Source organism: Amycolatopsis sp. 3B14 (assembly GCF_050958625.1).
GTDB classification, from domain to species: Bacteria; Actinomycetota; Actinomycetes; order Mycobacteriales; family Pseudonocardiaceae; genus Amycolatopsis_E; species Amycolatopsis_E thermoflava.
On the sequence record NZ_JBHZEN010000068.1, the window covers coordinates 53,806 to 108,833 of the forward strand.

Below are 55,028 nucleotides of genomic sequence, written 5' to 3' on the forward strand. Positions count from 1 at the left end.
GAGTGCAGAACAGGCGGCCAGGAGCGTCGGACTCGCGCCATGAGCGGTGGGACTCGCGCGCCGGAGCATAGAACTCGCGCGCCAGAGCGTGGGACTCGCGGCGGTGAGCGTGGGACTCGCGGCGGCGAGTGCAGAACTGCGACCAGCGGCGCGGGCTCGCGGGCCAGGGACGCATGGCTCGAGACCGCGAGCGCCGCGCTCGCGACCGCCAGCGCGGCACGGCCGGCAGCGCGGGGCTCGCGGTCAGGACAGCGGCGCCGCGGTCAGGAGCAGGTGGCGGCGCCGCGAGGGCCGCGTGCGGCCCAGCGGCGAAACGACCGGCGAACCGTCAGGCGGGGTCGCCGAAGTTGTCCTCCACCAGGTCCTGCACCACGCGCAGCGCCTCGGCCGCCTGGGGGCCGCCCGCACACACCTCGATCCGGTCGCCCTTCCGTGCGCCGAGCGCCATCAGCGCCAGCACGCTGTGCGCGTCGGCCTCCTGGTCGCCCAGCCGCACGCTCACCTCGGCCTCCAGCGCGGCCAGGCTGCGCGCCAGCACCGCTGCGGGGCGGGCGTGCAGGCCCACCTCGTTGGTCAGCGTCAGCTCCACGCAGTCCGTGGCCTGCTCCGCCGGCGTGCCCAGCTCCGGGGGCGCGGCGGCCGCCGCGGCGGCGTCCAGCACCCCGGCCCGGTCGGCTCCGTTCTGGGCCGCCACCGCCGCCGCGACCGTGCCCTCCACCAGCGGCGCGTCCGCCACCACGACGGCGGTCGGGTCGGCCAGCGATTCGACCGCGAGCTCCGCGGTCATCTGCGCGCTGCCCAGGTCGTACAGCAGCACGACCCCGGACCCGGAATCGGCGCGCTGCACCGCCGCCACCACCGAGTCGTAGTCCGTGCCGATCCCGCCGCCGGGCAGCCCGCCCGCGGGCACGATCGTCACGTCGGGCGCCATCTGCGCGGCGACCTCGGCGACCCCTTCGGCGAGTTTCGCGCTGTGCGACACCAGCACCAGGCCGACGCTCATCGGGCCGCCTCGGCGAACGCGGCGAGCAGCAGCGCCGTCGAGCGCGCACCCGGGTCGAGGTGTCCAGCGCTGCGCTCGCCGAGGTAGGACGCCCTGCCCTTCCGCGCGACGAGGTCCACAGTGGACTCGGCGCCGGTGGCCGCGCCCTCGGCGGCCGCCGACAGGACCGCCGCGACGTCCCCGCCGCCCGCCTTCTCCGCCGCCGCGACCGCGGGCAGCAGCGCGTCGACCATCGTCTTGTCGCCCTCGACCGCCTTGCCGCGCGCCTGCACGCCTTCCAGTCCCGCCCGCAACGCGGCCACGACCTCCGCCGCGCCCAGCTCCGGCTGGTTCGACACCACCGTCGACGCCCGCAGGAAAGCCGTGCCGTACAACGGCCCCGCCGCGCCGCCGACCTTCGAGATCAGCGTCGTCGCCGCGAGCTTGAGCACCCCGCCCGGCGTCTCCGGCAGGGCGTTGTCCAGCGCGGCCACCACGGCCTGGAACCCGCGGTTCATGTTCTCGCCGTGGTCACCGTCCCCGATCGCCCGGTCGAGTTCGATCAGCTCGGCGCGGTGCTCGGCGATCACGGCCGCGGCGCCGCGCAACGCGTTCGCGACGCCCTCCGGCGTGCATCCCATGTCCTCAGGCCTTCCAGCGCAGTGCGGCGGTGTTCACCGGCGCGTCCCACAGTTCGGTCAGCTCGTCGTCGAGCTTCAGCAGGGTCAGGCTGATGCCCTGCATCTCCAGGCTGGTGATGTAGGGGCCCACCAGCCGGCGTTCGACCATGATGCCGCGATCGGCCAGCAGCCGCTCGGCGATGCCGTGCGCGAGGTACAGCTCGACCAGCGGGGTGGCGCCCATCGAGTTGGTGAACAGCAGCACCCGGTCGCCCTCGGTGAACGGCAGGTCCTCGACGAGCGCCCCGACCATGCGCGCCACCAGCTCGTCGGCGGGCTCGGCCTTGATCCGCTCGCGGCCCGGCTCGCCGTGGATGCCGATGCCGAACTCGATCTCGTCGGCGCCGAGGTCGAAACTGGGCTCGCCGACGTGCGGCACGGTCGGCGCGGTGAGCGCGACCCCGATCGACCGGACCTGGCCGATGACCTTGCGCGCCAGCGCTTCCACTGCGTCCAGCGAGTCGCCCCGCTCGGCCGCGGCGCCGGCGATCTTCTCCAGCAGCACCGTGCCGCCGACGCCCCGGCGTCCCGCGGTGTAGGTCGAATCGGCGACCGCGACGTCGTCGTCGATCACCACGCTGCGCACGTCCAGGTCCTCCGCCGCGGCCAGCTCGCCCGCGGTCTCGAAGTTCAGCACGTCACCGGTGTAGTTCTTGACGATCAGCAGGGCGCCTGCCGCGCCGGTGGTCGCGCTGATGGCGGCCTGCACCGCGTCCGGCGTCGGCGAGGTGAACACCGCGCCGGGCACCGCCGCGTCGAGCATGCCGAGGCCGACGAACCCGCCGTGCAGCGGCTCGTGCCCGGACCCGCCGCCGGAAATCACCGCGACCTTGCCGTCCACCGGCGCGTCGGCACGCACGACCACGTTCGGGTCCTCCTGAACACGCAGGATGTCCGCGTGCGCGGCGGCCAGCCCGCGCAGCGACTCGGTGACCACGTCGGCCGGATCGTTGATGATCTTCTTCATGCCCGCCTCCTGACTCCGTCGTCGCCCCTTTCCTATCAGGACTTGGGCAGCTTGGGCAGGATCGTGTCGACGATGCGCCGTGCTTTCCCGCACGAGTCGTCCCCGGCGGCGTCGTCGTGGAAGTTGTCGTACTCGAACTTCACGACCTCGCCCTCGCCGTCGCCGGTCCGCAAGTGGGTCCACGCGATGGTGCAGCTGTTGCCCGCCGTGGTCCGTTTCTCCTGGTAGCCGGTGATCCCGCCGCCCAGGTCGACCCGCGTGCCGTCGTCGCCGTCGGATGGCTCGACGGCCTCGGAGATCCGCAGGTAGCCGGTGGCGTTGCCGCCCGACCAGTGGCACTCGTGTAGGCCGCCGGGCCGCTTCTCGGTGCTGCGGCCGAGGACCTCGGTGGCGACGGTGTCGTCCACCAGCGCGCACGGGTCGAGCGGCACGGCCGAGTTCGCCGCGCGGGTCATCCGGGGCGGCGAGCCGTGCATCTCGGCGACGACCTCGCGGATGACGGTCAGCCCGGTGCCGCAGGCGTCCCCGCCCTGGTAGGTGACCTGGACGGAGATGCCGATGGCCGGCGTCTCGGAGGTGACCGCGGTGACCACGCAGCCTTCGTTCTCGGCGGTGTCCGGGTCGTCCAGGTCGCTCTCGACGATCGGCAGGCCTTCGACGGTGCCGACCGGGGTCGTGGAGGACAGCAGGAGCGTCTCCCCCATCGTGAGGCTCAGCCGGGCCTCCTTGCCTCCCGCGTCGGTGACCTCGACGGCGCAGCCGTCCAGCCCGGTCGAGTGGAGGCTGTCCTCGACCGGCGTGCCGACGCCGGTGACGGTGTCGCCCTGCAGCACCCCGCACGGGTCGACGGTGCGCAGCGCGTCCATGCTGACCGCGGCGTCGTCGACCGGACCGGTGGCGGCGCTGGTCTGCGTGACGGTCGTGCGCGGGAAGTTCTGCTTGCCGAGGTCCGGTCCGGCGCACGCGGAAACGGTCAGTGCGAGCAGGACCACGGGGACGAAACGGCGAGGCCGGGCGACATGGTGCACGCGGTGCACCGTAGCCGCCCGGCCTCGCCGGGATGTTCCGAACCTGCCTATTCGGCCGGGGTCTCGTCGCTTTCCGACACCGGGACGCGGATCGGCCGCAGCACGGCCCACAGCACGAACAGGGCGGTGAAGATCAGCATGCCGATGCCGGACCACAGGTTGATGTTCACGCCCGCCGCCTTCTGCAGCTCGGCGTCGTCGGTGAACGCGATGCCCATGATCGTCAGGACCGCGCCGTAGACACCGGTCAGCAGCGCGATGATCAGCCGGATGTCGAACGCGCCTGCCCGGCGCGTCCGCACGGGGGTTTCGCTAGCCATGTCTGCCAACCTCCTAGAAGGCGATGTTCAGCGCGATCGTGAGGACCAGGACAATGCCCGCGAGCAGGCCCGGGTTGCGGTACCAGCCCGCGTCCTCGCCGGTGGTGGAGCGCTTGAGCGACTCCCGCGGGGTCAGCGAGTAGACCAGGCCGGTCAGCTCGGAGGCCTCGCGCGGCTTGGTCACCATGGTGACCGCCACGCTGACCGCGATGTCGACCACGAACGCCGCCCCGGCGCCGATGAAGCTGGCGCCCTGGCCGGGCAGGTCCCACACGCCGGTCTCGGCGAGCAGGAACACCACGATGGCCGACGCGGTGCCGGACAGCAGACCGATCCAGGCCGCGGCCGGGGTCATGCGCTTCCAGAACATGCCGAGGATGAACGTGGCGAACAGCGGCGCGTTGAAGAACGAGAACAGCTGCTGCAGGTAGTCCATCAGGTTCGAGTACTGCGACGCGATGGCCGCCGTGCCGATGGCCAGGATCGTCGCGCCCGCGGTGACCCAGCGGCCCATGTTCAGGTAGTACGAGTCCGGCTTGTCCTTCTTGATGTAGGCCTGCCAGATGTCGTACGTGAACACCGTGTTGAACGAGCTCAGGTTCGCCGCCATCCCGGCCATGAAGGAGGCCAGCAGACCGGCGATGGCGACCCCGAGGACACCGTTGGGCAGCAGGTCGCGCATCAGCAGCAACAGCGCGTCGTTGAAGGTCGCGCCGCTGGGCGCGGAGCCGCCGTCGATCAGGGCCTGCTTGTTCTCGCCCTGCAGCTCGGTCACGGTGACCGCGGCGATCATGCCCGGGATGATCACGATGAACGGGATCAGCATCTTCGGGAACGCGCCGATGATCGGGGTGCGCTGCGCCGCCGACATGCTCTTCGACGCCATCGCGCGCTGGACCTCGACGAAGTTCGTCGTCCAGTAACCGAAGGACAGCACGAACCCGAGACCGAACACCAGGCCGAGCACGGACAGGAAGTTGCTGCCGAAGCCGGTGAGCTGGTTGCCCGGCCAGGATTCCAGCTGGGCCGCGCCGCCGGGGCCGCCGGTGACCTTGTCGACCAGGCCGTCCCAGCCGCCGACCTTGTAGAGGCCGACGATCGTCAGCGGCACCAGCGCGGCGACGATGACGAAGAACTGCAGCACCTCGTTGTAGATCGCGGCGGACAGGCCGCCGAGCGCGGTGTAGGCGAGCACGATGACGGCGGCGACGACGATCGACACCCAGATCGGCCAGCCCAGCAGCAGGTTCACCACGCTGGCCAGCAGGTACAGGTTCGCGCCCGCGATGAGGATCTGGGCCAGCGCGAAGCTGATGCCGTTCGTCAGGTGGGCGCCGGTGCCGAAGCGACGCCGCATGAACTCCGGCACGCTGCGGACCTTCGACCCGTAGTAGAACGGCATCATCACGATGCCCAGGAACAGCATCGCCGGGATCGCGCCGATCCAGAAGTAGTGGGCCGTCGGCAGGCCGTACTGCGCGCCGTTGGCCGACATCCCCATCACTTCGATGGCGCCGAGGTTGGCGGAGATGAAGGCGAGCCCGGTGACCCAGGCGGGCAGGGAACGGCCGGACAGGAAGAAGTCGATGCTGCTCGACACCTGTTTCCGGGCCAGGTAGCCGATGCCGAGCACCAGCACGAAGTAGAACGCGAGCAACACGTAGTCGATCGCGTGCGCATCAAGTCGCAGGTTCGCTGCGGCTAGGACGGGCACCGATGCCACCTCCGGGAGTCCAACATCTCCGAACAAAAATCACCACGATCGAGTGACGAGCGCACATTACTACGCGGTATCCCAGCCGTGCACGCCAGCGGGCGCGCCTTGACCGTGTCGAGATCAAACCGGTGACAACCCAACAGCGCGGCGTCACCCGGCGCAACTCGGCGCCCGATCGTGATCGTGATCCACGTCATGGGAGGTGCGAAACGCCGCGGAAAGCGCCCGTTACCCGGCGGCAATGCGCCTTCGATTGCATTCAGCGGTCGCCGGGTACGGCGGCGTACCACCGTTGACAATTTTCGAGGGAGGACCCCGGTGAGCCTGAACGACCTGGTCTACGGCCTGATCAACCTGGTCAGCGCGATCGTCAACAGCCTTTGATGTGAACGGGGATTCGCCGCACCACGTCCGGCGTGGTGCGGCGGATCCGCGTGTTCAGAACAGGCGGAGATCGTCGGATTCGGTGCCGCGGAGGGCGTCGTAGTCCAGGGTCAGGCAGCGGATGCCGCGGTCCTCGGCCAGGGTGCGCGCCTGCGGCTTGATCAGCTGCGCGGCGAACACGCCCTGCACCGGCGCCAGCAGCGGGTCGCGGTTGAGCAACTCCAGGTAGCGGGTCAGCTGCTCGACGCCGTCGATCTCCCCGCGGCGCTTGATCTCCACCGCCACCGAGCCGCCGTCGGCGTCGCGGGCCAGGATGTCGACCGGCCCGATCGCCGTCGGGTACTCGCGGCGGACCAGCGTGTACCCCTCGCCGAGCGTGGTGATGTGCTCGGCCAGCAGCTCCTGCAGGTGCGCCTCGACGCCGTCCTTCTGCAGGCCCGGCTCGGCGCCCAGGTCGTGGCTGATCTCGTCGATCCGCTCTTCGATGGTGATGACGAGCTTTTCGCCCGCCTTGTTCTGCACCGTCCAGACGTCGCCGTCCTCGATGAGCCAGCACGGCGGGCTCATCCAGTTCAGCGGCTTGTAGGCGCGGTCGTCGGAGTGCACCGACACCGAGCCGTCCGCCTTGATGAGCAGCAGCCGGGTGGCCATCGGGAGGTGGGCCGTCAGACGGCCGGCGTAGTCCACTTGGCAACGAGCGATCACGAGACGCACCCGGCGAGGGTAGAAGATGCTTCGGCAGACTGGTCGCGTGGATCCCATCGAACGGCTCGGCTCCCGCGAGGTGTACCGGAACAACTGGATGACGGTGCGCGAGGACGACATCCGCCGCCCGGACGGCTCGACCGGCATCTACGGCGTCGTCGACAAGCCGGACTACGCGCTGGTCGTCCCGCTGGACGGCGACCGGCTGCACCTGGTCGAGCAGTACCGGTACCCGCTCGGCCTGCGGCGCTGGGAGTTCCCGCAGGGCACCGCGCCCGGGCTGGCCGAGCTGGACCCGCTGGAGCTGGCGGCGCGGGAGCTGCGGGAGGAGACCGGGCTGGTGGCCGGTTCGCTGACCGACCTCGGGCTGCTGGACGTCGCGCCGGGCATGTCGAGCCAGCGCGGCCGGGTCTACCTGGCGACGGAGCTGGTCGAGGGCCCGCACGAGCGCGAGCACGAGGAACAGGACATGCGCACGGCGTGGTTCAGCCGGGACGAGTTCGAGAAGATGATCGCACGCGGGGAGATCACGGACGCCCAGTCGATCGCGGCGTACGGGCTCCTGCTGCTGCACGAACGCTGACCATCGCGACGGCGCCGAGGAGCGGGCCGGCCGACAGCAGCGTGACCGCGTCGCGCCAGCCGGTGAGGTCGGCGAGCAGCGGGAGCAGCTGGATGGTGATCGCGCTGACGACGAACCCGGCGGCGGTCATCGCGGTGAGCGCGGTGCCGGCGTAACGCGGGTCGGCGACCTCGGACAGGGCCGCGGAGAACTGCGCGGAGTCGGCGATCACGGCGGCGCCCCACACGAGCAGCAGCGGCGCGAGCAGGGGCGTCCCCCAGGCCGCGACGGAGAGCAGACCGCAGGCGGCGCTGGTGAGCATGGCGCCGGTGGTGACTGCTGCGCGGCCGAATCGGTCGGCGAGGACGCCGCCGAGCAGCGCCCCGGCGACGCCCGCGACGCCGATGGTGGCGAAGGTGTCGCCGTCGCCCGCGGCCGCGACGTAACTGGGCAGCCAGGCCCACAGCGCGTACAGCTCCCACATGTGGCCGAAGTAGCCGAGGCAGACCAGGCGTTGCGCCCGGTCGCCTGCCATGCGGAGCAGGTAGCGGGGTTCCCATGGCGGCGACGGGCGCCAGTCCGGCCCTGGCCGGACCAGGGTGAGGGCGATCGGGGCGGCGAGGAGGGCCAGTGTCGCGGCGATGAGCAGGGCGGTCCGCCAGTGGCCGGTGCCGCCGAGAAGGCTGGGCAGCGCGGAGCCGAGGGTCAGCGCGCCGACGAGCACACCGAGCGCGGTCCCGCGCTGACGCGGAAACCAGGAGACGACGATCTTCATGCCGACCGGGTAGACGGCCGCGAGGGCGAACCCGGTGACGAACCGGAGCGGGGCGGCCGCCGCGGCCCCGGCCGACGGGAACGCGAACGTGGCGGCCGCGCCAAGCGCACTGCCCGCGGCGACGAGGACCTGCGGCCGCGTGCGATCGGCGAGGTTGACCGCGGCGGAGACGACGGCGCCGGTGGCGAACCCGAGCTGCACGGTGATGGTCAGGAGGATCCCCGCCTGCCGCGAGAGGCCCCACTCCGCGCGGAGCGCCGGGACCACGGTGGACGCGGAGAACCAGAGGCTCATGGCGAGCACCTGCACGAGGGCGACGAGGGCCAACTGCGGTCCGCGCCGCCGGAGGATCACGTCGTCGTGCTTATTGGCGGTGGGTCGGCGCGGTCAATCGCGGGGCGCGGTGCTTCATCCGATCGCGTGGAACCGGTCCCAGGCCGTGGAACGCGGGGTCCCGTCTCGGCGACCCCGCGCCCGGCCGGCTGGGTCAGCCGGCTTGCGCGGTCAGCAGCACCACCAACGCGACGTAGAGGGCGGCGGACACCACAGGAATGATCACCAGTACCCACATGAGGATGCGGCGAATCGAGTGCAGCACCGAGAGCTGCTCCAGCGCGATTTGCCGCGCCGCCTCCTCAGGGCTGTCGGCCTCGATGATGTTCCGGTGACTGCCCTGGATGGGAGCGGTGTGGATCCAGTTCCAGGGCCGCATCAGCCCGAGTCCGGTCAGGTCTCTGGGCGCGGTCTCGGTCACGTCAGTGGCCCGTGTAAGAGCAGATCGCGGCCACGAGGTTCGAGTTCTCGGCGACCGGCTTGCCGTCCACGGTGATCTTGCAGCTGTTCGGCTGGGCGTTGATGTCGGTCGTCACCGGCGTGACCGTGACCGAGGTGAATCCGAGTTCCTCGACGCCGAGGGTTTTGGACCAGGTCTGCCCGGCCTCGACGATCTCCTGGTTGTTCACGCTGAGCCCGCTGGTCCAGTTGAGGTTGCTCCGCTGCCCGGTGGTCACCTCGAGCAGGATCTGGTGCGCCGCCGCAGCCGGGTCGCCACTGGTCGGGGTCGAGTCGTTGACCTTGTCGACCGCGGCGCCGAACACGGCGGTCCACAGGATGCAGATGACCAGGCCGACCGCCGAGCACACGACGCCCGCGATGGCGAGCCCCTTGTTCGTCGCGGCGCCCTTGGTGGCGCGGGAAACGCCGACGATCGACAGGATCAGGCCGATGATGACCAGCGGCCACGCCACAACGCCGACGAGCGGGATGAAGGCGAACACGAGGCCGACGAGTCCGAGGACGAAACCCGCGGTGCCGAGGCCGTTCTTCGGCTGCACGGGCGTGGGCTGGGCATAGGGCGGATGAGTCACGAGCGTTCCTTGAGTGCGTGCGCAGCGGGCCGTCCCGCTTGCGTCGCACCCTGAATCGCCGCGTGCCCCGGGTTGTAACAGCGTTCAGGTGGACCAACCGGCAGAAGTGGATCTTGACCGGGAGCGTCTCCCGCAGCGCTGAAGTGCGGGAACGAGCGCCGTTCCGGACGTGACGGAACGTGGTGGTTGAATTTTCAGTTCACCCGAACAGCGCAGTCCGAGCATCCCTCACTCGGGCCACTCCGGCTTCCGCTTCTCCAGGAAGGAAGCCATCCCCTCCCGCGCCGCCGGCGTTTGGGACGCTGCCGCCATCACCTCGACCGCGATGGCGTACGCGTCGGCCTCCGGGCGGTCCAGCTGGGCGTACAGGGTCTGCTTCCCGAGCGCCTTGCTGGCCCGGCTGCCACGCGTCGCCCTAGCCAGCAGGTCGGCCACCGCCGCGTCCAGGTCCTCGTCCGGCACCACGCGGTTCACCAGGCCCCACTCCAGGGCCGTCGCCGCGTCGATGACGTCCCCGGTCAGCGCCAGCTCCATCAGCCGCTTGCGCCCGATCGCCCGCGCGACCGGCACCGCCGGCGTATGGCAGAACCAGCCGCCCTTGCCGCCGGGCAGCGCGAAGCCCGCGGAGGCCGCCGCGACCGCCAGGTCGCACGACGCGACCAGCTGGCACCCCGCCGCGGTCGCCAGTCCGTGCACCCGCGCGATCACCACCTGCGGCACCGACTCCATCGTCCGCATCAGCCGGGTGCACAGGGTCAACAGGCGCCGCACACCCGCCAGGTCCCGCGACGCCACGTCACCGAAGTCGTGCCCCGCCGAGAACACCGGGCCCGCGCCGGCCAGCACGACGCCCGTCGCGTCGGTCGTGGCCGTCTCCTCGAACGCCGCCAGCAGCTCGGCGAGGTGGGCTTCGGACAGGGAGTTGCGGCGGGCGGCCCGGTTCATCGTGATCGTCACCGTCGCGTCGTCGCGCTTGACCAGGATGTGCTCGTACTCGGCCATGGCCCGACGCTACCTCGCGGCGGCCGTGTTGTGGTACCCGAAGACGCGCCGCTCCCGCGCGGTCACCGTCGCCATCACCCGGTCCCGCCAGGGCGTGCTGGTCGCGTGCCGGTAGGCAGGCGACTCGAACAGCGACACGTCCGCGATCTCGTGGAAGGCCAGCAGATCCGGCCCGGCCCCCTCGACCCGCCGGTACCGCCGGATCCGGTGCCAGCCGGGCAGCTCCAGCAACAGCGGCACGTGCTCCTCGCGGTACCAGCGCGCCAGTTCGTCGGCGTCCCCGGACAACGCCACCGACACCACCACCGGCGCGGGGGCGACGCACGAACCCCACGACCCGGTCAGCTCGTACACCCGCCGGTCGAGCGTCGCCAGCCGCGAGACCACCGACTGCTCCCGCGGGCTCCGCCGCCGCACCACCTCGTACTCCGGGCTCGCCAGCGCCGCCAGGTCCAGCTCGTACCAGGCCAGCCATGACGGCCGCGCCCCGTCCAGCTCGCGGTACCGGTACCCGCTGCGGATCCCCGGCACGCCGACGCGCGCGGGCGCGTGCTCGTTGTCGTACCAGTCGTGGAACTCCGCCTCGGCGACCTCGCCCGGCTCGGACAGCACGTACAGCAGTCCCTCCGTCATCCGCCACTCCTCCCCCGCGCTCGGGTACCGTTTCGGGCAGGCGACCACGGCGAGGAGCGGCAGTGTCGAGAGAGGACCCCGACGTCATCGACTCGGTGGAGAAGGCCTTCCGGCTGCTGCAGGCCTTTTCCGCGGAACGGCCGGCGATGACGGTGAGCGAGGCGGCCGCGGCCACCGGGTTCACCCGCGCCACCGCGCGCCGCATCCTGCTGACGCTGGAACGCCTCGGGTTCGCCGAGGTCGACGACCGCCGCTTCCGCCTCACCGCGGGCGTCCTGCGGCTCGGCTACGGCTACCTGGCCGCGCTGCCGTTCTGGGAGCACGCCCAGCCCCACATGCGCGCGCTGGCCGACGAGCTGCGGGAATCCTGCTCGATGGCCACTTTGGACGGATCCGAGATCGTCTACGTGGCCCGGGTTCCGGCGTCGCGCTCGATGTCCATCACGCTCAACGTCGGCTCGCGCCTGCCCGCCTACCCCACGTCGATGGGCCGCGTGCTGCTCGCCGCACTGCCGCCCGCCGAGCTGGAGTCCTATCTGGACACTGTCGAACTGCGGAAGCTCACGCCCAACACCATCACGGACCCCGCCCAGCTGCGTGCGGAACTGGCCCGGGTCGCCGAGCGCGGTTACGCGGTGGTGGACGGCGAACGCGAGGAGGGCGTCCGCTCGGCCGCCGCGCCCGTGCGTGGCGCGGGCGGGCGGGCGCTGGCCGCGCTGAACGTGTCGGTCAACGCGGCCCGCGTCTCGCTGGACGAACTCACCGACCGGTTCGTGCCGCGCCTGCTGGACACCGCCGCGGCCATCACCCGCGACATCGAGGGTCTGCACTAGTCCTCCGCGAAGAAGCAACGCGTCGGGTTCGTGACGAGCAGCGCCTCCGGGTCCGGCGTGATCTCCGCGATCAGGTCGGCCAGGTCGCCGTCGTTGGGCACGAAACCGTGCGTGTTCGGGTGCGGGAAGTCGGTGCCCCACACGACCCGCTCCGGCGCCTCGGCGGCCAGCAACCGCGCCAGTTCCACGGAATCGGCCATGTCCGGCGGCGCGGTCGCGATCCGGTCGGCGCCGCTCAGCTTCACCCACACCGAACCGGTCTCCAGCAACCGCAACAGCGACCGCACGGCGGCGCTGTCCAGCCCCTGGCGCAGGTCGACGCGGGCCATGTGGTCGATCACCACCTGCACGCCGAGGGACCGCACCAGGTCCGCATGCTCGGCGATCCCGTCGCCCGCGACGTGCAGGGCGATGTGCCAGCCGTACGGCCGGATCAGGGCGACGATCGCGTCGATCTCCTCCTGCGACGGCGCAGGCCCGAGGTGCGGCGTGAAGTGCAGCCGGGCGCCGCGCACGCCGGCCCGGTGCAGGCGCTCCACCTCGGCCTTCGGCGTGGTCGGCCGGATCAACGCGACCCCGCGGTACCGGCCGCCGCCGGTTTCCAGCGCGTCGAGCAGCGCCGAGTGGTCGGTGCCGTGGCAGGCGGACTGCACGATGATTGCGCGCTCGAAGCCGAGCAGCCGGTGCAGCGCCTGCAGGTCCTCCTTCGGCGCCTCCGGCGGGGTGAACGTGCGGTCCGGCGCGTACGGGAACTTCGCGGTGGGCCCGAAGATGTGGCAGTGCGCGTCGCAAGCGTTTGCGGGCAACGGGATCGCGGGCGCGTGCGGGTTCGGGTCCGGGCCGGGGTTGCGGGGATCGGTCATCAGTCACACCTCGCGGTCATGCCGCCGTCGACGACGATTTCGGTACCGGTGACGAACCGGGCCTCGTCGGAGGCCAGGTACAACGCGGCGTACGCGGTGTCGCGGCCGTCGCCGGCGAAGCCGAGCGGGATGCGCGCCTGCCGCTGGGCGAGCAGCGCGTCCACGTCCCCGCCCGCCCGCTGCCCGGCCAGGCGCGCCTCGACCATCGGCGTGTGCAGCTGACCCGGCACCACGGTGTTGACGCGGATGCCGTCCGGCGCGTGCTGCACCGCGATCACCTTGGACAGCTGGATCACGCCCGCCTTCGCCGACGCGTAACCGGCCTGAGCCGAGCCGGTCCAGCGGGTGCCGGACGTGGACGCGGTGTTGACGATCGCGCCGCCGCCCTGGGCCTTCATCACCGGGATGACGTGCTTGCAGGTCAGGAACACGCTGGTCAGGTTGTAGTCCAGCTGGGCGGTCCAGTCCTGTTCGGACAGTTCGACCGGTCCGCCCTTGCGCGAGCCGCCGACGTTGTTGACCAGGACGTCGACGCGGTCGAACTCCGCACGGCACGCCTCGACCATCGCCGCCACGGCCGCGCCGTCGGTCACGTCGCACAGGTGCGTGCGGATCGTGCCGCCCTCGGATTCGACCGTGGCGACGGTCTCCGCCAGCGCCTCGGCCTTGAGGTCCACGGCGAACACCTTCGCGCCTTCCCTGGCGAAGAGCACGGCGGCGGCCCGGCCGTTGCCCCAGCCGGGGCCGACGCTGCCCGCGCCGGTGACGATCGCGACCTTGCCGGCCAACCGCCCCGTCATGACCCGACCTCCAGCGCCACCAGGAACCGGGACACCAGGTTGTAGGCGCCGATCGTCACAGTCAGCTCGACGATCTCGCGGGCGTCGAAATGCTCGCGCAGGGTCGCGAACAGCTCGTCCGGCACCCGGATCCGCCTGGTCATCGCGTCGGTGTAGGCGAGCACGGCGCGCTGCCGTCCGTCCAGGACGCTCCGGTCGCCACCTTCGCGCAGGGCGGCGATCTGCTCGACCGTCATGCCCTCCTCCTTGGCGACCGGTTCGTGGGCCGCCCATTCGTACTCGGCGCCGTTCAGCTCGGCGACGCGCAGCACCGCGAGCTCCCGCAGGTCCCCGGGCAGGGTGCCCTGCCCGCGGATGGCGCCCAGCAGGCTGTTCCAGCCGTCGGCGAACGGCGGGCTGTGCAGCAGCATGCCGTCCAGCGGGGTCAGGCGCCCCCCTCGGCGCGCGCGGATCCGGTCGGCGACCTCGCTGCCCGTCTCCACGTAGTCCAGCCTGGCCATGTGTTTCCCTTCTAGTTCACTGCGACGGTCGCGGGGACGGGCTCGTGCCCGTCGAGGACGCGGCGCGCCCGGTCGCGGTCGAAGACGCCCTCCCAACGGCTGACGACGATGCTGCCGAGCATCTGGCCGCACAGGCTGACGAGACCGCGCATGGTGGAGAGGAACCGGTCGATGCCGAGGACCAGCATGATCCCGGCGACCGGGACGACGCCCGTCGTGGACAGGGTCGCGGCGAGGATGACGAACCCGGCGCCTGCCACGCCCGCGCTGCCCTTCGAGGTGATCATGAAGACGGCGAGCAGGCCGACCTGCTGCCAGATGGTCAGGTTCACGTCGAAGGCCTGTGCGATGTAGAGCGAGGCGAAGCCCAGGTACAGGCACACGCCGTCGCCGTTGAAGGCGTACCCGGAGGGCACCACGAGGCCGACGATCCGCTTCGGGCAGCCCAGGTGCTCCAGCTTGCGCATCAGCTGCGGCATCACGACCTCGTAGTTCGCGGTCCCGAGCGTGATGAGCAGCTCGTCCTTGAAGTACCGGTACAGCTTGAGGATCCGGATGCCGCACAGCCGCGCGACGGCCCCGAACACGACGAGGCAGAACACGATCCCGGTGCCCCAGAAGAGGAGGACGACGCCACCGAGGCTGGCCAGGGTGGCGGCCCCGAACTTGCCCGTCGTGTAGGCCATCGCGGCGAACGCGCCGACCGGCGCGAGGTACATGACGAGCTTGACGATCCCGAACACCACTTCGCCGATCCGCTCGATGCCGCGGATCACCGGCGCCCCGCGTTCGCCCAGCGCCTTGACCGCGATGGCGAACAGGATCGAGACCAGCAACACCTGCAGGACGTTGCCGCCGGTGAAGGCGCTGACGACGGTGTCCGGGATGATGTTGACCAAGAAGTCGTACCAGTGCTGGGATTCGCCGGTCTGCGCGTACTGCTGCGCGGTGCCCGACAGGTGCAGCGCCGCCGGGTCGGCGTGGATGCCGCTGCCCGGGTCGAACAGGTCCATCACGACGAGACCCACGATGAGCGCGATCGTGGTCAGGACCTCGAAGTAGACCAGTGCCTTGACCCCGATGCGGCCGACGCTGGTCAGCTCGCCCGCCGAGGCGATCCCGGTGACGATCGTGCAGAACACCACCGGGGCGATGAGCATCTGGATCAGCTCGATGAACCCGGTGCCCACGGGTTGCAGCGCGGCGCCCACACCCGGCGCGACGAAGCCGAGGGCCGCGCCGAGGACGATCGCCACCAGGACGGTGACGTAGAGCTTGGTGGTGAAGGCGGTGCGCAAGAACGATCCGGCGGACATCTTCGTCTCCCTTGTGTTCGCCTGACGTACAGTTGCACGTCTGACGAACACGAGTATGCGAGATGACACCCGGACGGGTCAACCCATGACGAAAGTCGGATCCCTTCCCTGCCGTCAGTGTCCTGTGCGGACACCCGCCCGGTTCCTACCTTGACTTCCGTGAAACGCGTGTGCGCGGCGGTGGCCGCGATCGTCGCCCTGATCCCCGGTACGGCGACAGCAGATCAACTACCGGACCCGTCCTCGATCGACTCCTACGTCGCCGACTTCGCCGAGACGGCCGGGTATCCCGGGGTCGCGGTGGCGATCACCAAGGACACCGGCGTCGTGCACCTGCACGGCTACGGCACCGCGACGGCGACGACCCCGATGCCGATCGCGTCGGTGTCGAAGGCCTTCACCGCGCTGGCCGTGGTGCAGCTGGCCGAGAGCGGCAGGCTCGGCCTGGACGTCCCGGTCACCACCTACCTGCCGGAGTTCCGCCTCGCCGACCCGCGCGGCGGCGCGATCACCGTGCGGCACCTGCTCAACCAGACCTCCGGGATCACCGACGGGACCCTGCCGGAGAAGAGCCTCCCGCAGCCGGACGACCTGGCCGGCGCCGTGCAGCGCGCCCGCCAGGCGACGCTGGCGAGCGATCCCGGCGCCGAGTACCACTACACCAACACCAACTTCCACCTCGCGGCGCGACTCGTCGAGGTCGTCAGCGGCCAGGCCTTCGGCGACTACCTGCGGCAGCACGTCTTCGAACCGGCGGGGATGCGCTCGACGACCGCCATCACGCGGACGCCCCGCGACCTGCCCGCCACCGTCCACCGCGGACACGTCTACGCCTACGGGCTCACCCCCGCGGCGTCCGAACCGGACCGCTTCGTCGCAGGCTCGGACGGGGTGATCACCACCGCCGAGGACATGGCCCGCTGGCTCGCCGTCCAGCGCACCGGGGGCGGCCTCGTCTCCGCGGCAGGCCTCGCGCTCATGCACACCGCCGCGCGCGAGAACTACGCCATGGGCTGGCAGACCGACGACCAGGGCCGGGTGAGCCACACCGGGATCTGGTTCACCTACACCGCGGGCGCGCTGATGCTGCCCGACGGATACGGCATCGCGGTCATGGTGGACAGCGGCGTCTCGCTCGGCAACGAGGGGACCACCCAGCTCACCGAGGGCATCGCCGCGATCCTGCACGGTCAGCAGCCGCCGGCCCCGTCCTCGGCGCGGCTGCTGGTCGACCTCGTCCTGGCCGCGCTGACTCTGCTCACCGTCGGCATCGGGTTTCGCACCGCGCTCCGCGCCCGCCGATGGGCGGCACGCGCCACCCGGTGGCGGGTCGTCCGCGGACTGGTGCCCCGGCTGATCCCGGTCGTCGCGCTGGTGGCGCTGGCCGACCTGGCAGGCGGGCTGTTCGGCGGCCGCGACGCCACCTGGCTGCAGACGGCGTACTTCTCCCCCGCGCTGGCGATCTGGCTCGCGCTGTGGAGCGCGACGGAACTCGCCGTGATCGCCGCCAGGGCCGCCGCGCTGGTCCGGCTCACCCGCGGTCGAGCACCGCTTGCAGGAACTCCCGTGTCCGTTGGTGGTCCGGGTCGGTGAACAGCTTCTCCGGCGGCGCGTCCTCGACGATCTGCCCGTGGTCGAACATCAGCACGCGGTCCGACACGTCCCGCGCGAACTGCATTTCGTGCGTCACGCAGAGGAACGTGATGTCCGTGGTCGACGCGATCTCCTTCAGCACCTTCAGCACGCCGGCCACCAGCTCGGGGTCGAGCGCCGAGGTCACCTCGTCCAGCAGCAGCACCTCGGGACGCATCGCCAGCGCGCGGGCGATCGCGACCCGCTGCTGCTGCCCGCCGGACAGCTGAGAGGGGTGGGCGTCGGCCTTCTCGCTCAGCCCGACCATCTCCAGCAGCTCCCGTCCGCGCTGCTCGGCCTCCTCGCGGGACAGGCCGAGCGCGCGGATCGGGGCCTCGGTGACGTTCTGCAGCACCTTCATGTTCGGGAACAGGTTGAACTGCTGGAACACCATCCCGATCCGCCTGCGCATGCGCCGCTGGTGCTTCTCCCCCGCCGGCACCATCCGGCCGCCCTTGTCGACGTGCGACAGGCATTCGCCGCCGACGAAGATGCGCCCCGCGTTCACCTGCTCCAGCGTCATCAGCAGCCGCAGGATCGTCGTCTTACCCGAACCGCTCGGCCCGATCAGCGTCACGAACTCCCCTGGCCGCACCGAAAAGTCCAGCTCCCGCAACACCACGTGGTCGCCGAACTTCTTCACGACCCCCTCGAACCGGATCATCTCAGAGCTGTCCGACACGGCGTTCCAACCTTCGCACGAGGATCGACGACGGGTAACTGATCAGCAGGAACAGGATGCCCGCGAGGGTGTAGGGCTCGATCACCTGGAAGGTCTCGGCCCCCTGCTCCTTGGCCCGGTTGAGCACGTCGAGCACCCCGATGCTGATCAACAGCGGCGTTTCCTTGAACATCGAGATCATGTAGTTGCCCAGCGCGGGCACCACCCGCGGCACCGCCTGCGGCAGGACGATCCCCGTCCACACCCGGCCGCGCGGCAGGCTCAGCGCCCTCGCGGCCTCCCACTGTCCTTTCGGGACGGCCTCGATCCCCGCGCGGTACACCTCGGAGGTGTAGGTGGCGTAGTGGATCCCGAGCGCGATCACGCCGGTCACGAACGCCGACGGGGTGATGCCCAGTGCCGGCCACAACAGGTAGAAGACGATGAACACCTGGATGAGCAGCGGAGTGCTGCGCACCACCTCGATGAACAGGTACATCAGCTGGCTCAGCACCGGGATCCGGGCCCGCCGCACCAGCGCGAACACCAGGCCCAGCACGTATGCCACCGCGGAGCCGAGCACGGTCAGCTCGAGGGTGACCAGCAAACCCTCCAGCAGCAGCGGGACGGATTCCCAGAAGTAGTCCCAGTTCCAGTTCATCCGGGCGCCCCCGCCCTGGCCCACGCGCGCTCACGCTTGGGCGGCTCACGCCCGAGCCGCCGCGCCAGCACGCGTTCCAGCGCCCGCATGATCATCGTGATCACGACGGCGATCGCCAGGTAGCACAACAGCTCGACGCCGTAGATCAACACGAGCTGGCTGCCGTACACCGGCCGCAGCAGCTCGCCCTTCTCGGTGATCTCCCCGGCCGAGATGAAGTACAGCAGGGCCGTGCTCTTCATCAACTGGATGAACAGGTTGTTGAACGGCGGCAGCATCTCCACCACCGCCTGCGGCAGGATCACCCGGAACATGCGCTGCGCCGGACTGAACGACAGCGCCACCGCGCCTTCACGCTGCGCGCGCGGCACCGACTGCACCGCGCCGCGCACGATCTCGGCACCGTAGGCGCCGTGGTTCAGCCCGAGCACGATGATGCCTGCGAACAACGGAACGAGCTTGAACCCGACCAGCGCGGGCAGGACGAAGAACAGCCAGAACAGCTGCACGACCTCCGACGTCCCGCGGAAGCCTTCGACGTAGACGCGGCTGACGAACCGGACCGTCCGGGACCGCGACAGCATCGCGAGCCCGGCGATCAGTGCCAGGACGATCGTCAGCGCGATACCGCCGACCGTCGCGTACACCGTCGCGCCGAGTCCACTGAGGATGGTCGAAATGATGTTGGATGTCGAGTCCGACACGACGCGTCCCCGGGCTCGAGCGTCAGGCCGCGCAGAGCTTGTCGGTCGTCAGGTCGGCCTTGGGCAGGTTGCTCTGGTCGAACCCGAACGGCGTCACGATGCGCAGCCACTCACCGTTGTCGTGCAAGGTCTTCAGCTGCTGGTTGAACGCGTCCCGCAGCGAGGTGTCGTCCTTGCGGAAGACGAACCCGCCCGCGGTCTGCACCGGCTGGCCGTTCTCGGTGGGCTGGAAGCCGGGCGTCACCTCGACGCCGGCGTTCGGGTTCTGCTTCACCAGCCACTTCAGCGAGATGTCGGTGAGCGCGGCGCAGTACACGCGGCCCGCGGTCACCGCGCGCAACATGTTGTCCTGCGTGTCCAGGGTTTCGATCTGGTCCTCGGAAACCCCGGCCGCGGTGGCGAAGCCCTTCTCCACCGCGGCGGAGAGCACCGCGACCTTGACCTTCTTGGCGGCGACGTCGGCGAGGGTGTTGACGCCCTGCGGATTGCCGCTGGGCACGAGCAGCGCGGTCAGCGCCGAGTAGTCCGGATTCGAGAACGAGGCCGCGTTGCAGCGCGTGGGCGTGATGTTCATGCCCGCCGCGACGATGTCGAACTGCTTCGCGTTCAGGGCCGGAATCAGCTGGTCGAACGGCACCACGTTGGCCTGCACGGTGTCGATTCCGAGCGCCTTGCACACGGCACGGGCCACTTCCGGGGCTTCACCGGTCGTGTTCCCCGAGGTGTCGGCGAAACCGTAGGGCGCCTCGTTGGCGATTCCGATCCTGATCGTCTTGGCGCTCTTCGCCGAGTCGAGGGTGTTGCCGCTTTCGGTGCTCTGGCAGGCTGCCAACAATGTCGGTCCCGCCACCGCCGCTGCGCCGACGACCGCCGATCGCCGGAAGAAATCCCGTCGTGTCCACTGACCGTGCGTCATTTTCGTCGCACCCCTTATTCGGTTCCGCCGGTTCACCGAACGTAGGCGGTGCGTCCGATGGGGTCAAAAGAAGCAACGAGATCGCCACTCGCTGTTATCGGAAAGAGATCAACGTTGCGTGTGGACGATGCGCACGGAAAGTGACAGAACTGGCTCAGTCCTGCGGCAACTCGTGGCGTTCCCGCACCACCGAAACGATTTCGTCCATGATCTCGGTCAGCTCGTAGTCCTTGGGTGTGAACACCCGGGCGATGCCGCGCTCGGTGAGCAGCCGCGCGTCCTCGGGCGGGATGATCCCGCCGACGATCACCGGGATGTCCCCGGCGCCCGCCGCCCGTAGGCCGTCGACCACCTGCGGCACGACCTCGAGATGCGAGCCGGACAGCACCGACAGGCCGACGACGTGCACGCCCTCCTGCACCGCGGCGGCCACGATCTGCTCCGGGGTGAGCCGGATGCCCTGGTAGATGACCTCGAACCCGACGTCGCGGGCCCGCACGGCGACCTGTTCTGCGCCGTTGGAGTGCCCGTCCAGGCCCGGCTTGCCGACCAGGATCCGCAGCTTCTCGCCCAGCTCCTCGCCGGTCGCCCGTACGCGGTCACGCACCCGGGACAGCTCGGCGGCGTCGCCCGACATCGCGGCCGCCGACACCCCGGTCGGCGCCCGGTACTCGCCGAACTCCTCGCGCAGCGCGCCGGCCCACTCCCCGGTGGTCACCCCGGCCGCCGCGCACGCGAGCGTGGCGTCGAACAGGTTCTCCGACGTCTTCGCCACCTCGCGCAGCCGCGCCAGCGCCGCGTCGACCGCGGCCTGGTCGCGCTGCTGGCGCCACTCCTCCAGCGCCGCGACGGCGTGCTTCTCCACCGCCGGGTCGACGGTTTCGATCGCCTTCGCGCCCTCGGCCTGCAGCGGGCTCGGCTCGGTGGTGTCGAACTTGTTGACCCCGACGATGACGCGCCCGCCGGACTCCACGTCGCGCCGGTACTCGGCCAGCGAGGCCACCAGCTGTGACTTCATGTAACCGCTTTCCACCGCGGCCACCGCGCCGCCGAGATCCTGCACCTGCTCGATCTCCGCACGTGCCCCGGCCACGATCTCGTCCACTTTGGATTCGATGACGTGCGAGCCTGCGAAGATGTCCTCGTACTCCAGCAGGTCCGTCTCGTAGGCCAGCACCTGCTGCATGCGCAGCGCCCACTGCTGGTCCCACGGCCGCGGCAGGCCGAGCGCCTCGTTCCAGGCCGGCAGCTGGATCGCGCGGGCACGGGCGTCCCGCGACAGGGCGACGCCGAGCATCTCCAGCACGATCCGCTGGACGTTGTTCTCCGGCTGCGCCTCGGTCAGCCCGAGCGAGTTGACCTGCACGCCGTAGCGGAGGCGGCGCGCCTTCGGGTCCTCGACGCCGTACCGCTCGCGCGTGATCTCGTCCCAGAGCTGGGCGAACGCGCGCATCTTGCACATCTCTTCGACGAACCGGACCCCGGCGTTGACGAAGAACGAGATGCGGCCGACGACCTTGGCCATGTCGGCGGGCTCGACCTGGCCGGAGTCGCGCACGGCGTCGAGCACCGCGATCGCGGTGGACAGCGCGTAGGCGACCTCCTGCGTCGGGGTCGCGCCGGCCTCCTGCAGGTGGTAGCTGCAGATGTTGATCGGGTTCCACTTCGGGATGTGGTGCACCGTCCAGGCGATCACGTCGGTGATCAGGCGCAGGCTCGGCGCGGGCGGGAAGATGTAGGTCCCGCGGGACAGGTACTCCTTGATGATGTCGTTCTGCGTGGTGCCGGTGAGCTTGGCGAGCACCTCGTCGCGGTCGCGGCCCTCGACGTCGGCCTGCTCCGTGGCGACGGTGACGTAGAGCGCGAGCAGCCACATGGCCGGCGCGTTGATCGTCATCGACGTGTTGGCCTCGGCCAGCGGGATGCCGGCGAACAGGCGGCGCATGTCGCCGATGTGCGAGATGGGGACGCCGACCTTGCCGACCTCGCCCTTGGCCAGCGGGTGGTCCGGGTCGTAGCCGGTCTGCGTCGGCAGGTCGAAGGCCACCGACAGGCCGGTCTGGCCCTTGGCGAGGTTGCGCCGGTACAGCTCGTTGGAGGCCGCCGCCGACGAATGCCCCGCGTAGGTGCGCATGACCCAGGGGCGGTCTCGCTCGCGATCCGTGGGGTAGGGCATCGGTGCACCTCCAGATGAACGACACACAGAGCGTACTCGTCGGTAACTTCGCGCGCAGCCCCGCAAGGACGCATCTCACTGGGTGCGAAATCAGCCTGACCCCATCATGACTGCCGAGTTAGCCTCGTGGGTGTGACGTGGAGCCTGTACGCGAGTTACCTGGTGTTCGCCCTGCTGATCGCGGTGGTGCCGGGTCCGGACACGATGGTCGTGCTGAAGAACGCGCTGGCCGGCGGCGCGCGGGGCGGGTTGTTCACCTGCTCCGGCATCGCGCTGGGCAACCTGGTGCAGGCCACCGCGGTCGGGCTCGGGCTGGGCACGCTGATCGTGCAGGTGCGGCCGCTGTTCGAGACCGTGCGGTGGGCCGGGGTCGCCTACCTGTGCTGGCTGGGGTTCCAGGCGCTGCGCGGCGCGTGGCGCGGGAACTACGAGGCGCTGGACGAGCTGGACCGGCGCCGGGCGAGCGGACTGCGGCGGTTCCGCGAGGGGTTCCTGTCGAACATCACCAACCCGAAGGTGATGGCGTTCTACCTGTCGGTGCTGCCGCAGTTCCTCGACCCGGCGACGACCGGTGCGGGCGAAGCGCTGCTGCTGGCCTACACGGTGCTGGTGGTCGGCACGGCGTGGCAGCTGACGTTGCTGTTCCTGGTCCGCTGGGCGAAGGGCTGGCTGAACCGGCGACGCGTCCGCCGCGCGATGGACGCCGTGACGGGCACCGCGCTGATCGGCTTCGGCGTCGGACTGGCCGCGGAGTGAGTCAGAGCAACGCGGCGAGGTTGATCGTCACGGTGCCCACACCCGTCGAGGCGTAGGCCCTCGACACGCCAGAAGTGCGGGACACCCGCGGCCGCGTGTTGGGCCGGCTTGCTCGTGCGGTCCGCGGTCAGCGAATCCCGGGACACCACCTCGGCGACCAACAGGCGGTGCCCCGGCGCCGGAGCCGACCGGTCCGGCGATTCGTGCACCACGACCGCGCCATCGACGATTTCGAGGCGGGCACGCACTTCCTCGGGCAGCGCCTGGTGCTCCTCGTGTGTCAGCCCTTCCGGCGGCAGCGCCAGCCATCCGGGCAGCGCGGTCAGCAGCGCTCCGCCGCGCCGACGACCCGCTCCACACGCGCGCCCAGCCGGTTCAGGTTCTCGACGAAGTACGGGTACCCGCGGTCGATGTGGAACACGTCCCAGATCTCGGTGACCCCGTCGGCGCACAGGCCGGCCAGCACCAGGCCCGCGCCCGCGCGGATGTCGGACGCCCAGACCGGCGCGGAGGACAACCTCTCGACCCCGCGGACCACCGCGTGGTGGCCGTCGGTGCGGGCGTCGGCGCCCAGCCGCACCATTTCCTCGATGAACCGGAACCGCGCCTCGTACACGTTCTCCGTGATCATCGACGTGCCTTCGGACACCGCGGACAACGCGACGGCGAACGGCTGCAGGTCCGTGGCGAACCCCGGGTAGGGCAGCGTCACGAAGTCGACCGCCTTGGGCCGGTCGTGCTGCACCACCCGGAACCCGCTCTCGCCGAACGTCGTGATCTCGGCCCCGGCCATCCGCAGCTTTTCCAGCACCAGGTCCAGGTGGTGCGGGTTGACACCCTTCACCGTCAGGTCACCGCGGGTCATCGCGGCCGCGAAGGCCCACGTCGCGCCCACGATCCGGTCGCCGATCACGCGGTGCTCGGTGGGGTGCAGCTCGGTGACGCCGTGCACGGTCAGCGTCGACGTTCCGGCGCCCTCGATCTTCGCGCCCATCTGGTTCAGCATCACGCAGATGTCGACGATCTCCGGCTCGCGCGCGGCGTTGTCGATCACCGTCGTGCCCTCGGCCAGCACCGCGGCCATCAGGATGTTCTCGGTCGCGCCGACGCTCGGGAAGTCCAGCCAGATCTGGGCGCCCTTGAGGTGGTCGGCGGTGGCGACGACGCAGCCGTGCTCGATGGTGCTGGTCGCGCCGAGCGCGCGCAGCCCGTTCTGGTGCATGTCCAGCGGCCGCGACCCGATCGCGTCACCGCCCGGCAACGCGACGACAGCCTGCTTCAGACGGCCGACCAGCGGGCCGAGCACGCACACGGACGCACGCAGCTTGCCCATCGCGGGCGAGTCGGCCCGGTGGGACAGCTCGGACGGGGTCGTGATCTTCGCGGTGTCGCCGTCCAGGACCACCTCGCACCCGACGCTGCGCAGCACGTCCGCCATCAGCGGGACGTCCAGGATCTGCGGGCAGTTGGTGATGGTGGTGGTGCCCTCGGCGAGGAGTGCGGCCGCCATCAGCTTCAGAACGCTGTTCTTGGCTCCGACGACCTCGACCTCGCCCACCAGCCGCGCACCACCGTGCACGTCGAAGTGCTCGCTCATGGCCGTCATCATGCCTTCCGGTTCAGGCACCCGGACGGAGGGGCGGGACATAACAGAGGGCGACCGAGTTCGCACTATCGTGTGAAACACTGTGCTCCCTCGCGGCGATAACGCGCCCGTGCGTCCCACTCGACTGGGGGAACCTTGAGCGAAATGTTGACCCCGCCCGCGCCTCCGTCCCTGCCCGAGGTGCACCGGGCCGAGATCGACGGCGTGCCGGTCTTCTGGACCGACCAGCCGGGCAGGCTCAGCGCGAGCCTGTTGTTCGGGGTCGGTCTCGCGCACGAGTCGTTCCTGCAGACCGGGATCACGCACCTCGTCGAGCACCTGGCGATGCGGCGCGTGCGCACGAGCCGCTACGAGAACAACGCCTCCACCGAGGTCCTGCACACCAGTTTCGACGTCACCAGCACCCCGGAGACCGTCGCGGAGCACCTGCGGCGCGTGTGCGAGTCGCTGGCCGACCTCGACACCGGGCCGCTGCGGCTGGAGCGCGGCGTGCTGCTGGCCGAGGAGCGCGGCAACGACGGCCCGGGCGTGACCGCGTGGCTGCCGTCGGCGCTGTGGTTCGGCAACCGGGCGTTCGGCCTGACCGGCAACGTCCAGCTCGCCGCCGTCCACGCGGGCCCCGAGCAGGCCCGCGAGTGGTGCGCGCGCTGGTTCCACCGCGACAACGCCGCACTCGTGCTGTCCGGCCCTCCCCCGGCCGGCCTGAAGCTCCCGCTGCCACCGGGCCCGCCTCGGCAGCCGGTGACCGCCGAGCCGTTCGACCTGCCCACCCCGGCCCAGACGAGCATCCCCAACGGCGTCGTGGGTTGCGCGCTGGTCGAGTGGACCGCGGAGATCGCGTGCGCGGCCGGCATCCTCATCCACCGCCTCACCGACCGCCTGCGACACCTCGAGGGCCTGGTCTACGACATCGCCTTCGACCACCAGATGGTGGACGCGCGCCGGGCCGTCCTCGGGTTCGGCACCGACGTGCCGGACAAGCAGGCCGCGCGGGTCGTCGACGCGATCCGCACCGAGCTGGCCGAGCTGGGCCGCAGCGGGCCGACCGAGGAGGAGCTGGCCGTCGACCGGGCGGGGCTCGCCGAGGAGGTCGCCGAGCGGGATTTCGCGGTCTACCGGGCGTTCGACGCGGCGATGAGCGAGCTGACCGGCTGGCCCTCGGCGGCCGAGCACCAGCAGCGCGTGCTGGCCGGGCTCGACCCGGCCGCGGTCGCGGCGGCGGCCCGCGAGCTGGCCGGACGGCTGGTGCTGTGCGCGCCGGAGCGGCACGTCCCGCGGGACCTGCCGGAACTGCCGGGCAGCCCGCTGCCCGCGCCGCCGGGCCGGGAGATGAAGCGGGCGCTGGTCGGCTCGACCGCGCCCCGCGGCTACCGGCTCGTGGTTGGTGAGGAGGGCCTGTCCACCTACTTCGGGCAGAACCCGTCACCGGCGGCTGTCGTGCGGTTCGACGACCTCGCCGGGGTCGGCATCGAGCACACCGACGGTCAGTTGCCGATCCTGCACCTGTTCGGCACCCACGGTGGGGCGATCACCGTGCGTCCCGGCGACTGGCGCGGCGGCCGGGCGCTGGTGCGGGACCTGCGGGCGCGAATCGATTCCGCGGTGTGTTTCGAAGCGCCGGAGGCCATGCGGCTGTTCGAGCAGTCGTAAGGTTCTCGGTATGCCGGTACGGATCAACCGCGTGTACACCAGGGTCGGCGACAACGGGACGACCGCGCTCGGCGACGGCTCGCGCGTGCCGAAGACCGACCCGCGGCTGGCCGCCTACGCCGACGTCGACGAGACGAACTCGGTGGTCGGGCTGGCGCTCGCGATGGGCGGTCTCGACGAGGAGATCGCGGTGGTGCTGCGCCGCGTGCAGAACGACCTGTTCGACGTCGGCGCCGACCTGTGCTCGCCGGTGGTGCCCGATCCGGAGTTCCCCCCGCTGCGCATCACCGAGGCCTACATCGAGCGGCTCGAAGGCTGGTGCGACGAGTTCAACGAGCGCCTGCCGAAGCTGACGTCGTTCATCCTGCCCGGCGGCACTCCGGGGGCGGCGTTCCTGCACCAGGCACGCACGGTGAGCCGGCGGGCCGAGCGGGCCGGGTGGGCGCTGGTGGAGGCGGACGCGGACCGCACGAACGTGCTGGCCGTGAAGTACCTGAACCGGCTCTCCGACCTGCTCTTCATCCTGGCCCGCCTGGCCAACCCGGACGGCGACGTGCTCTGGAAGCCCGGCGGAGAGGCCTGACGGTCCGCCCCAGGGCGAGTACGCGTGTCCGCCACCCGCGCGGCGACCCAAGCTCGTCCCACCACCGGCATTCGCGCTCCGAAAGCCCGGCCTGACGGTCCACCCGCAGGGCAAGCCTGCGGACATCCTCATACCCACCGCCATTGCCGCGACCTAGGTTCGTGCCATGACCGACAACCCACCGCTGCCGGGAAGCATCCGGCTGCCGGACGGGGCCTGGGTCCGCGGGCGCGGCCTGCGCCGCCCCCAGCCCACCAGCCCGGCGCCCCAGTTCGGCCTCTACCTGGGCTCCGCGCGGCTGCGCCGCGACCACGACGCCAGTCTGGGATGGCCGCACACCTGGCTGGACTGGCCGGACTTCCGGCTGCCCCGCGACCAGGACGCCGCCGTCCGGGAGATCCGCGCCCTGCACGAGCGGGCGCGCGCCGGCGAAGCGGTCGAAGTCGCCTGTGCCGGCGGGGTCGGGCGGACCGGCACGGTCATCGCCTGCCTCGCCGTTCTGGCCGGCGTAGACCCCACTGAAGCCGTCTCGTGGACGCGGCAGCACCACCACCCCCGGGCGGTCGAAACGCCGGGGCAACGCCGCTGGGTGCGCCGGTTCACACGGGACTAGGTTGAGGCGGCTGCGGCGGGCGAGCGACTCTCGTCACCCGGGCCGCGCACCAGCATGCGGGCGGTGCCGCTGCTCGCCGGGATGGTGGTCGGCCGGATCGGACCTGGCCACCCGGTACGCCGGACTCACTGTGGCCGCCATCGTCCTCCGGCTCCGATGACGTGCCAGACGGGGCTAGATCAGGACGCGCGCGGCACCTGGCGTCCCGGCGGAGCGGACTCCAGCCAGGACAGGAACCCGGTCAGCGCGTCCGGGCCCATCGCGATCTCGATGGGCTCCTGGACGGCCGACTCGCAGCGCAGGACCGTCGCGTCGGAGGGCACCGCGTACGCCTCGGTGCCGACGGGGTCGCGGCGGTCCGCGATCATCAACGTTTCACGTTCGAACACCCGGTCCGGGCCGGTGCGCAAGCTCCACACCCGGTACCAGGCGAACACCTCACCCTCGTAGCGCCCCAGACCCAGGTGCCAGCCCGCACGAGCGTTGTCCGGGTCCCAGCGCAACGCGACGCTCACGCCGCCCTGACGCCGCATCCGCCCCCAGCGGAAGCTGTACCAGAACGCGACGACGGCAAGACCGAGCAGGACGACCAGGACAACGAGGGTGATTTCCACGGCCGGCTCCTGCTCGTCGCCGGGTCAGACCGACTGGCCGGCCGCGCGGAGACGAGCGGTTGCTCTGGCCCGCTCGGCCTCGTCCTCGCCACCGAGCGCGGAGCGGGCGGCCTCGACGTCGATCTCGTCGGCGAGCTCCGCCGACTCGGCGAGGATGCTCACCCGCTCGGCGGTCACGGACAGGAAGCCACCGTGGACCGCGGCGCGGACGGTCTCACCGTCCGTGGTCGTCACCTTGACAACGCCACCCTCGACCAGCTGACCGAGCACCGGCTCGTGACCCGGCATCAGGCCGATCTCACCCTCAGTGGTCTGCGCGACCACGAACGTCGCCTGACCGGACCAGAGACGGCGTTCGACGGCGACAAGCTCGACGGTCATCTCAGCCACGTGGTTCTCCTTCGTTCCCGCGCCGATGAGCGCAGTCTAATAGGTTCGCGACCGGTTACGACAACGGCGGGGTGAGAGTCCTTAAAGGACACCCGCCCCGCCGTCGTCCCGACATCACTTGCCGGTGAGTTCCTTGTACTTCTTCTCGAGGTCCTCGAGGCCACCGATGCCCAGGAACGCCTGCTCCGGGTAGTGGTCGAACTCACCCTTGCTGATCTTGTCGAACGCCTCGACGGTCTCCGCGCGCGGCACGGTCGAGCCCGGCTGGCCGGTGAACTGCTCGGCGACGAGCATGTTCTGCGACAGGAACCGCTCGATGCGGCGGGCCCGCTGCACGGTCAGCTTGTCCTCTTCGGACAGCTCGTCCATACCGAGGATCGCGATGATGTCCTGCAGCTCCTTGTACTTCTGCAGGATCCGGATGACCTCGGAGGCCACCCGGTAGTGGTCCTCACCGACGATGGCCGGGTCGAGGATCGTCGACGTGGAGGCCAGCGGGTCCACGGCCGGGAAGATGCCCTTCTGGAACACCGACCGGGAAAGCTCGGTGGTGGCGTCCAGGTGGGCGAACGTCGTGGCCGGGGCCGGGTCGGTGTAGTCGTCCGCAGGCACGTAGATCGCCTGCATCGAGGTGATCGAACGACCCTTGGTCGAGGTGATCCGCTCCTGCAGCTCACCCATCTCGTCGGCCAGCGTCGGCTGGTAACCCACGGCCGAGGGCATGCGGCCCAGCAGGGTCGACACCTCGGAACCGGCCTGGGTGAACCGGAAGATGTTGTCGATGAACAGCAGCACGTCCTGGTTCTTGACGTCGCGGAAGTACTCCGCCATCGTCAACGCGGACAGCGCGACCCGCATACGGGTGCCCGGCGGCTCGTCCATCTGGCCGAAGACGAGCGCGGTGTCGTTGATGACGCCGTCCTCGCTCATCTCCAGGAACAGGTCGGTGCCCTCACGGGTGCGCTCGCCGACACCGGCGAACACCGAGGTGCCACCGAAGTTCCGGGCGACACGGGTGATCATTTCCTTGATCAGAACCGTCTTGCCGACGCCGGCACCGCCGAACAGGCCGATCTTGCCACCCTGCACGTACGGGGTGAGCAGGTCGATGACCTTGAGGCCGGTCTCCAGCATCTCGGTCTTGCCCTCGAGCTGGTCGAAGGCGGGCGGCTTGCGGTGGATGCTCCAGCGCTCCAGGTCCGCGCCGTAGCCCGGCTGGTCGAGGCAGTCGCCCAGCGCGTTGTAGACGTGGCCCTTGACCTCGTCGCCGACCGGCACCGAGATCGGGGCGCCGGTGTCGATCACCTCGGCGCCGCGGACGAGACCGTCCTGCGGGGCCAGCGAGATCGTGCGGACGAGGTTGTCGCCGAGGTGCTGCGCGACCTCGAGGGTGATCGTCTTGCGCAGCTGCTCGAACTCGACCTCGACCTTCAGCGCGTTGAACAGCTCGGGCACGGCGCCGCGCGGGAACTCCACGTCGACGACCGGGCCGGTCACCGAGACGATCCGGCCCTTGGTCCGGGTTTCAGTGGTGGTCATCTACTCATCACTTCCTACAGCGGCGAGCGCATCGGCCCCACCGACGATTTCGCTGATCTCCTGCGTGATCTGGGCCTGCCGCGCCTGGTTCGCCAGCCGGGTGTAGGTCTCCACCAGCTCGCTGGCGTTGTCCGACGCCGACTTCATGGCGGTGCGCCGGGCGGCCAGCTCGGAAGCGGCCGACTCGAGCAGAGCCGAAAAGATCCGCGTGTTGATGTACTTCGGCAGCAGGGCCGACAGCAGCCGGTCCGCGCTGGGCTCGAACTCGTACGCCGGGAGGATCTCGCCGGGCTGAGCGGCGCCCTCCGCGCCGTCTTCCACGTACTCGACCTCGAGGGGCGCCATCCGCTTGGCGACCGGGGTCTGGGTCAGCATCGACTTGAACTCGGTGTACACGATGTGCACCTCGTCCACGCCGAGGACGCCGTCCTCGCCCGGCCCGTTCGCGTCGTCGTCCGCGCCGGCGAGGAACGCCTTGGTCAGCGTCTCGCCCGCGGCGGCGGCGTTCTCGTAGTGCGGCTGGTCCGAGAAGCCGGTCCAGCTGTCGACGACCTCCCGGTTGCGGAACCGGTAGTAGTTCAGGCCCTTGCCGCCGATGACGTAGACCTGGGGCTCCTTGCCCTCCGAGCGCAGCAGCGAGAGCAGCTCCTCGGTGGCCCGCAGCACGTTGGTGTTGTAACCACCGCACAGGCCCTTGTCACTGGTCACCACCAGCACGGCCGCCCGCTTCGGGTTGGGCCGCTCGACGAGGAACGGGTCGTCGAGGCTCGCGGCCCCGCCCGCCAGGGCGGAGAGCACCTTGGTGATCTCCTCGGCGTACGGGCGCGAAGCCTCGACGCGTGCCTGGGCACGGCCGATCCGCGAGGTGGCGATCAGTTCCATCGCCTTGGTGATCTTGCCGATCGATTTCGTCGCCCGGATCTTTGCCCGGAGCTCGCGAAGTTGCGCCATCAGCTATCCGGTCACTTCGTCGGGGCGGGCTTGTTGACCTTGACGGTCTCCTGCCCGACCTTGTCGGCGTCCATCGCCTCGGCCTCGGCCTCGTTCACGAGCTGCTCACCGGAAGAGGTGGTGAAGCCCTTCTTGAACTCGGCGGCCGCGGCGGCGACGCGCTCGGCGAGCTCGTCGGTCCACTTACCCTTGTCGCGGATCTCGGCGAGGATGTCGTCGTGCTTGTGGCGGATGTTCTCCAGCAGCTCGGTGTTGAAGCGAGCCACGTCCTCCACCGGCACGTCGTCGAAGTGCCCCTTGGTGCCGAGGTACACGGTGACGACCTGCTGCTCGACCGGGATCGGCGAGTACTGCGGCTGCTTGAGCACCTCGTACAGGCGGGCACCGCGGTCCAGCTGGGCGCGCGACGTCGGGTCCAGGTCGGAGGCGAAGGCGGCGAACGCCTGCAGCTCCTGGTACTGGGACAGGTCGATCCGCAGCGAACCGGACACCGTCTTCATCGCCTTGATCTGCGCGTCACCACCGACTCGGGAGACCGAGGTGGTCACGTCGACCGCGGGGCGCTGACCCGAGTTGAACAGGTCGGACTGGAAGAAGCACTGACCGTCGGTGATCGAGATGACGTTGGTGGGGATGTAGGCCGAGATGTCGTTGGCCTTGGTCTCGATGACCGGCAGACCGGTCAGCGAGCCGCCACCCAGCTCGTCCGACAGCTTCGCGCAGCGCTCGAGCAGCCGGGAGTGCAAGTAGAAGACGTCGCCGGGGAACGCCTCGCGGCCCGGCGGGCGGCGCAGCAGCAGCGACAGGGCGCGGTAGGCATCGGCCTGCTTGGACAGGTCGTCGAACACGATCAGGACGTGCTTGCCCTGGTACATCCAGTGCTGGCCGAGGGCCGAACCGGTGTAGGGGGCCAGCCACTTGAAGCCGGCGGAGTCCGACGCCGGGGCCGCGACGATGGTGGTGTACTCCAGCGCGCCCGCGTCCTCGAGGGACTTGCGGACACCGGCGATGGTGGAGCCCTTCTGGCCGACGGCGACGTAGATGCAGCGGACCTGCTTGCTCGGGTCGCCGGTCGCCCAGTTGGCCTTCTGGTTGATGATCGTGTCGACGCAGACCGCGGTCTTGCCGGTCTTGCGGTCGCCGATGATCAGCTGGCGCTGGCCGCGGCCGATCGGGGTCATCGCGTCGATCGCGGTGATGCCCGTCTGCAGCGGCTCGGACACCGGCTGGCGCTCCACGACCGAGGCGGCCTGCAGCTCGAGGGCGCGGCGGTCCTCGGCCGGGATGTCGCCGAGGCCGTCGATCGGCTTGCCGAGCGGGTCGATGACGCGGCCGAGGAAGCCCTCGCCGACCGGGATCGAGAGGATCTGGCCGGTCCGCTTGACCTCCTGACCCTCCTCGATCTGCTCGTAGTTGCCGAGGATGACGACACCGATCTGGCGCGGCTCCAGGTTCTGGGCCACCCCGAGGATCCCGCCGGGGAACTCCAGCAGCTCGTTGGCCATGGTCGAGGGCAGACCCTCGACGTGGGCAACGCCGTCGCCGGTGTCCACGACGACGCCGACCTCTTCCCGGTTGACTTCGGGTGAGTAACTCGAGACGTAGTTCTCGATCGCGCTACGGATCTCGTCCGAGGAGATCGTCAGCTCCGCCATGTCGTTCCCGCTCTCTCGTTCCTGCAGGTGTGCAAAGTCTTTGTGTGGTGTCAGGCCAGCTGCCTGCGCAGCTCGGCGATCCGGCCCGCGGTGCTGCCGTCGATGACCTCGTCGCCCACCCGGACGACGAGCCCGCCACCGAGGCGGGCGTCGACCTCGACGTGCAGCCCGATCGGGCGCCCGTAGATCCGGTGCAGCTGCTCGGCCAGCCGCTCCCGCTGCTCCGCGGACAGCTCGCTCGCGCTCGTGACGTACGCGACCGAGCGCTCGCGGCGCTGCGCGGCCAGCTTGACCAGCTGGTCCAGGTTGAACCCGACGCTGCGGCCCGCCGACCGGCCAACGACCTGCTCCACCAGGGCAAGGGTGATTTCGTCCACCTTGCTCTGCAGCAGCTCGCGCACCAGCCTGCGCTTCGCGTCGCCGGGTGCCGTCTGGTCGGACAGCGTCTGCTCCAGCTCCGGGTTGCTCACCACGATACGGGCGATCCGGAACAACTGGTCCTCGACGGCGTCGAGCTTCCCGGCCTTCTCCGCGCTGGTGAGCAGCGCGTTGCGGCCGAGCGACTCGACCCCGTCGACCAGTTCCCGCGGGCTGGACCAGCGGGCCGCGACCACGGCGTCGAGCACGCGCAGGGCCTGCTCGGACACCTTGCCGGTCAGCAGCGCGCGGACCAGCCGGGTGCGGGCCTCCGGGTCGGACGAGGCGTCGGCGACCGCGCGGCGCAGCCCGATCTCCCTGCCGAGCAGGTCGACCACGGCCAGCAGCTCGTTGCCGAGGGCGGCCGAGTCCGCGCCGGCCTCGCCGGTGACCTCGGCGAGCCGGGTCTCGGCGGAGGCGAGCGCTTCGCGGCTCGCGGCGTGCAGCGTCAGCGTCATCTGGACTACTTTCCTGCTCCGTTACCGGCGCTGCTGCCGAGCTCGGCGAGGAACCGGTCGACCGTGCCACGGCGACGGACCTCGTCCTCGAGGTGCTCCCCGACGATCCGGCTCGCCAGCTCGATCGAGTTGCGGCCCAGCTCGTTGCGCAGCTCCGTGACGATCTGTGCCTTCTGGGCCTGCAGCGCGGCGTGGCCCTGGGCGATGATCCGGGCGGCCTCGTCCTGGGCCTCGGCCCGCAGCTCTTCCTTGATCCGCTCGGCCTCGAGGCGAGCGTCGTCACGGATCTTGGCGGCCTCGGAGTAGGCGTCCTTGAGCTGTGCCTGGTACTTCGCGAGCGCCTCTTCGGCTTCGGCCTGCGCCTTCTCCGCCTTGGCGATGCCACCTTCGATGGCCGCCGTGCGCTCTTCGTACATCTTCTCGAAGCGCGGCACGGCGAACTTCTTGAGCAGCCACAGCAGGATCAGGAAGGCCACCAGGCCGAGGATGATCTCGCTGAGATGCGGCAGCACCGGGTTCGGCGCCTCTTCCGCGGCCAGCACGATCTGGGTCTTCACCACAACGACTCCTTCAGCGGTGAGCGGTTAACTCAGGCGGCGGAGGCGATGAAGTAGACGACCAGACCGATCAGGGCGAGCACCTCGGTAAGCACGAAGGTGGTCCAGGCGATACCCATGAGCTTGCCCTGGGCCTCCGGCTGACGGGCGGTGCCGTTGATGACGGCGGCCCAGATCAGACCCACACCGATGCCCGGGCCGATCGCACCCAGACCGTAGCCGATGGCGGCGAGGCCCGGGTTGATGCTGGAGGCGGTCTCGGCGGCCTGGGCAAGAACGATGTTGCTCACTTGCGTTTCCCTTTCACTCGGTCCGCTACCACGCGGATCGGGGGCTTTTCGGTTCGTTTTCTTCTAGTGGTCTTCGGCGAGCGCGGCGCCGATGTAGTTCGCCGACAGCACGGCGAACACATACGCCTGGATCACCTGGATCAGCGCTTCCACGAAGGTCATCAGGATGGCGAACGCCCACGAGACCAGCGAGATGGGCTTGAAGACCCCGCCCGCGTGGAGCAGCAGGAACTCGCCCGCGAGCGTGAACACCAGCAGGATCAGGTGGCCTGCGAACATCGCGGCGAACACCCGGACCGCCAGGGTGAGCGGGTTGAGGACGAACTTCTGCAGGAACTCGATCGGCGTCAGCAGGATGTAGATCGGGCCGGGCGCGCCCGGCGGGACGGTCGCGTGCTTGAGGTAGCCCACGAAACCGTGCCGCTTGAACCCGACGTAGTGGTACACCGGGTAGACCACCAGCAGCGACAGCGCGATCGGGAAACCGATGTGCGAGAACGTCGGGAACTGGAAGATCGGGATGATCCCGAACAGGTTGTTGATCAGCACGAAGCTGAACAGCGCCAGCACCAGCGGGATGAACGGCTTGAAGTCCTTCGACCCGATCTGCTCACGCGCGATGCCGTTGCGCGCGAAGTCGTAGACGTACTCGGCGGCGAACTGCGCCTTGCCCGGCACGACCTTCAGCTTTCGCGAGGTCAGCAGGAAGAAGGCCGCGATGATGATCACCGACAGCACGACCAGGATCATCGGCTTGGTGACGCCGAGGAAGATCGGCGGCAGGTCGAAGTCTCCGGCACCCGGGGGCGCGAACGTGTCGCCCTCGGCCAATACCAGCGCGCCCAACTGGGCTCCTTCCGGTTCTCCCGGCCGGCGTTCACTCCGCCGGGGGAATCGTCACGATCTGGACTTAACGTACCCGATACGTTTCGGGTGCTTGGAGGCGGATCCCCTGAGTGAACAGCGCGTGTACTTTCAGCCACCTGGGGGTTTCGGCACTACGATCTCCGACGGCAGAATCAGCCAGGCCGGCTCAGGGGCCATCCGTCTCGATCGCCACGTTGCCGGTCGGGTTTCCGCATCGGGAGCGCGGCCCGAAGGCCCCACCTCCACAGTGCGGACGATACCAGCCGGTAAATCGACACCGTACGGGCGTACTCCTTAATTGGTTCCCACCCGTTGGAGTGCCGCCGGAATCCGGCGCTGACCTGCGGAAGTCAGCTCGGGATGATCGTCGGGATCTTGGTCTTGCGGAAAGCCAGGAACTCCGCCGCGGCCCAGACCAGGATCACCGCCAGCGTGGTGAACGCGAGCGCGTAGCGGTTGAACGCGTCGACGCCCTTGAGGGCGGTCATGACGCCGAACAGCACCAGCACCTTGAGGATGTAGCCGCCGATCGCCACCGCCATCACCATGAACGGGTCGAGCGCCGCCGACTTGCGCATCATGAACAGCGTGACCAGGGACGACGCGAACGCGATCGCGCCGCCCACCAGCGAGCCCAGCAGGCCCGGCACGCCGGACAGGATCGTCGACACGACCACGCCGATCACGACCGTGGCCAGCCCCGGCCACAGCGCGAAGCGCAGCATCGCGTCGGCCAGCTTGAGCACCGACTGCGCGTGCGGGTTCTCGGTGTTGTCGGTCATGACACTCCCTGGTTCCGCGACCTCAGGCGCGGAATGACGGACACGATCGCGGCGAGGACGAGTCCCGCGCCGACGATCCAGAGTACCGCCGTCGTGTCGAACAGCGTCACCGAGACCGCGCCGAAGCCGAGCAGGCCCGCCCACAGGTAGATCAGCAGCACCGCGCGGCGCTGCGAGTGGCCGATCTCCAGCAGGCGGTGGTGCAGGTGCATCTTGTCGGCCGCGAACGGGCTCTCGCCGCGCCGCGTGCGCCGGACGACCGCCATCAGCAGGTCGAGGACCGGCAGGAACAGCACCGCGACGACGACCAGCAGCGGGGACAGCAGCGCCAGCGCGTCGGAGCCGCCGAACCGGGTGTAGTTGATCTTGCCGGAGGCCGACGTGGTGGCGCCGGCCAGCATCAGGCCGATCATCATCGAGCCGGAGTCGCCCATGAAGATCTTCGCGGGCTGGAAGTTGTGCGGCAGGAAGCCGAGGCACGCGCCGGCCAGCGTGGCGGCGATCAGCGCCGGCGGGTAGACGCCGACGTCGCCGCCCTGGGAGTTGAGCAGGCCGAGCGAGAACGCGCAGGTCGCGGCCGCCGCGATGAAGCCCAGCCCGGCGGCGAGGCCGTCCAGCCCGTCGACGAAGTTCAGCGCGTTCACCAGCAGCACGACGAGCAGCACCATCAGCAGCCCGCCCTGGTTGTTGTCCAGGGTGACCACCGAGCCGAGCGCGTCGCCGTTGCCGCCCCACGGGACCCAGAACACGTTCCACTGCACGCCGAAGATGACCAGGATGCCCGCGCACATCACCTGGCCGGCGAGCTTGGTCCAGGCGTCGATCTCGAACCGGTCGTCCAGCGCGCCGATCAGCACGATGACGCCCCCGCCGATCAGCACGCCGACCGGGTCGAGGGAGAAGTCGAACGCGCGGCGCAGCACCGGCAGCTGGTGGGCCATCGCCATGCCGCCGACGACGCCCAGGTACATGCCGACGCCGCCCATGCGCGGGATCGGGATGACGTGCACGTCGCGGGCGCGCGGGTTGGCGATCGCGCCGAGGCGGATCGCCAGGCGCCGGATGACGCCGGTGAGCAGGAACGTCAGCGTCGCGGCGATGAGACCGACGAGGATGTACTCCCGGATCGGGAGGCCTGCGGTGGTTACGGGGGTCATCAGGCCGCGGTCTTCACCGGTGCGCCGAGCACCTCGCTCACCGCTTCCGCGCTCACCGCGCCCGCCCGCAGCAGCACGGGCTCGTCGCCGGTCAGGTCGACGATCGACGAGGGCACCGGCTCGCCGCTGGGCCCGCCGTCGAGGTAGACGGAGACCGACTCGCCGAGCTGCTCCTGCGCCTCCTCCGCGCTGGACGCCGGGGACCGCCCGGAGACGTTGGCGCTGGAGACGGCCATCGGGCCGACGTCGCGGAGCAGCTCCAGCGCGACCGGGTGCAGCGGCATCCGGAGCATCACGGTGCCGCGGGTGGTGCCGAGGTCCCAGCGCAGGCTCGGCGCGTGCGGGAGCACAATGGACAGATCGCCGGGCCAGAAGGCCTCGATCAGGGCCCGTGCCTGCGGCGGGACGCCGAGGACGAGACCGTCTACTGTGGACCATGAGCCGACCAGGACGCCGACGGGCAGGTCCGGGCCGCGGTTCTTCGCCCGCAGCAGCGCCCGCACGGCGGCCGAGTCGAACGCGTCCGCCCCGATGCCGTAGACCGTGTCCGTGGGCAGCACGACGAGCCGCCCCGAACGCACCGCGCTCGCCGCCGCGGCCAGCCCCTCGGCCCGCGTCTCCGGACGGCTGCAGTCGTACACCGCGCTCATGGGGTGAAGACTATTCCCGGTCGGGTAACGGCTTGGTTGCGGGTGGCGCTCATCGCACCGGCCGCGCACCGGCCGACCAACACGCCGCCACAACCAGCCAACACAGCGCGCCCACGGGCCAACACGCGGCGCCACGCGTGTTCGCCCCTCCGGGCACCGAGTTGGCCACTCCGGGCGGTGTGTTGGCTGGTCCGGGTGCCGAGTTGGCCGGTTTGGGCAGTGGATCGGCCGCTTCGGGCAGCGTGCCGGCCGGTGCGGGTGGGGTGTGGGGCGTGGCGTGTTGGGTGCTGTTGTGACGGCCGGGGTCAGCCGCGGAGGGCGGTCACGAAACGGGGGCGTCCGGCGAGGTCGCGGTGGTCCTGGACGTCCGTCAGCACCTTGCGGGACGCGACCAGCGCCGGCGCGGCCGAGCCGTGCGTGTCGTCGTGTTCGATGGCCACCCCGCCGCCGCGCTTGAGGAGGCGGCAGGCGGTCGCCACGGCCTGCCGGACCACCGCAAGACCGCCGTCCGGGGCGAAGACTGCCTGCGGCGGGTCGAAGTCGACCACCTCGGGCGGCAGGTCGCCGCCCGGCGGGACGTAAGGCGGGTTGCACACCACCAGGTCCACCAGGCCGTCCAGCTCGGCGAAGATCGTGCTGTCCCCGACGTCGCCGGAGTACAGGCGGATCGGCGTGTCCCCCGCCGCGGCCTGCTTGTCCGCGTTGTGCCGCGCCCACGCGAGCGCGTTCGGGTCGATGTCCACGGCGTAGACCACCGCGTCCGGCCGCTCGTGCGCGATCGCCAGCGCCAGCGCGCCGGAACCGGTGCAAAGGTCGACCACCACCGGGTACTCGCGGCCGTGGATGAGCCGCAACCCCCACTCGACCAGCAGTTCCGTCTCCGGCCGCGGGATGAAGACACCAGGGCCGACGTCCAGGGTGATGCCGGCGAATCCGGCCCACCCGGTGAGGTGCTGCAGCGGCACCCGCTTGGCGCGCTGCGCCACCAGCTTGCCGATCGCCTCGACCACGGGCGGGTCGACGAGGGGCACGAGCGGCAGGCGACCGCGGTCGACGCCGAGCACGTGCGCGGCGATGAGTTCGGCGTCGGCACGCGGGGACGCCACCCCCGCCTCCTCCAGGATGCGCATCGCCTCGAGGATCGCCAGTCGCAACGGTTGCCGCTTCACGCACCCAACTTTTCCACAGCGGTCATCCGCTCGCGGGGACGTATGCCGCGAGCGCCCCGCGCGTCTGCCGGAGATCATCGATGCGCTCGTCCAGCGCGTCGAGCTGCTCACGCAGCGTGCGCACCAGCGACGGGCACATCTCCAGCTCCGGCTTCTCGCCCCGGGCGCAGGGCAGCACCTCCCGGATCACGCACGTCGACAGCCCGGCCGCGAGCAGCGCGCGGATCTGCCGGACGGTGACCACGGCGTCGTCGTCGTAGACCCGGTAACCGTTCGTGTCCCGGCGCGGCACCAGGAGCCCCTGCTCCTCGTAGTACCGCAGCAACCGCTGGCTGACCCCGGTCCGGGCGGACAGCTCCCCGATCCGCATGCGACCTCGCTCACTCGAAAGTTGACCTTCACACCGGTGTCAGTTCCTAACGTCGCGGCATGACCGAACATTTCTCGCACGTCGTCCGCGGATCCGGCCCCGGCCTGCTGCTCGCCCACGGCGGTGGCGGCGGCATCGAGGCGAACTTCGGCCCGATCCTGGACGACCTCGCCCGCACGCACACCGTGGTCGGCCCGGACTACCCGGGCAGCGGGGCGACACCTCGCAGCGACGGGCCGCTGACCCTGGACGGGCTGGCCGACTCCGTGGTGGCGACCGCCGTGTCCGCCGGCGTGGAGCGCTTCACGATCCTCGGCTATTCGCTGGGCACGGCCGTCGCGGTGCGCGCGGCCACGCGGCACCCGGACCGGGTGACCGGCCTCGTGCTGACCGCCGGGTTCGCCCACCCGACGAACCAGATGCGGCTCGCCGTCGACGTGTGGCGGGAGCTGCTGGACCTCGGGAACAAGGAGCTGCTGGCGAAGTACCTGACCTTCGCGGGCGTGGGCGCGGGGTACCTGAACGCGCTGTCGCCGCAGGAACTCGAGGGCGCGCTGGCCGGGCTGGCCGTTCCCGAGGGCGCGCCGGAGCACGTGGACCTGGTGGCGTCGGTGGACACCCGCGCCGAGCTGGGCCGGATCACCGTGCCGACGCTGGTCATCGGTACGCGACAGGACGTGCTGGTGCCGATCGGCGTGCAGCGCGAACTGGCCGACGGGATCCCGGGCGCGGAGTTCGTGGAGATCGCGAGCGGCCACTCGATGCAGGCCGAGGCCCGCGACGAGTGGCTCGCCCGGATCAGGGACTTCCTGGACCGGTAGGGGTCACTGGCCCGCGGTGGCCAGGCGCTCCTCGCGGTCGGCGGCGGCCAGGGCGTCGAGCACGGCGTCCAGGTCGCCGTCCAGGACCTGGTCCAGGTTGTACGCCTTGTAGTTCACCCGGTGGTCCGAAATGCGGTTCTCCGGGAAGTTGTAGGTGCGCACCCGCTCCGACCGGTCAACGGTCCGGACCTGCGACTTCCGCGCGTCGGCGGCCTTGGCGGCGGCCTCTTCCTCCGCCATCGCCTGCAGCCGTGCCTGCAGCACCTGGATGGCGCGGGCCCGGTTCTGGATCTGCGACTTCTCGTTCTGGCAGGACACCACGATCCCGGTCGGCAGATGCGTCACGCGCACGGCCGAGTCGGTGGTGTTGACGCTCTGCCCGCCGGGGCCGGACGACCGGAACACGTCGATGCGCAGGTCGTTCGGGTCGATCTCGACCTCGACCTCCTCCGGTTCCGGGTAGATCAGGACACCCGCGGCGGAGGTGTGGATCCGGCCCTGCGACTCGGTCGCCGGCACACGCTGCACGCGGTGCACGCCGCCTTCGAACTTCAGGCGCGCCCACACCCCGTCGGCATCCGTGCCCTTGCTCTTCACCGCGACCGTGACGTCCTTGTAGCCGCCCAGGTCGGAGTGCACCGCGTCGAGGACCTCGGCCTTCCAGCCGTGCCGCTCCGCGTAGCGCAGGTACATGCGCAGCAGGTCGCCGGCGAACAGGGCCGACTCCTCGCCGCCCTCACCGGACTTGATCTCCATCAGGACGTCCGAGCCGTCGTACGGGTCGCGCGGCAGCAGCAGCTCCGTCAGCCGGGACTCCAGCTGCGGGATGCGCGCCGCGATCTCCTCGGCCTCGGCCGCGAAGCCCGCGTCCTCGTCGGCCAGCTCACGCGCGGTGCCCAGGTCGTCCCGCGCCTGGTCCAGCTCGTTGATGACCTTGACGATCGGGCTCAGCTCGGCGTAACGGCGGCCGAGCTTGCGCGCCCGGCCCTGGTCGGCGTGCACGGCCGGGTCCGCCAGCTGCTTTTCCAGATCGGCGTACTCGGCGAGCAGCCCGTGCAGGGAAGACGAATCCACGACCGAACCTTCCTCTTGATGGCCTCAGGACACAAAAGCGGCGCCCACCCCCGATGGTCGGGAGTGGGCGCCGGCGGTGGAGCTACTTGGCGTCGGCCTTCTTGCCGGCCCGCTTGCCGTAGCGCGCCTCGAAGCGCGCGACCCGGCCACCGGTGTCCATGATCTTCTGCTTGCCGGTGTAGAAGGGGTGGCAGTTCGAGCAGATTTCGACCGTGATGGCGCCGGAGGTCTTGGTGCTGCGGGTCGTGAAGGTGTTGCCGCAACCACAGGTGACGGTGGTGGGCACGTATTCGGGGTGGATACCGCTCTTCATGGAGTCCTCTCTCGGTGGCCGCCGGGTCCCCGCGGCGTTCTTCGACACGTGGGGTGAACCGGAGCCGGACGTTAGCGGATTGATTCTGCCAGACGCGCTGACGTGCAGGTCAACGCCCCCCGGGCGGCGCATATTCCGGGTACGGGACGTGTACGGGTTTTGTACGGGCGCACGCGAGGCTCCTGGCCGAGACCCGGACCCGCCGGGTGAGGAGGAGCCGATGTCACTTTCGCGCACCGCCAAGTCCGCCGCCGTCGCCGCGCTCGCCGCCTCGGCACTCGCCCTCGTGCCGGCCACGAGCCAGGCCGCCACTCTCGCCACCGTCGCCCCGAGCAGCGACGTCTCGGTCCTCGCCGCCGGTGACGGCACGCCGGCAGGCGCCGTCGCGTGGTTCAAGGCCCGCATCGGCAGCACCGCCTACCAGGGCTACTGCGAGAAGGCCGTGGAGAACGCCTACGGCACCACCGGGGTGTGGGCCTCGGCCAACGCGCATTGGAACGGCGCGAGCCCCAAGCACGCCGGTGACCGGAACCCGCCGCTGGGCGCGTTCGTGTACTGGAACATCTCCTCGCCCTACGGCCACGTCGGCATCTCCGACGGCGCCGGCGGGTTCTACGCGACCAGCGTCGGCGGCAAGATCGGGCACGTCACCAAGGCCCAGGGCGGCTACAGCTACTACAGCAACTACCGCGGCTGGACCCCCGCCGCGGTCCCCCACCAGTAGGACGACGCGAAAACGGCCACCCTTCCTGGGGGAGGGTGGCCGTTTCGCGTGCTACGAACGACTAGTCGTCGTCCGAGGCGAGCGCCGTCTTGCTGACCTGCATCAGGAACTCGATGTTGGTCTTCGTCTTGCGCAGGCGGGACAGCAGCAGGTCGATGGCCTGCTGCGAGTCCAGCGCGTGCAGGACCCGGTGCAGCTTGTGCGTGACCGCCAGCTCGTCCGGCGAGAGCAGCAGCTCCTCCTTGCGGGTGCCGGACGGGTTGACGTCCACCGCCGGGAAGACGCGCCGCTCGGCGATCTTGCGGTCGAGCTTGAGCTCGGCGTTGCCGGTGCCCTTGAACTCTTCGAAGATCACCGTGTCACCGGTCGACCCGGTCTCGACCATCGCCGTGGCGAAGATCGTCAGCGAGCCGCCGTTCTCGATGTTGCGCGCCGCGCCGAGGAAACGCTTCGGCGGGAACAGCGCGGTCGAGTCGACACCACCGGAGAGGATCCGGCCGGACGCCGGGGCCGCCAGGTTGTAGGCGCGGCCGAGGCGGGTGATCGAGTCGAGCAGGACCACCACGTCCATGCCCATCTCCACGAGGCGCTTGGCCCGCTCGATGGACAGCTCGGCGACCGAGGTGTGGTCTGACGGCGGGCGGTCGAAGGTCGAGGCGATGACCTCGCCCTTCACCGACCGCTGCATGTCGGTGACCTCTTCCGGACGCTCGTCGACGAGGACGACCATCAGGTGGCACTCGGGGTTGTTCGTGGTGATCGCGTTCGCGATGTCCTGCATGATCGTGGTCTTGCCCGCCTTCGGCGGCGACACGATCAGGGCGCGCTGCCCCTTGCCGACCGGCATGACCAGGTCGATCACGCGGGTGGTCAGCTTGTGCGGCTCGGTCTCCAGGCGCAACCGCTCGTTCGGGTAGAGCGGGGTCAGCTTGGTGAACTCGGGGCGGCGCTTGGCCTCGTCCGGGTCCAGGCCGTTGACGCTGTCGACGCGCACCAGCGGGTTGAACTTCTGGCGCTGCTGCTCGCCCTCGCGCGGCTGCTTGACGACACCGGTGATCGCGTCACCGCGGCGCAGGCCGTGCTTGCGGACCAGCGACAGCGACACGTACACGTCGTTCGGCCCCGGCAGGTAACCCGAGGTGCGCACGAACGCGTAGTTGTCCAGGACGTCGAGGATGCCGGCGACCGGCAGCAGGACGTCGTCCTCGCGGATCTCGGTGTCCGTGCCACCCTCACCGCGGTTGCCACCGCGACGGCGGCGGTCCCGGAACCGGCGGCCGCGACGGCCGCCCTCGTCGTCGTCCGCGTTGTTCTGGCCGCCACCGGAGTTCTGGCCGCCGCCCGGGTTCTGCTTGGACTGGCCGGCGCCGGAGTCGCGGTTGTTCTGCTTGCGCTGGTCGCCACCGCCCTGCTGGGCCTGGTCGCCACCGCGCTGCTCGCGCTGGTCGTTGCCGCCGCGGTCGTTGCCACCGCGGTTGTCCGGGCTGCCCGCGGCGCGGTTCGCGCCACGGCGACGGCGGGCGCCGCCCTCGCGACGGGGGGCGTCCTCGCCCTGCTGGGGCGCCTCGGCGCCGTTCACGGGCTTCTCGGCCGGAGCCGGCTTCTCGGCCTTCTCCACCACCGGGGCGGGCTTGTCGGCCGGGGCCGCGGCCTGCCGGGGCGCCTTCTCGGCGGACTTGGCAGGCGCCGGAGCCTCCACCTTCGCGGCGATGCCGTCGAGGGGCAGGGTCTCGTCGGCGGCGCGCTTGCGCGGGGCCTTGCCCTGGCGCTCGCGGATCGCGGCGATCAGGTCGCCCTTGCGCATCCCCTTGGTGTCGCCGATGCCCAGCTGGGTGGCGAGTTCCCGCAGGTCGGCGATCACCATGCCGGACAGGCCGCCGCTGCGGCGCTTCGGCGCGGCCGTGCCGTTGCTCTCCCCTGGCTCAGCGTTCGTCGCGGCGGCCGCCACGTCGCCGCTCAAAAGATCGGTGTTGCTCACACATGTCCTTCCTGACCGATCCACGCCTCCAGGTGGATCAGCGGACTACCGCCCGCGTCCGATCGCGAGGCGGTCTGCTCCTGCCCGGTGTGGCTTCCCCGGCCGGGACACAGAGGTCACAGCGGCGGAGCCGCCACACGGGGTTCTCGCGTGCTCCAGGTGGAACGCGCCGAATTCGTGTCACCGTGGCTACCGGAAACCCGCCTAGGTCAATCCCTGCACCAGCTATGCGGAATTATCGACTCAACGAGAGAATGCGATCCGGGACGAACCCCCGGGACCGACACCGGGTGCGATTGCGCGCGGTGATCGAACGCCCCCGAGGGTAGACCGACCTGGCACGAGGTGCAACAACCACCCCCCGGCGTGCCGCGAATCTCCGCACGGAAGCTACCGGCCCGTGACCTGAACCCCGGTCTGGTCGACCGGCAGCTCGATGACTTCGAATCCTGCAACGTCCACCGACGCCGGAATTATTCCGTCGACCGTCAGGGCGAGCACGGTCGGCCCGGCGCCGGACACCGTCGCCGCGACCCCGGCGGCACGCAGGTCGTGCACCAGGCGCCCGGTCGCCGGGTAGGCGGGGGCGCGGTAGTCCTGGTGCAGGCGGTCCTCGGTGGCGGGCAGCAGCAGCGACGGATCGCTGGTCAGGGCGTGCACGGCGAGCGCCGCGCGGCCCGCCGAGAACGCGGCGTCGGCGTGCGGCACCTTCTCCGGCAGCAGGCCACGCGTCGCCTCCGTGGACGACTTGACCGACGGCACCGCCACGACCGGGCGGATCGACGGGTGCGGCGTCAGCCGTTCCGCGTGAAAACGGCCCTTTTCACACCATGCCAGGACGAACCCGCCCAGCAGGCTGGCGGCGGCGTTGTCCGCGTGCCCCTCGAACTCGGCGGCCAGCTGGACCGCGTCGCCGTCCAGCGGCCGCTCCGCGAGGGCGTACCCGGCGGCGATCCCGGAGACCACCGCCGCGGCCGAGGAACCGAGCCCGCGCGCGTGCGGGATCTTGTTGAAGCACCGCAGGTGCAGCCCCGGCGGCGTGACGCCGAGGTGCTCGCACGCGCGCCGCAGCGCCCGCACCACGAGGTGCGTCTCGTCGGTGGGCACGTCCTCCACCCCGCCGGCCCCGGCGTCGAACACCTCGACCTTGAGACCGGCGTCGGTGACCTGCACCTCGACGACGTCGTGCAGCGCGAGCGCCAGCCCGAGCGCGTCGAAGCCCGGGCCGAGGTTCGCGCTCGACGCCGGGACGGTCACCTTCAGGGCGGTCACGTCAGCTCCAGCGCCGCGGCGACGGCCCGCGGGTCCACCGCCAGCGGCTCCACCTCGACGTTGCCCTCCAGCGCGGTGCCCGGGTCCTTGAGGCCGTGGCCGGTGACGGTGCACACGACCGTCGAGCCCTTCGGCAGACGGCCGTCGGCGGCGGTGGCGAGCAGGCCCGCGACGCTGGTCGCCGACGCCGGCTCCACGAACACGCCCTCCTTGCTGGCCAACAGGCGGTACGCGGCGAGGATCTTCTCGTCGGTCACCGCCTCGAACAGGCCGCCGGAGGCGTTCTTCGCCTTGACCGCGCCCTCCCAGGAGGCCGGGCTGCCGACGCGGATCGCGGTCGCGATCGTCTCCGGCTCGGCGACCGGCTCACCCTTGACCAGCGGAGCCGCGCCCGCCGCCTGGAACCCGAACATGCGCGGGGTGTTCTTCACCACACCATCCGCGGCGTACTCGGAGTACCCGGCCCAGTAGGCGGTGATGTTGCCCGCGTTGCCCACCGGCAGGCAGTGGATGTCCGGCGCCTGGCCGAGTACGTCGCAGATCTCCCACGCGGCGGTCTTCTGGCCGATCAGGCGCACCGGGTTGACCGAGTTGACCAGCGTGACCGGGTGGTCGATCGCGGTCTTGCGGGCGAGTTCGAGGCAGTCGTCGAAGTTGCCGTCGATCTGCAGGATGCGCGCGCCGTGCAGGATGGCCTGCGCGAGCTTGCCCATCGCGATCTTGCCCTGCGGGATGAGGACCGCGCAGGTCAGTCCCGCGCGCGCGGCGTAGGCCGCGGCCGAGGCCGAGGTGTTGCCGGTCGAGGCGCAGATGACCGCCTGCAGGCCGCTGGCCTTCGCGTGGGTGATCGCCACCGTCATGCCGCGGTCCTTGAAGGACCCGGTCGGGTTGGCGCCCTCGACCTTCAGGTAGACGGTCGAGCCGGTCAGCTCGGACAGGTGCGGCGCGGGCATCAGCGGCGTGTTGCCCTCGCCGAGGGTGATGACCTCCGCCCCGGCCGGAACCGGTACCCGGTCGGCGTACGCCTCGATGATCCCGGGCCAGCCGGCCTTCGCAGTCATGAATCCTCGCCTTCCACCCGCATCACGCTCACGACCTCGTTGACGACGTCCATTTTCCCGATGGCCTCGACGGTCGCCTCGAGCGCCGCGTCCGGTGCGAGGTGCGTCACGATGACGAGGCTGGCGGTGTCGTGCCGGTCACGCTGCCGGACGGCGGCGATGCTCACCTCGTGGGCCGCGAACACCTGCGCGACCTGCGCGAGCACACCCGGCTTGTCGGCCACGTCGAGGCTGACGTGGTAGCGCGTCGGGGTCTGGCCCATCGGCCGCACCGGCAGCTGGGCGTGCGCCGACTCGCGCGGGCCGCGGCCGCCGAGCACCCGGTTGCGGGCCACCGCGACCAGGTCGCCGAGCACCGCGCTGGCCGTCGGCGCGCCGCCGGCGCCCTGGCCGTAGAACATCAGGCTGCCCGCCGCGTCCGCCTCGACGAACACGGCGTTGAAGGCGCCGCCGACGTTCGCCAGCGGGTGGGTGCGCGGGAGCATCACCGGGTGCACGCGCGCGGACACCGACTCCGCGCCGTCCTCGCCCTCGACGCGCTCGCAGATCGAGAGCAGCTTCACCGTGCGGCCCAGCGCCTTCGCCGCCGCGATGTCCGAAGCGGACACGTTCGAGATGCCCTCGCGGTGCACGTCGGACGCGGTGACGCGGGTGTGGAACGCCAGCGAGGCGAGGATGGCCGCCTTGGACGCGGCGTCGTAGCCGTCCACGTCCGCGGTCGGGTCCGCCTCCGCGTAGCCGAGGCGGCTGGCCTCGTCGAGGGTCTCGGCGTAGCCGGCGCCCGTGGAGTCCATCGCGGACAGGATGAAGTTGGTGGTGCCGTTGACGATGCCCATCACCTTGGTGATGCGGTCACCGGCCAGCGACTCGCGCAGCGGGCGCAGCAGCGGGATCGCGCCGGCCACCGCCGCCTCGAAGTAGAGGTCGGCGCCGCTGGAGTCGGCCGCCTCGAACAGCTCCGCGGAATACTCGGCCAGCAGCGCCTTGTTCGCCGTGACGACCGACTTCCCCTTGCGCAGCGCGGTGAGCAGCCACTCGCGCACCGGGTCGACGCCGCCGATCAGCTCGACCACGACGTCCACATCGGACTCCACGAGCGCGGCGGCGTCGTTGGTCAGCAGGTGCTGCGGCAGCTCGGGGTGCTTGTCCGGGCGGCGCACCGCGATGCCGGCCAGCTCGACCGGAGCGCCGGCGCGAGCGGCGAGCTCGTCGGCCTGCTCGGTGAGCAGCCGCGCGACCTCGGCGCCGACCGTGCCGCAGCCCAGCAGCGCGACGCGCACCGTCTTGCCGTCTACAGTGGACATTGCAGTCACGACACCTCCAGCTGCAGCATGTCGTCGATCGTCTCGCGGCGCAGGAGCAGCCGCGCGCTGCCGTTGCGGACCGCGACGACCGCGGGGCGCGGCTGCCGGTTGTAGTTGCTGGCCATGGAGTAGCAGTACGCGCCGGTCGCCGCGACGGCGAGCAGGTCGCCGGGGGCGAGGGTGTCCGGCAGCCAGCAGTCCCGCACGACGATGTCGCCGGACTCGCAGTGCTTGCCCACCACGCGGCTCAGCGCCGCGCCGACCTGCTCGCTCGTCCCGTCGTCGCTCGCGCGCGACACCAGGCGGACGTCGTACACCGCGTCGTAGAGCGGCGTGCGGATGTTGTCGCTCATCCCGCCGTCCACGCTGACGTAGCGCCGGGACTCGTTGTCCCCCAGCGACACGTCCTTGATGGTGCCCACCTCGTACAGCGTGACCGTGCCGGGGCCGGCGATGGCGCGGCCCGGCTCACCCGCGATGCGCGGCACCGGGAGCCCGGCGAACTCGCACTCCTTGCGGACGATCTCGCGGATCTGGGTGATCATCTGCGCGGGCGGGGGCGGGTTGTCCTTGTCGGTGTAGGCGATGCCGAACCCGCCGCCGAGGTCCACCAGCGACAGCTGCTCCAGCAGCTGCTCGCCGTGCTCCTTGACCAGTTCGGCCATCAGCCCGATGACGCGGCGCGCGGCGACCTCGAAGCCGTCGGCGTCGAAGATCTGCGACCCGATGTGGCTGTGCAGGCCGACCAGGCGCAGCGACGGCGCGTTCAGCACCCGGCGCACCGCCTCCGCGGCGTCGCCCGCGGCCAGCGAGAAGCCGAACTTCTGGTCCTCGTGGGCGGTCGCGATGAACTCGTGCGTGTGCGCCTCGACGCCGACTGTGACGCGGATCAGCACCTTCTGCTCGACGTCGAGCCGCGCCGCGACGTCGGCCAGCCGCGCGATCTCGTAGTAGGAGTCCAGCACGACCGTGCCGACCCCGGCGCCGACCGCGGTCTCCAGCTCGGCGACCGACTTGTTGTTGCCGTGGAAGGTGATCCGCTCCGGCGGGAAGCCGGCGCGCAGCGCGACCGCGAGCTCGCCGCCGCTCGCGACGTCCAGGCTCAGGCCCTGCGCGGCGACCCAGCGGGCCACCTCGGTGCACAGGAACGCCTTGGCCGCGTAGTGCACCAGCGACGGGTCGTCGAACGCCTCGGCGTACTCGGCGCAGCGCGACTTGAAGTCGGCCTCGTCGACGACGAACAACGGCGTGCCGTAGGTCTCGGCCAGCTGCCGCACGTCGACGCCCGCGATCCGCACCACGCCGTCCGGGGCGCGGTAGGAGTTGCGGGGCCAGACCTTCGGGTAGAGCCGGTCGAGCTCTTCGGAACTGGACGGGGGGAAACCGGAGGTGTCGGCATGCGGGTAGACCTCCGCGTGCCGCGGGCCGGCGGGGTGAGCCATCTGGGTTTACATCCGTTCCGGAGCTGAGACACCGAGCAGGGCGAGGCCGTTCGCGAACACCTGCCGCGCGGCCTCGCACAGGGCGAGGCGGGCGTAGGTGAGCGGCGTGGCTTCCTCGTCGCCCTTGGGCAGGACCTGCGCGACGGCGTAGAACTTGTGGAACGCGCCGGCGAGGCTTTCCAGGTAACGCGCCACGCGGTGCGGTTCACGCAGCTCGGCGGCGCGCTGCACGACCGTCGGGAACTCCCCGATCGTGCGGATGAGGTCACCCTCGCGGTCGAGGGTGAGCAGCCCGAAGTCGGCGTCGTTGTCGAACTTCAGTCCGAGGTCGGCGGCGTTGCGCTGGAGCGAGGCGAGCCGGGCGTGCGCGTACTGCACGTAGTAGACCGGGTTCTCGTCGCTGCTCTTGCGCAGCAGGTCGAGGTCGATGTCGATGCTGGAGTCGACGGAGTAGCGGGTCAGTTCGTAGCGGGCGGCGTCCACGCCGACGGCCTCGACGAGGTCCTCCATCGTGATCACCGTGCCCGCGCGCTTGCTCATCCGGACCGGCTTGCCCTCGCTGACCAGGTTCACCAGCTGGCCGATCAGCACCTCGACCACCGACGGGTCGTGGCCCATCGCGGCCGCGGCGGCCTTCAGCCGGGCGATGTAGCCGTGGTGGTCCGCGCCGAGCATGTAGATGCACAGGTCGAAGCCGCGGCCGATCTTGTCCTGCAGGTAGGCGATGTCACCGGCGATGTAGGCGGGCGCGCCGTCGCTCTTGATGACCACGCGGTCCTTGTCGTCGCCGAACTCCGTGGAGCGCAGCCACCAGGCGCCGTCGGCGTGGTAGAGGCTGCCGTTCTCCTTGAGGCTCTCGACGGCCTTCTCCACCGCGCCGGACTGGTGCAGCGAGTCCTCGTGGAAGTAGACGTCGAAGTCCGTGCCGAACTCGTGCAGGCTCTTCTTGATCTCGCCGAACATCAGGTCGACGCCGATGCGGCGGAACGTTTCGTTGCGCTCGTCCTCCGGCAGCGACAGCGCGCTGGGCTCCTGGCGCAGGACCTCGGCGGCGATGTCGCTGATGTAGGCGCCCGCGTAGCCGTCCTCCGGCGCGGGGTCGCCCTTCGCGGCGGCGATCAGCGACCGGACGAACCGGTCGATCTGCGCGCCGGCGTCGTTGAAGTAGTACTCGCGCGTGACGTCGGCGCCCTGCGCCTGCAGGACCCGGCCGAGCGCGTCGCCCACCGCGGCCCAGCGGGTGCCGCCGAGGTGGATCGGGCCGGTCGGGTTCGCCGACACGAACTCGAGGTTGATCTTGCGGCCGCCCAGTGCGGTGCCGCGGCCGTAGGCGTCGCCGAGGGTGAGCACCTGGCGGATCTGCTCGCCCTGGGCGTCCGCGGCCAGCCGGAGGTTCACGAACCCGGGGCCCGCGATCTCGGCGGAGTCGATGCCGTCGGTGGCGGCGAGCGCGTCGGCCAGCTCCTGGGCGAAGTCGCGCGGGGCCAGGCCGGCCTTCTTCGCCACCTGCAGCGCGATGTTGGTGGCGTAGTCTCCGTGTTCCGGGTTGCGCGGGCGCTCGACGGTCACCGTGGCGGGCAGCACGGCGGGGTCGGCGCCACGGGCGGTGAGCACCTGCGCGGCGGACGTACGGACCAGGTCAGCTAGGGCCTCGGGAGTCACCAGCCGAGTGTAAGGGCCGCGACCTCGGCCGTTGACAGGGACCGAACACGGGGTCCCTAAACTCTACCCGGGTATATCCACTTGACGGGAGACGCGGGAGCCATGGCCAGCGGCACTAAGAAGAAGGGCGCACCGAAGAAGGGCAGCGTGAAGGCGGCCCGCGGCTCGGTGGTGTCCAAGAAGGGTGTGCCCTGGGGCACGATCATCTCGGTGGTCGCGGTGGTCGCGCTCGCCGCCGTGGTGGTCACCTACTACCTGGTCCAGTCGGCGCCCAAGCGCGCACTGGCCAGCTGGGCGCCCACCGCGGACAACCCGGACCCGTCGCTGAACATCCCCGGCATCGTCACCGGCCAGTACCAGGCCAGCGTGCACATCCTGCCGACCGAGCGGGTGGCCTACGACCACAACCCGCCCTACGGCGGCCCGCACGACGGCTACTGGGCGGCGTGCAACGGCGTCGTCTACCCCGTCGCGGTGCGCACGGAGAACATGGTGCACTCGCTCGAGCACGGGGCCGTGTGGATCGCCTACAACCCCGACCAGGTCGGCGGTGACGCGCTGAACACGCTCAAGTCCAAGGTCGAGGGCAAGCCGTACACGATGATGTCGCCCTACCCCGGCCTGGATTCCGCGGTCTCCCTGCAGTCCTGGGGTCACCAGCTGAAGGTCGGCTCGGCCACCGACGAGCGGATCGACCAGTTCATCACCGCGCTGCGGACCAACCAGAACACCTACCCGGAGGTCGGTGCCTCGTGCGACGCCCTCGGCGCGGGCGCCTTCGACCCGGACAACCCGCCGCCGTTCGACCCGACGCCGCCGGGCCCGGACGCGAAGCCGATGGACTACCAGGGTTCCGCGGGCACGCAGCAGGACACCGGGATGCCCAGCTCGGCCCCGACGTCCTGATCCTGATGGCGGACGAAGAAGACGCTCCGGTGGCGGACCGGCCGGGCCCCCGTCCGGTCGTCATCGGCGCGACGGTGGTCGTGGTGCTGCTGGTCGGCGCGGTGCTCGGGATGTTCCTGACGTCGGTGGCGCGGGGTCCGGAGACCTCGGCCACGCCCGCGGAGGGTTCGGTCGAGGTCGGGTTCGCGCAGGACATGTCGGTGCACCACCTGCAGGCCGTGACCATGGCCAGCTGGGAGCGCGACCACACGAGCGATCCGCAGCTGAAGCAGCTGGCGTTCGACATCGAGTCCACGCAGCGCGAGCAGGTCGGCCGGATGAAGGGCTGGCTCATGCTGTGGGGCCAGCCCGAGCAGGCCACGGGCGAGTACATGACGTGGATGACGGCCGGCGCCGGGCACGACCACATGGCGATGGCGCCGACGTCGTCCGCCGCGGCGGCCGCGGGCGCGCCGATGCCCGGCATGGCGACCAACGAGGAGCTGGCGAAGCTGCGCTCCCTGTCCGGCGCCGAGCTGGACGTGTATTTCCTGCAGCTGATGCTGCGGCACCACCAAGGCGGCACCGAGATGGCGCAGTACGCGCACGACCACACGTCCGTGTCCGCGGTCAAGGCGCTGACACAGAGCATCCTGACGTCGCAGGGCGCGGAGATGACGGTGATGCGGAACATGCTCACCGCGCGGGGCGCGCAGCCGCTGCCGTTCCCCTGACACTCCCGGGCGCGAGGCGCGCGTGGGCGCTCAGTCCGTGATCACCAGCTGAGTTCCTGGCAACGCGCCGCCGATTCGCGTGGCTCGCACTGCAGCGTGGCGTGCTCGATCGAGTACTGGTCCTTGAGGAGCGTCTGCGCGGCGGCGAGGACCTCGGCGGGCTGCGCGGTGCGTTCCAGGGTGAGGTGCGCGGAGGCGACCTCCATGCCCGAGGTGAGCGTCCACACGTGCAGGTCGTGCACGTCGCACACCCCGGCGAGCTCGGCGAGTTCCGCGCTGATGCGTTCGACGTCCACCTCGGCGGGGGCGTGCTGGAACAGGATGCGCAGCGCACGCCGGGCGAGGGTGAAGGTGCGCGGCAGCACGAACAGTCCGATCGCGACACCGATGAGGGCGTCCGCGTAGCGCCAGCCGGTGGTCAGAGTGATCACGCCGCTGACGAGGACGCCGACCGACCCGATCAGGTCGGCGAGGACCTCCAGGTACGCGCCGCGCAGGTTGAGGCTCTCCTTGGAGCCGTCGCGGAGCAGCGCGAAGGCGACGACGTTCGCGGCGAGCCCGGCGACCGCCACGAGCAGCACGGGCAGGCCGGGCACCTCGGGCGGGTTCGCGAGCCGCTCGACCGCCTCGAAGATCACGTAGCCGGCGACCCCGAAGAGCAGGACGGCGTTGGCCAGCGCGGCGAGCACCTCGGCGCGGTAGAGCCCGAAGGTGCGCCGGTAGGTCGGCCCGGACCGGCGCGCCAGGACGATCGCCGTGAGGGCCATCGCCAGCCCGAGGACGTCGGTGAGCATGTGCCCGGCGTCGGAGATCAACGCGAGCGACCCGGTGACCACCCCGACGACGACTTCGAGCAACAGGAAGGCGACGCCGATCCCGAGCGCCGCGGCGAGCCGTGGCAGGTAGCGGGCGGACGCGCTACCGGGCGGTTGGTGCCCGTGTCCGTGGCCGTGTCCCATGCGCTGGTGTCCTCCTCTGTCCCGCACCGGGAATATATAGTGATATGCGCATGTATTCAAGGGCAGGTAAGGCTTGCCTTCTTCGCGCAGCCTAACCGAGCGGCGGCCGTGCCGCCCCCTCCGAAGGGGTAGCCGCTCACAAGGTGGAAACACGGGTGCGCTAGGCTGTGTCACGTCGCCCAGCGATGGGCCCTCGTAGCTCAGGGGATAGAGCACTGCCCTCCGGAGGCAGGTGTCGCAGGTTCGAATCCTGCCGAGGGCACCCAGGTTCCAACACACAAAGCCGGCCCCTACCAGCGAGAACGCGGTAGGGGCCGAGTCATGTTCACCGGCCGACCACGGCGGACCCCGATCAAGATCGGGGATCTGTGCGCAATGTTGTGTGCGCGCAGCACGGAGCCGACTGCTCCGCCCACTGCGCCACGGTGGCCGCGGAAAATCCCCGCCCGCAGCCAGGCACTCATCGCGGCCTGGCGGAAGTCGCAGGGCCGCCGGGCGAGCGGTCCGCGCTCGCCGGCGAACAGACGCCCGTCGGTAGCCGAAGCGTTCAATGTGCCAGAGGATGCGGGTCAGCTCAGGAGCGCTCGGCACCACGCGGCATTGCCGGACGGCGCCATGGCCGTGAACGCCGGGCGGGGCAAGAGCGTCAATACGGATGCGCTCGTCGCCGAGCACTCGGCATCGTGCCGTGAAGTCCCACCTGGCGATCGACCCGATCACCGGGTCGCCGGTCCGTCCGCAGCGCGCGAACCCGCGCCGTAGGCGGCCATGAACATGTCGACCAGGTTGTTTACGGCCTCCTCGTCGATCCGCTTCGTGGACAGCAACCAGCGGTAGTAGAGGGTGCCGCAGAGAAATGCAGGACCACGCGAAGGAGCCGAACGCCGCGGCTCGTCGCGGCTCCCGGGCGGACAAGGCGGCGCAGGCCGCTCAGGAAATGCTCGCGAAGATCGCCGGGATGGCGCCGTCGGGCAGGGCGATGGCCGAGCGCGTCCACGCCGTGGTCCGGGCCGCCGCGCCGGCCCTCGAACCGAAGCTGTGGCGCTGGATGCACGCCTACGCCCTGGACGGCAAAGTCTCGACGGTCCGATGTGGTCGACCGGTTCGCCCTGACCGGTGTCACTTCCGAGGTGGAGGAGCTGGTCGAGCGAGTGGTGAGCCGCACGGCCGGAACCGGACCAGTCGGCGGGCAGCCCGGACCGCGTTGCGCTGCCGCGGCTTACAGGCTGCGGCAGGATGATCGTCATGACCCTGCCGACGTTCCGCCAGGTCGTCCTCGACTGCACCGACGCCCGGCAGCTCGCGGAGTTCTACCGCGAGCTGCTCGGGCTGGTGTACCGGCCGGGCGACGAGGACGGCGACGCCGACTGGCTCGTGCTGCGCACTCCGGACGGCCGGCCCCAGCTGGCCTTCCAGCAGGTCGGCACCCTGCCGGCGGCGACGTGGCCGGATGGCCCGGTGCCACAGCAGCTGCACCTCGATCTCACCGTGCCCACCAAGACCGACCTGCAGGCCCAGCACGAGCGGGCGCTGCGCCTCGG

At 70.7% G+C, this 55,028-nt stretch carries 58 protein-coding genes and 1 tRNA gene (1 of these 59 running past the window's edge); 14 read left to right on the forward strand and 45 right to left on the reverse strand.

The annotated features are described in order from the left end of the window. Window positions 1-328: 328 nt before the first annotated feature. The 6 genes from dhaM to ACCP09_RS33305 are packed head-to-tail and all read right to left on the reverse strand — an operon-like array spanning window position 329 to window position 5,691. Window positions 329-1,003 carry a dihydroxyacetone kinase phosphoryl donor subunit DhaM gene (dhaM, locus tag ACCP09_RS33280; protein ID WP_400984662.1) on the reverse strand — a complete coding sequence of 225 codons (675 nt, stop codon included), beginning with the start codon at window positions 1,001-1,003 and terminating at the stop codon, window positions 329-331. Then, window positions 1,000-1,623, reverse strand: coding sequence for a dihydroxyacetone kinase subunit DhaL (gene dhaL / locus ACCP09_RS33285; RefSeq protein WP_027932011.1), 624 nt, complete (start codon window positions 1,621-1,623; stop codon window positions 1,000-1,002). Before dhaL ends, dhaM begins: the two co-directional genes overlap by 4 nt. 4 nt (window positions 1,624-1,627) lie before the next feature. Beyond that, window positions 1,628-2,629 (reverse strand): dihydroxyacetone kinase subunit DhaK, encoded by a 1,002-nt coding sequence (gene dhaK, locus ACCP09_RS33290; protein ID WP_027932012.1) that lies wholly within the window; start codon window positions 2,627-2,629, stop codon window positions 1,628-1,630. A 35-nt stretch (window positions 2,630-2,664) separates the two neighbouring features. Further along, window positions 2,665-3,657 carry a DUF3558 domain-containing protein gene (locus ACCP09_RS33295; protein ID WP_378364093.1) on the reverse strand — a complete coding sequence of 331 codons (993 nt, stop codon included), beginning with the start codon at window positions 3,655-3,657 and terminating at the stop codon, window positions 2,665-2,667. A gap of 47 nt (window positions 3,658-3,704) precedes the next feature. After that, complete coding sequence (locus ACCP09_RS33300; RefSeq protein WP_027932014.1) at window positions 3,705-3,977, reverse strand: hypothetical protein; 273 nt, start codon at window positions 3,975-3,977, stop codon at window positions 3,705-3,707. 13 nt (window positions 3,978-3,990) lie between these two features. Further along, entirely contained in the window at window positions 3,991-5,691 is a 1,701-nt protein-coding gene (locus tag ACCP09_RS33305; RefSeq protein WP_123683619.1) for a sodium:solute symporter family protein, read from the reverse strand. A 186-nt stretch (window positions 5,692-5,877) separates the two neighbouring features. On the opposite strand from ACCP09_RS33305, the gene ACCP09_RS33310 reads away from it, so the two are divergent. Next, entirely contained in the window at window positions 5,878-6,078 is a 201-nt protein-coding gene (locus ACCP09_RS33310) for a hypothetical protein (protein WP_157360635.1), read from the forward strand. Between the two features lie 54 nt (window positions 6,079-6,132). Here the strand turns inward: ACCP09_RS33310 and nucS are convergent, their stop codons facing one another. Then, window positions 6,133-6,792 (reverse strand): endonuclease NucS, encoded by a 660-nt coding sequence (gene nucS / locus ACCP09_RS33315; protein WP_026153883.1) that lies wholly within the window; start codon window positions 6,790-6,792, stop codon window positions 6,133-6,135. 46 nt (window positions 6,793-6,838) lie between these two features. On the opposite strand from nucS, the gene ACCP09_RS33320 reads away from it, so the two are divergent. Then, window positions 6,839-7,366, forward strand: coding sequence for an NUDIX domain-containing protein (locus ACCP09_RS33320; RefSeq protein ID WP_209440873.1), 528 nt, complete (start codon window positions 6,839-6,841; stop codon window positions 7,364-7,366). Here ACCP09_RS33320 and ACCP09_RS33325 read toward each other — a convergent pair. The 5 genes from ACCP09_RS33325 to ACCP09_RS33345 form a co-directional block, all read right to left on the reverse strand. Continuing rightward, window positions 7,311-8,474, reverse strand: coding sequence for an MFS transporter (locus tag ACCP09_RS33325; RefSeq protein WP_027932017.1), 1,164 nt, complete (start codon window positions 8,472-8,474; stop codon window positions 7,311-7,313). The genes ACCP09_RS33320 and ACCP09_RS33325 overlap by 56 nt on opposite strands. Before the next feature lie 133 nt (window positions 8,475-8,607). After that, window positions 8,608-8,874: a hypothetical protein gene (locus tag ACCP09_RS33330; protein WP_378334390.1), complete on the reverse strand. Its 267-nt coding sequence runs from the start codon at window positions 8,872-8,874 to the stop codon at window positions 8,608-8,610. 1 nt (window position 8,875) lies between these two features. After that, complete coding sequence (locus tag ACCP09_RS33335) at window positions 8,876-9,487, reverse strand: DUF4190 domain-containing protein (RefSeq protein ID WP_431901654.1); 612 nt, start codon at window positions 9,485-9,487, stop codon at window positions 8,876-8,878. Between the two features lie 228 nt (window positions 9,488-9,715). Continuing rightward, entirely contained in the window at window positions 9,716-10,489 is a 774-nt protein-coding gene (locus ACCP09_RS33340; RefSeq protein ID WP_123683622.1) for an enoyl-CoA hydratase-related protein, read from the reverse strand. Between the two features lie 9 nt (window positions 10,490-10,498). After that, complete coding sequence (locus ACCP09_RS33345) at window positions 10,499-11,122, reverse strand: hypothetical protein (RefSeq protein WP_433752722.1); 624 nt, start codon at window positions 11,120-11,122, stop codon at window positions 10,499-10,501. 62 nt (window positions 11,123-11,184) lie between these two features. Here ACCP09_RS33345 and ACCP09_RS33350 point away from each other — a divergent pair, with 62 nt between their 5' ends. After that, a complete protein-coding gene (locus tag ACCP09_RS33350) occupies window positions 11,185-11,955 on the forward strand; it encodes an IclR family transcriptional regulator domain-containing protein (RefSeq protein WP_027932020.1) in 771 nt (256 codons plus the stop codon). Here the strand turns inward: ACCP09_RS33350 and ACCP09_RS33355 are convergent. From ACCP09_RS33355 to dctA, 4 genes are read right to left on the reverse strand one after another with little or no spacing between them, the layout of a single operon-like run. After that, entirely contained in the window at window positions 11,952-12,818 is an 867-nt protein-coding gene (locus tag ACCP09_RS33355) for an amidohydrolase family protein (RefSeq protein ID WP_123683624.1), read from the reverse strand. The two genes, ACCP09_RS33350 and ACCP09_RS33355, sit on opposite strands and share 4 nt — an antisense overlap. Continuing rightward, window positions 12,818-13,618 carry an SDR family NAD(P)-dependent oxidoreductase gene (locus ACCP09_RS33360; RefSeq protein ID WP_433752724.1) on the reverse strand — a complete coding sequence of 267 codons (801 nt, stop codon included), beginning with the start codon at window positions 13,616-13,618 and terminating at the stop codon, window positions 12,818-12,820. Before ACCP09_RS33360 ends, ACCP09_RS33355 begins: the two co-directional genes overlap by 1 nt. Beyond that, window positions 13,615-14,118: a carboxymuconolactone decarboxylase family protein gene (locus ACCP09_RS33365; RefSeq protein ID WP_027932023.1), complete on the reverse strand. Its 504-nt coding sequence runs from the start codon at window positions 14,116-14,118 to the stop codon at window positions 13,615-13,617. The genes ACCP09_RS33360 and ACCP09_RS33365 overlap by 4 nt, the downstream gene beginning before the upstream one ends. 11 nt (window positions 14,119-14,129) lie before the next feature. After that, a complete protein-coding gene (gene dctA, locus ACCP09_RS33370) occupies window positions 14,130-15,434 on the reverse strand; it encodes a C4-dicarboxylate transporter DctA (protein WP_123683627.1) in 1,305 nt (434 codons plus the stop codon). 159 nt (window positions 15,435-15,593) lie between these two features. Here dctA and ACCP09_RS33375 point away from each other — a divergent pair, with 159 nt between their 5' ends. Beyond that, on the forward strand, window positions 15,594-17,027 hold the full coding sequence (locus tag ACCP09_RS33375) for a serine hydrolase domain-containing protein (protein WP_433752727.1): 1,434 nt from the start codon (window positions 15,594-15,596) through the stop codon (window positions 17,025-17,027). Here ACCP09_RS33375 and ehuA read toward each other — a convergent pair. The 5 genes from ehuA to ACCP09_RS33400 form a co-directional block, all read right to left on the reverse strand. Beyond that, window positions 16,966-17,730 carry an ectoine/hydroxyectoine ABC transporter ATP-binding protein EhuA gene (gene ehuA, locus ACCP09_RS33380; protein WP_378334471.1) on the reverse strand — a complete coding sequence of 255 codons (765 nt, stop codon included), beginning with the start codon at window positions 17,728-17,730 and terminating at the stop codon, window positions 16,966-16,968. The two genes, ACCP09_RS33375 and ehuA, sit on opposite strands and share 62 nt — an antisense overlap. Window position 17,731: 1 nt before the next feature. Continuing rightward, entirely contained in the window at window positions 17,732-18,388 is a 657-nt protein-coding gene (gene ehuD / locus ACCP09_RS33385) for an ectoine/hydroxyectoine ABC transporter permease subunit EhuD (RefSeq protein WP_433752729.1), read from the reverse strand. After that, window positions 18,385-19,092, reverse strand: coding sequence for an ectoine/hydroxyectoine ABC transporter permease subunit EhuC (ehuC, locus tag ACCP09_RS33390; RefSeq protein WP_123683630.1), 708 nt, complete (start codon window positions 19,090-19,092; stop codon window positions 18,385-18,387). The genes ehuD and ehuC overlap by 4 nt, the downstream gene beginning before the upstream one ends. Before the next feature lie 22 nt (window positions 19,093-19,114). Then, complete coding sequence (ehuB, locus tag ACCP09_RS33395; RefSeq protein ID WP_433752773.1) at window positions 19,115-20,008, reverse strand: ectoine/hydroxyectoine ABC transporter substrate-binding protein EhuB; 894 nt, start codon at window positions 20,006-20,008, stop codon at window positions 19,115-19,117. A gap of 154 nt (window positions 20,009-20,162) precedes the next feature. Next, entirely contained in the window at window positions 20,163-22,184 is a 2,022-nt protein-coding gene (locus tag ACCP09_RS33400; protein WP_433752732.1) for a protein meaA, read from the reverse strand. 126 nt (window positions 22,185-22,310) lie between these two features. On the opposite strand from ACCP09_RS33400, the gene ACCP09_RS33405 reads away from it, so the two are divergent. Continuing rightward, window positions 22,311-22,940, forward strand: coding sequence for a LysE family translocator (locus ACCP09_RS33405; protein ID WP_037322630.1), 630 nt, complete (start codon window positions 22,311-22,313; stop codon window positions 22,938-22,940). A 322-nt stretch (window positions 22,941-23,262) separates the two neighbouring features. On the opposite strand, the gene murA is transcribed toward ACCP09_RS33405, so the two are convergent. Beyond that, the gene (gene murA / locus ACCP09_RS33410) at window positions 23,263-24,537 is read right to left on the reverse strand and encodes a UDP-N-acetylglucosamine 1-carboxyvinyltransferase (protein WP_027932031.1); all 1,275 of its coding nucleotides are present in this window, start codon (window positions 24,535-24,537) and stop codon (window positions 23,263-23,265) included. Window positions 24,538-24,690: 153 nt separating this feature from the next. On the opposite strand from murA, the gene ACCP09_RS33415 reads away from it, so the two are divergent. From ACCP09_RS33415 to ACCP09_RS33425, 3 genes are all read left to right on the forward strand, one after another. Next, window positions 24,691-26,196: an insulinase family protein gene (locus ACCP09_RS33415; RefSeq protein ID WP_378334383.1), complete on the forward strand. Its 1,506-nt coding sequence runs from the start codon at window positions 24,691-24,693 to the stop codon at window positions 26,194-26,196. A gap of 10 nt (window positions 26,197-26,206) precedes the next feature. Next, on the forward strand, window positions 26,207-26,779 hold the full coding sequence (locus ACCP09_RS33420) for a cob(I)yrinic acid a,c-diamide adenosyltransferase (RefSeq protein WP_017987314.1): 573 nt from the start codon (window positions 26,207-26,209) through the stop codon (window positions 26,777-26,779). Window positions 26,780-26,945: 166 nt separating this feature from the next. After that, window positions 26,946-27,392: a protein-tyrosine phosphatase family protein gene (locus tag ACCP09_RS33425; protein WP_433752735.1), complete on the forward strand. Its 447-nt coding sequence runs from the start codon at window positions 26,946-26,948 to the stop codon at window positions 27,390-27,392. Between the two features lie 179 nt (window positions 27,393-27,571). Here ACCP09_RS33425 and ACCP09_RS33430 read toward each other — a convergent pair whose 3' ends face one another. From ACCP09_RS33430 to ACCP09_RS33495, 14 genes are all read right to left on the reverse strand, one after another. After that, the gene (locus tag ACCP09_RS33430) at window positions 27,572-28,006 is read right to left on the reverse strand and encodes a DUF2550 domain-containing protein (protein ID WP_433752737.1); all 435 of its coding nucleotides are present in this window, start codon (window positions 28,004-28,006) and stop codon (window positions 27,572-27,574) included. Window positions 28,007-28,030: 24 nt separating this feature from the next. Next, the gene (locus ACCP09_RS33435) at window positions 28,031-28,396 is read right to left on the reverse strand and encodes a F0F1 ATP synthase subunit epsilon (protein WP_026153876.1); all 366 of its coding nucleotides are present in this window, start codon (window positions 28,394-28,396) and stop codon (window positions 28,031-28,033) included. Window positions 28,397-28,510: 114 nt separating this feature from the next. After that, window positions 28,511-29,935, reverse strand: coding sequence for a F0F1 ATP synthase subunit beta (gene atpD / locus ACCP09_RS33440; RefSeq protein WP_017987310.1), 1,425 nt, complete (start codon window positions 29,933-29,935; stop codon window positions 28,511-28,513). Continuing rightward, window positions 29,936-30,889 carry a F0F1 ATP synthase subunit gamma gene (locus tag ACCP09_RS33445; RefSeq protein ID WP_400984857.1) on the reverse strand — a complete coding sequence of 318 codons (954 nt, stop codon included), beginning with the start codon at window positions 30,887-30,889 and terminating at the stop codon, window positions 29,936-29,938. An 8-nt stretch (window positions 30,890-30,897) separates the two neighbouring features. After that, window positions 30,898-32,541: a F0F1 ATP synthase subunit alpha gene (atpA, locus tag ACCP09_RS33450; RefSeq protein ID WP_017987308.1), complete on the reverse strand. Its 1,644-nt coding sequence runs from the start codon at window positions 32,539-32,541 to the stop codon at window positions 30,898-30,900. A gap of 50 nt (window positions 32,542-32,591) precedes the next feature. Then, the gene (locus ACCP09_RS33455) at window positions 32,592-33,410 is read right to left on the reverse strand and encodes a F0F1 ATP synthase subunit delta (RefSeq protein ID WP_431901795.1); all 819 of its coding nucleotides are present in this window, start codon (window positions 33,408-33,410) and stop codon (window positions 32,592-32,594) included. 11 nt (window positions 33,411-33,421) lie between these two features. Beyond that, on the reverse strand, window positions 33,422-33,976 hold the full coding sequence (locus ACCP09_RS33460; protein ID WP_017987306.1) for a F0F1 ATP synthase subunit B: 555 nt from the start codon (window positions 33,974-33,976) through the stop codon (window positions 33,422-33,424). A gap of 29 nt (window positions 33,977-34,005) precedes the next feature. Further along, complete coding sequence (locus ACCP09_RS33465; RefSeq protein ID WP_017987305.1) at window positions 34,006-34,263, reverse strand: F0F1 ATP synthase subunit C; 258 nt, start codon at window positions 34,261-34,263, stop codon at window positions 34,006-34,008. A 63-nt stretch (window positions 34,264-34,326) separates the two neighbouring features. Next, a complete protein-coding gene (gene atpB / locus ACCP09_RS33470; RefSeq protein WP_027932038.1) occupies window positions 34,327-35,109 on the reverse strand; it encodes a F0F1 ATP synthase subunit A in 783 nt (260 codons plus the stop codon). A 371-nt stretch (window positions 35,110-35,480) separates the two neighbouring features. After that, entirely contained in the window at window positions 35,481-35,912 is a 432-nt protein-coding gene (locus tag ACCP09_RS33475) for a hypothetical protein (protein ID WP_020417786.1), read from the reverse strand. After that, the gene (locus tag ACCP09_RS33480) at window positions 35,909-37,069 is read right to left on the reverse strand and encodes a glycosyltransferase family 4 protein (RefSeq protein ID WP_020417785.1); all 1,161 of its coding nucleotides are present in this window, start codon (window positions 37,067-37,069) and stop codon (window positions 35,909-35,911) included. The genes ACCP09_RS33475 and ACCP09_RS33480 overlap by 4 nt, the downstream gene beginning before the upstream one ends. Continuing rightward, window positions 37,069-37,719 (reverse strand): L-threonylcarbamoyladenylate synthase, encoded by a 651-nt coding sequence (locus ACCP09_RS33485; protein WP_378334381.1) that lies wholly within the window; start codon window positions 37,717-37,719, stop codon window positions 37,069-37,071. The genes ACCP09_RS33480 and ACCP09_RS33485 overlap by 1 nt, the downstream gene beginning before the upstream one ends. Window positions 37,720-38,024: 305 nt before the next feature. Then, the gene (gene prmC, locus ACCP09_RS33490) at window positions 38,025-38,888 is read right to left on the reverse strand and encodes a peptide chain release factor N(5)-glutamine methyltransferase (protein ID WP_020417783.1); all 864 of its coding nucleotides are present in this window, start codon (window positions 38,886-38,888) and stop codon (window positions 38,025-38,027) included. A gap of 22 nt (window positions 38,889-38,910) precedes the next feature. Continuing rightward, entirely contained in the window at window positions 38,911-39,258 is a 348-nt protein-coding gene (locus tag ACCP09_RS33495; protein WP_017987299.1) for a MerR family transcriptional regulator, read from the reverse strand. A gap of 59 nt (window positions 39,259-39,317) precedes the next feature. Between ACCP09_RS33495 and ACCP09_RS33500 the strand changes: the two genes are divergently transcribed. Next, window positions 39,318-40,079 carry an alpha/beta fold hydrolase gene (locus ACCP09_RS33500; protein WP_433752743.1) on the forward strand — a complete coding sequence of 254 codons (762 nt, stop codon included), beginning with the start codon at window positions 39,318-39,320 and terminating at the stop codon, window positions 40,077-40,079. Between the two features lie 3 nt (window positions 40,080-40,082). Here the strand turns inward: ACCP09_RS33500 and prfA are convergent, their stop codons facing one another. Next, on the reverse strand, window positions 40,083-41,153 hold the full coding sequence (prfA, locus tag ACCP09_RS33505; protein WP_027932041.1) for a peptide chain release factor 1: 1,071 nt from the start codon (window positions 41,151-41,153) through the stop codon (window positions 40,083-40,085). A gap of 82 nt (window positions 41,154-41,235) precedes the next feature. Further along, entirely contained in the window at window positions 41,236-41,466 is a 231-nt protein-coding gene (rpmE, locus tag ACCP09_RS33510; protein WP_017987296.1) for a 50S ribosomal protein L31, read from the reverse strand. Between the two features lie 220 nt (window positions 41,467-41,686). On the opposite strand from rpmE, the gene ACCP09_RS33515 reads away from it, so the two are divergent. Further along, on the forward strand, window positions 41,687-42,190 hold the full coding sequence (locus ACCP09_RS33515) for a CHAP domain-containing protein (protein ID WP_433752746.1): 504 nt from the start codon (window positions 41,687-41,689) through the stop codon (window positions 42,188-42,190). 61 nt (window positions 42,191-42,251) lie between these two features. Here the strand turns inward: ACCP09_RS33515 and rho are convergent, their stop codons facing one another. The 6 genes from rho to argS all read right to left on the reverse strand — a co-directional run bounded on the left by rho (window position 42,252) and on the right by argS (window position 50,909). Further along, on the reverse strand, window positions 42,252-44,168 hold the full coding sequence (rho, locus tag ACCP09_RS33520; RefSeq protein WP_123683640.1) for a transcription termination factor Rho: 1,917 nt from the start codon (window positions 44,166-44,168) through the stop codon (window positions 42,252-42,254). 390 nt (window positions 44,169-44,558) lie between these two features. Then, window positions 44,559-45,440 carry a homoserine kinase gene (gene thrB, locus ACCP09_RS33525; protein ID WP_378364076.1) on the reverse strand — a complete coding sequence of 294 codons (882 nt, stop codon included), beginning with the start codon at window positions 45,438-45,440 and terminating at the stop codon, window positions 44,559-44,561. Next, window positions 45,437-46,501, reverse strand: a complete 1,065-nt coding sequence (thrC, locus tag ACCP09_RS33530; protein WP_123683642.1) for a threonine synthase — start codon at window positions 46,499-46,501, stop codon at window positions 45,437-45,439. Before thrC ends, thrB begins: the two co-directional genes overlap by 4 nt. Next, on the reverse strand, window positions 46,498-47,805 hold the full coding sequence (locus tag ACCP09_RS33535) for a homoserine dehydrogenase (RefSeq protein WP_123683643.1): 1,308 nt from the start codon (window positions 47,803-47,805) through the stop codon (window positions 46,498-46,500). The genes thrC and ACCP09_RS33535 overlap by 4 nt, the downstream gene beginning before the upstream one ends. A gap of 5 nt (window positions 47,806-47,810) precedes the next feature. After that, window positions 47,811-49,247: a diaminopimelate decarboxylase gene (gene lysA, locus ACCP09_RS33540; protein WP_020417774.1), complete on the reverse strand. Its 1,437-nt coding sequence runs from the start codon at window positions 49,245-49,247 to the stop codon at window positions 47,811-47,813. A gap of 6 nt (window positions 49,248-49,253) precedes the next feature. Next, window positions 49,254-50,909, reverse strand: a complete 1,656-nt coding sequence (gene argS, locus ACCP09_RS33545) for an arginine--tRNA ligase (RefSeq protein WP_433752750.1) — start codon at window positions 50,907-50,909, stop codon at window positions 49,254-49,256. Between the two features lie 102 nt (window positions 50,910-51,011). Here argS and ACCP09_RS33550 point away from each other — a divergent pair, with 102 nt between their 5' ends. Beyond that, window positions 51,012-51,815, forward strand: a complete 804-nt coding sequence (locus ACCP09_RS33550) for a DUF3105 domain-containing protein (RefSeq protein WP_433752752.1) — start codon at window positions 51,012-51,014, stop codon at window positions 51,813-51,815. 5 nt (window positions 51,816-51,820) lie between these two features. Next, entirely contained in the window at window positions 51,821-52,528 is a 708-nt protein-coding gene (locus ACCP09_RS33555) for a DUF305 domain-containing protein (protein ID WP_378334375.1), read from the forward strand. A gap of 41 nt (window positions 52,529-52,569) precedes the next feature. Here the strand turns inward: ACCP09_RS33555 and ACCP09_RS33560 are convergent, their stop codons facing one another. After that, a complete protein-coding gene (locus tag ACCP09_RS33560; protein WP_027932050.1) occupies window positions 52,570-53,487 on the reverse strand; it encodes a cation diffusion facilitator family transporter in 918 nt (305 codons plus the stop codon). Window positions 53,488-53,676: 189 nt separating this feature from the next. Here ACCP09_RS33560 and ACCP09_RS33565 point away from each other — a divergent pair. Both ACCP09_RS33565 and ACCP09_RS33570 read left to right on the forward strand, forming a co-directional pair. Next, window positions 53,677-53,749, forward strand: a tRNA-Arg gene (locus ACCP09_RS33565). A gap of 974 nt (window positions 53,750-54,723) precedes the next feature. Continuing rightward, window positions 54,724-55,028 carry the 5' portion of a VOC family protein gene (locus tag ACCP09_RS33570; protein WP_027932051.1) on the forward strand. The gene runs 97 nt beyond the window's last position, so the window shows 305 of its 402 coding nt (coding positions 1-305); it begins with the start codon at window positions 54,724-54,726; its stop codon lies off the right edge, out of view.

Excerpts from the sequence above, each read along its gene's own strand:
- ACCP09_RS33555 (WP_378334375.1), top strand. The coding sequence starts at position 51,821 with ATGGCGGACGAAGAAGACGCTCCGGTGGCGGACCGGCCGGGCCCCCGT.
- murA (WP_027932031.1), bottom strand. The coding sequence starts at position 24,537 with ATGAGCGAGCACTTCGACGTGCACGGTGGTGCGCGGCTGGTGGGCGAG.
- dhaL (WP_027932011.1), bottom strand. The coding sequence starts at position 1,623 with ATGGGATGCACGCCGGAGGGCGTCGCGAACGCGTTGCGCGGCGCCGCG.
- ACCP09_RS33560 (WP_027932050.1), bottom strand. The coding sequence starts at position 53,487 with ATGGGACACGGCCACGGACACGGGCACCAACCGCCCGGTAGCGCGTCC.
- ACCP09_RS33355 (WP_123683624.1), bottom strand. The coding sequence starts at position 12,818 with ATGACCGATCCCCGCAACCCCGGCCCGGACCCGAACCCGCACGCGCCC.
- dhaM (WP_400984662.1), bottom strand. The coding sequence starts at position 1,003 with ATGAGCGTCGGCCTGGTGCTGGTGTCGCACAGCGCGAAACTCGCCGAA.
- ACCP09_RS33515 (WP_433752746.1), top strand. The coding sequence starts at position 41,687 with ATGTCACTTTCGCGCACCGCCAAGTCCGCCGCCGTCGCCGCGCTCGCC.
- ACCP09_RS33360 (WP_433752724.1), bottom strand. The coding sequence starts at position 13,618 with ATGACGGGGCGGTTGGCCGGCAAGGTCGCGATCGTCACCGGCGCGGGC.
- ACCP09_RS33485 (WP_378334381.1), bottom strand. The coding sequence starts at position 37,719 with ATGAGCGCGGTGTACGACTGCAGCCGTCCGGAGACGCGGGCCGAGGGG.
- thrC (WP_123683642.1), bottom strand. The coding sequence starts at position 46,501 with ATGACTGCGAAGGCCGGCTGGCCCGGGATCATCGAGGCGTACGCCGAC.
- ACCP09_RS33340 (WP_123683622.1), bottom strand. The coding sequence starts at position 10,489 with ATGGCCGAGTACGAGCACATCCTGGTCAAGCGCGACGACGCGACGGTG.
- atpD (WP_017987310.1), bottom strand. The coding sequence starts at position 29,935 with ATGACCACCACTGAAACCCGGACCAAGGGCCGGATCGTCTCGGTGACC.
- ehuA (WP_378334471.1), bottom strand. The coding sequence starts at position 17,730 with ATGATCCGGTTCGAGGGGGTCGTGAAGAAGTTCGGCGACCACGTGGTG.
- ACCP09_RS33345 (WP_433752722.1), bottom strand. The coding sequence starts at position 11,122 with ATGACGGAGGGACTGCTGTACGTGCTGTCCGAGCCGGGCGAGGTCGCC.
- ACCP09_RS33500 (WP_433752743.1), top strand. The coding sequence starts at position 39,318 with ATGACCGAACATTTCTCGCACGTCGTCCGCGGATCCGGCCCCGGCCTG.
- rpmE (WP_017987296.1), bottom strand. The coding sequence starts at position 41,466 with ATGAAGAGCGGTATCCACCCCGAATACGTGCCCACCACCGTCACCTGT.
- atpA (WP_017987308.1), bottom strand. The coding sequence starts at position 32,541 with ATGGCGGAGCTGACGATCTCCTCGGACGAGATCCGTAGCGCGATCGAG.
- ACCP09_RS33535 (WP_123683643.1), bottom strand. The coding sequence starts at position 47,805 with ATGTCCACTGTAGACGGCAAGACGGTGCGCGTCGCGCTGCTGGGCTGC.
- ehuB (WP_433752773.1), bottom strand. The coding sequence starts at position 20,008 with ATGACGCACGGTCAGTGGACACGACGGGATTTCTTCCGGCGATCGGCG.
- ACCP09_RS33475 (WP_020417786.1), bottom strand. The coding sequence starts at position 35,912 with ATGACCGACAACACCGAGAACCCGCACGCGCAGTCGGTGCTCAAGCTG.
- ACCP09_RS33300 (WP_027932014.1), bottom strand. The coding sequence starts at position 3,977 with ATGGCTAGCGAAACCCCCGTGCGGACGCGCCGGGCAGGCGCGTTCGAC.
- ACCP09_RS33550 (WP_433752752.1), top strand. The coding sequence starts at position 51,012 with ATGGCCAGCGGCACTAAGAAGAAGGGCGCACCGAAGAAGGGCAGCGTG.
- ACCP09_RS33365 (WP_027932023.1), bottom strand. The coding sequence starts at position 14,118 with ATGGCCAGGCTGGACTACGTGGAGACGGGCAGCGAGGTCGCCGACCGG.
- ACCP09_RS33420 (WP_017987314.1), top strand. The coding sequence starts at position 26,207 with ATGCCGGTACGGATCAACCGCGTGTACACCAGGGTCGGCGACAACGGG.
- ehuD (WP_433752729.1), bottom strand. The coding sequence starts at position 18,388 with ATGAACTGGAACTGGGACTACTTCTGGGAATCCGTCCCGCTGCTGCTG.
- lysA (WP_020417774.1), bottom strand. The coding sequence starts at position 49,247 with ATGGCTCACCCCGCCGGCCCGCGGCACGCGGAGGTCTACCCGCATGCC.
- ACCP09_RS33400 (WP_433752732.1), bottom strand. The coding sequence starts at position 22,184 with ATGCCCTACCCCACGGATCGCGAGCGAGACCGCCCCTGGGTCATGCGC.
- ACCP09_RS33415 (WP_378334383.1), top strand. The coding sequence starts at position 24,691 with ATGTTGACCCCGCCCGCGCCTCCGTCCCTGCCCGAGGTGCACCGGGCC.
- ACCP09_RS33425 (WP_433752735.1), top strand. The coding sequence starts at position 26,946 with ATGACCGACAACCCACCGCTGCCGGGAAGCATCCGGCTGCCGGACGGG.
- ACCP09_RS33480 (WP_020417785.1), bottom strand. The coding sequence starts at position 37,069 with ATGACCCCCGTAACCACCGCAGGCCTCCCGATCCGGGAGTACATCCTC.
- ACCP09_RS33495 (WP_017987299.1), bottom strand. The coding sequence starts at position 39,258 with ATGCGGATCGGGGAGCTGTCCGCCCGGACCGGGGTCAGCCAGCGGTTG.
- dctA (WP_123683627.1), bottom strand. The coding sequence starts at position 15,434 with ATGTCCGCCGGATCGTTCTTGCGCACCGCCTTCACCACCAAGCTCTAC.
- dhaK (WP_027932012.1), bottom strand. The coding sequence starts at position 2,629 with ATGAAGAAGATCATCAACGATCCGGCCGACGTGGTCACCGAGTCGCTG.